The organism is Ochrobactrum sp. BTU1, assembly GCA_018798825.1.
GTDB lineage: Bacteria > Pseudomonadota > Alphaproteobacteria > Rhizobiales > Rhizobiaceae > Brucella.
Genome location: CP076355.1, coordinates 1337501 through 1395171 on the forward strand (window position 1 = coordinate 1337501; position 57671 = coordinate 1395171).

Sequence of the window (57671 nt, forward strand, 5' to 3'; positions counted from 1 at the left end):
GGGATGATTGCCGTCTCAATGTTATTCCAAGCGTCAATCCAAACATCCGAGCTTGATAATATACCGACTAGTTGGTATGGTATTATGAAGGAGAAGAGTCTTGGCGAAAAAGCAGAACCCTTCAACGAAATCGAATATTTTAGAAGCAGCACTGCGCGTCATTCGCACAAAAGGCTACACAGCTTCGTCGGTTGACGACATCTGCTCGGCAGCGGGACTGTCGAAAGGTGCATTCTTCCACCATTTTTCCAGCAAGGAAGATCTGGCGATCGCTGCAGCAGAGTATTGGTCGGAGAAGACGGGGGGCTTTTTTGCGGCAGCGCCCTATCACAGATATACCAATCCATTGGCGCGGGTTTTAGGTTATGTTGCTTTGCGTAGGGAGCTGATTCAGGGCAAGTTGCCCGAGTTCACCTGTCTTGTAGGAACCATGACGCAGGAAATCTACGGAACAAATCCGTCGATCCAAAAAGCGTGCTGGGACAGCATTTCTGGCCATGCAGACACGTTGACCGTAGATATAGAAGTCGCGATGTCTCAATCCGGCAAGAGCTTCGACTTCACCGCAAAGAGTTTGGCCCTGCATACTCAGGGTGTCATCCAAGGTGCATTCATTCTTGCTAAGGCGAGCGGCAATCCGGCAGACGCCGTCGATAACATCGACCACCTTTGTCGATATTTGCAATTATTACTCAATCCGAAAACGGCCTGATGGTACGTTCACAAGAGGCAATGGGAGGAAACTATGCCTAGTATTATTCGCCTGCACCGCGTTATCGCAACCAATACGGACAAGGTCTATCGTGCATTCACGGAAGCCGATGCTATTGCAAGCTGGATTCCCCCTTACGGCTTTGTTTGCACCGTTCATGAAATGAACGCGAAGGTCGGCGGCGGGCATAAAATGTCTTTTCGAAATTTTTCCACCGGCGAGCAGCACTCCTTCGGCGGAACATATATCGAACTCATACCCGGAGAACGGATCGTCTATACGGACAAGTTCGATGATACGAACCTGCCCGGTGAAATGAAGGTGACGATTGAGCTGAAATCAGTATCTGTAGGCACTGAGATCAATATTACCCAGGAAGGCGTTCCGGACATCATCCCGCCTGAGGCTTGCTATCTTGGCTGGCAGGACTCTCTCGATAAGCTAAAAAGACTCGTCGAACCCGAGATAAATCAATAAGTTCATTTACGAGCTCAAAAAATCGACGTGCCTCCGCATTTCCTGCGAGAGACGCACACATGGGCGAATATTGGGTCTTGGGTCTGCGACCTTGAAAAGCCAATCCCGCACAGGCTTAGCATTATTCGTAGGTGCTTCAGCCAGTGAAGGTAAGCGCGAATATAAGGTTGCAAGAGCTTCCAAGAGCCGCCGGCCTTCGCGGCCTGAGCGATTGCGCATGGAGTTGCATTGCGTTGCTGTAGAGCAGCGCGCAGGCCTTCTACAGCGGCCGATCGGTCCACTAGTTCGGGGTTTCGGAAGATATCGGCAAGGGTCTTCGTGATCGAATAGATCGGGTGGCCGTTGCAACACAAGTATTCGAGAAGTTTGCGCTCCCAACTGTCGGGGCCGCGTCTGCAGAGACGCCTGGCCGCGGACGAGCGAGCTCGGCATGGCCCATGCTCGGCTGTTAGCGCCAGTCCAAGGTCGTCCGTTCGGATGTCAGTCAGGTCGGCCAGCCACTCCATCATGTCCGATACAATGAGCACGTCGGCAACTGTGCCCATTGAGACGCCGGGATATCCCCGTTCGAGGCGGGCGACGGAACTCGGCTGGGGTCCGGAGCAAACGGTAAGATCCGCCACGGCGATACCACGCCGCAGGCGCGCATTGCGGGATCCTGGACCAGCCGCTCAAGTGCTGGTTTTGACTTAGGAGAGCCCATGTCAAATCACCATATTTGATGCATTAATTATTATAGACAGTCATATATGACTTATTGCCATGGTGGTGCACGATGCGACGACTTACTCCGAAAACGAGGATCATAAAGGGAAACCTCCTCCTGCGAGGGCGACCGACTCCTCTAATCCGTTGACAGTAGAGTTGTAGCAAAAGGAGATCGACCCCGCTGACGTTATCGCCAAATTTAACCCGTCGCAGTCGTTAATTTTGTGAAACTTGGATTGCGGCTTCAGATTATGCAGCTTGGTATGGGTCAGCACCTCGAAGCATCTTTCTGCCTCAAAATACCATGATCCGCATGCGTAATCTTTCAGAGGCAATTCTACGCGCTATCAATGCCTTATAGATTTCCAATACCATGAGGCGGAAGATATGGCCGCGATGACATTGAGCCAGAGACATGGCATCAAGCTGCGGAATGCCCTTCTCCATTATGAGTAATTTCTCCTTGGTCGTGCTAAACAGTGCCAGACAATGCCGCACCAAAAAACAGAAAAGCCCGCAATTACGCGGGCTTAGCTTCTGTATCATGCTCCTTGGTGTCGGTCTTTACCAGACGCCAACTTATTCCCACTCGATTGTACCCGGAGGTTTGGAGGTCACATCATATACCACGCGGTTGATGCCGCGTACTTCGTTGATAATGCGGGTGGCTGCATTACCAAGGAAGTTCATATCGTAGTGATAGAAGTCAGCTGTCATGCCATCGACCGAAGTCACCGCACGCAGAGCGCAGACGAATTCGTAGGTGCGGCCGTCGCCCATGACGCCAACAGTCTGCACCGGCAGTAGAACAGCAAATGCCTGCCAGATAGCGTCGTAAAGACCAGCCTTTCGGATCTCGTCGAGGTAAATGGCATCGGCCTCACGAAGGATTTCAAGCTTTTCGCGCGTGATACCGCCCGGGCAACGGATCGCAAGGCCCGGTCCAGGGAACGGATGACGCCCAATAAAACTGTCGGGAAGACCGAGTTCCTTACCCAGCACGCGCACTTCATCTTTGAAGAGCTCACGCAGCGGCTCCACAAGCTGCATATTCATGCGTTCTGGCAATCCACCAACATTGTGGTGCGATTTGATCGTTACCGACGGGCCGCCAGTGAACGAAACGCTTTCAATAACATCTGGATAGAGCGTACCCTGCGCAAGGAAATCCGCGCCGCCAAGCTTGTTCGCTTCTTCTTCGAAAACTTCGATGAACAGACGACCAATTGTCTTTCGCTTCTTTTCCGGATCGCTCTCGCCTTCCAGAGCATTGATGAAGCGGTCCTGCGCATCCACAAGAATAAGCGGGAGATTATAGTGTTCCTTGAACATGGCCACCACATCGGCAGCCTCGTTCTTGCGCATCAAGCCATGGTCGACGAGAATACAGGTTAGCTGATCGCCAACTGCCTCGTGAATCAAAAGGGCTGCAACCGAGGAGTCGACTCCGCCGGACAAAGCACAGATCACTTTGCCCTTACCAACCTGCTTACGAATGGCATCAACGGCCTGTTCGCGATACGCAGACATAGTCCAGTCCGGCTTGATACCAACAATTTTATGTACAAAATTCTGAATCAGCTTCGCGCCATCAGGGGTGTGCACGACTTCCGGATGAAACTGAACTGCAAAGTACTTACGCTTCTCATCGGAAATGGCAGCAAATGGCGCATTAGGCGAGGTGCCAATAACTTTGAAACCTTCAGGAAGGGCTGTGACGCGATCGCCGTGGCTCATCCATACCTGATGGCGTGTGCCTTTTGCCCAAATACCAGCGAACAACGCGCTGTCTTCCTGAACTTCGAGAAATGCGCGACCAAATTCACGATCATGGCCACTTTCGACCTTGCCACCCAGCTGGGCACACATGGTCTGCTCACCGTAGCAAATTCCCAAGACAGGAATGCCTGCCTCAAAAACAGCTTGCGGCGCGCGAGGGCTGCCAATGTCCGTCGTCGAGTGGGGACTACCCGACAGGATCACAGCCTTCGGATTGATGCGTTTATAAGCATCTTCCGCAGACTGGAACGGAACGATTTCGGAATAGACTCCGGCCTCGCGTACGCGGCGTGCAATTAGCTGCGTGACCTGGCTGCCAAAGTCAACGATTAGGATAGTGTCAGGATGTGCCGTGGTGCTCATGCCGAGCATCTAGATAAAAAGCAGCAAAAATGCAATGGAAGAAGTGCCACGTTTCAACAATCCAACTAAGAAACTTGGCTATACTGACATATCCTTGTCAGGAAGTTGTAACGAACCATCGAAAATCGTGGCTTCGAGTTCCTCTACAACGCTTGCGAGCTTCTCGTCGATCACATGCAGATATTCTTCCCAATCGCCCACATGGCGCAGTTCGCGCACCCCGTCTGAGATACCGCGCAACCCAATTAGTCCAACCCCAAAGGTTTGACAGACGCGCTGGCAGGCAAACGTTTCCATATCGACCATGTCGGCTGCTACGTCGGCATAAGCTGCCCCGGTCACGATATTTGCACCTGTGGAGAGCGTGGCGTGCGGCAGGTTCGGCATCAGAACGGGCAGCTCGATCTCATTTGGGAGATCAAGAAAGGGAGTGCATCCTTTTTCAAATCCCAGCGGCGATGCATCCATATCGCGATAAGAGACCGATGAAACCTGGTACACTCCGGTTTGTTCAAGCTTCGCCGACCCCGCAGAACCAATAGAAATGACGAGATCAGGTAATTCTCCCTGCTGTTCAAGCACGGCCAAAAAGCGCGTTAGATTGATTGAAGCTTCAACCGGGCCAACACCAATCATCAATGGTAGGAAGAGTGAACTTAAATACGGACCATACTCGGCCTCTGTAGCCATCACATACAGAAGACGTTTACCTGCAATCGTTCTGATCATCCCTGTAGCCCCTTACGATCTTGAACAACCATCATCGTTCCTGTCATCGTCGCGATCAGGCGCACTTCCGTGTCCGTGACAGCGAAAGCCTGTCCATCACTGACCATAATCGTTCGTCCGGGCTTCGTAACCTCGCCTCGGAATAAGAACCGATCACCTCTGCCGGGGGCGAGCAGATTGACCTTAAACTCTATAGTAAGCACCGCAGCCTCAGAAGGCATAAGGCTTAGCGCCGCATATCCACAGGCCGAATCCAGTGCTGCAGAAATGATACCCGCATGGAGAATACCGTGCTGCTGTGTCAGCTCTTCTCGAAACGGCATCTCGACTTCCACAATACCTGGCTCACAGCGGGTAAGCTCGGCACCGATTAACTTCATTGCTGCCTGTCGATCAAAACTTTCTTCGACGCGCTCTTTAAAATCAGGCTCCGCAATTCTGTGCGCTGGCATAAAGCTCTCTGAAATCAGCCTCTCTTGTTTAGAACACTCACATAAAACCCATCTGTATCAGTTGACAATGGGGAAAATACACAGCCTCGGGCTGGGAAAGCAGGAGAAATGTCACCGGCATCCGGTACAACGTTTCTCCAGAGATCACGAGGCGCTGCTTCTTCGAAATTGCTGTTCTCAGCAAGGAAGCGTTCTACCTGTCTGGTATTCTCTTCAGCAAACAGTGAACAAGTGACGTAAACCAGTCTTCCACCCGGCTTTACATAGTGCTTTGCTGCTTCCAGCACTTCGTGCTGATCCTGCACGCGGGATTCGAGCTGATGACCGTTGAGACGCCATTTTGCGTCTGGCCTGCGTCGCCATGTACCGGAACCGGTACAGGGCGCGTCTGTCAGCACGAGGTCCATCCGCTCGATCAGCGGCGCCAGTGCATCGAGATTGCCGTGTATTTGCGTATTGCGGACGCCCGCGCGCTGTAAGCGGTCATTCATCGGAGAAAGGCGTGCACGCTCAGCATCATAAGCATGGACCTGTCCGCTGTTTTGCATCGCTGCGGCAAGCGCAAGCGTTTTGCCGCCTGCGCCAGCGCAGTAGTCCAGCACCTGCTCTCCGGGCTTTGCACCCGCAAACAATGCCGCAAGCTGCGAGCCCAGATCCTGCACTTCAAACCAACCATCAAGAAAAGACTGATCTTTCTGCACGTTGGGATGGCGTCCAAGTGCTTCGATAGGCGGAATGCGCAACGCCTGATCAATCAGCGGAGCCTTGGCAACACCTGCTTTTTCTAGCGCATCAATAACGGCTTCTGGTTTGGACTTCAGCAGATTGACGCGTAGATCGACAGGGGGGCGCGTGGAAAGCGCCGCGGCTTCTTCCACCCAACGTTCACCAAACAATTCTTCAAACGAAGGCACGCACCATTCAGGAACATCTGCTCGAACATAGGCGGGCGCATCCGCAATATCGCGGCTTTCCCAAGCTTCGCGGCGCGGCCCTTCGAGCACTGCTGGCCCAAATTTGTCACCTTCGATCACTGCATCAATAGCGGCAAAATCCATGCCGCCTTCGGAGACCAGCGCACCAAAGGCCAAAGCACGCGTATCGTCTGCATCCATACGCCAGGCGATGGAAAGTTTGCGGCGCAATGTATCATAAACGATATTGCCGATGACCGCTCGATCACCTGCACCGGCAAAGCGGTGTGATGCACCCCAGTCCTTCAGTGCATCGGAAGCCGGACGATTGCCCGCTTCAATATCGTTCAAAACTTCGATTGCCGCCTGAAGGCGTCCGCCAAGTCGCATTGGTGCTCCTTCATGTTTGTTAAGTCCGCATAGCCTTCCTTGATGGGAAAAGGCAATCGGCAAATAAAATGCGCTGCGTTTTAACTCAGCGCAAAAGCAAAAAGCCGGAACAACAGCCCCGGCTTTTTCAATCTCGTGCTTTAGCGCTTATTCAGCAGCAGCGGTCGATTCTTCTTCAAGTGCAATCGTATTGGCTTCATAGCCATGCGCCTTTTTGAGCGCGGCCCGCACACCCGCCTCATAATCGGGATGGATAAGCTTAAAGTGGCCCAACTGTCGTTCAACGATGAAACCGGGAACGCCGGTCATAGCAGCCGCAATGTTTGAGAAAAGACGAAGCTTCTGACCGTCATCGAAAAGATTAAATAGTGCACGCGGCTGCGAATAATCATCATTGCCGATACGATGATTGTAGCGATCTGAATCGCCGTTGATGCGTAACGGTGGCTCCTTGGCTGACGGCTGCTCAACGGGACCGTTGAATGAATTCGGCTCGTAGTAAGCATCTGGATTACCAGTTGCAATTCCGCCAAAAGTGTTCATCTGGCCATCGCGGTGGTAGTGATGGACAGGGCATTTAGGCTGGTTGACCGGCAGGTTCTCATAATGGGTGCCAAGGCGATGCCGATGTGCATCCGCATAGGAAAACAATCGCCCCTGCAGCATCTTGTCCGGCGAATAACTGATCCCTGGCACGATGTTTGACGGCGAAAATGCAGCGTTCTCAATCTCGGTGAAATAATTTTCCGCATTGCGGTTAAGTTCCATCACGCCAATATCAATCGGCGGATAGTCAGCATGTGGCCAGACCTTGGTGAGATCGAACGGATTGTAAGGCGTCTTATCGGCATCCAACTCCGGCATGATCTGCACCTGAACCTTCCACTTCGGGAATTCTCCCTTATCAATCGAGGTGAACAGATCTTCCTGCGTGGATTCGCGGGTGCGACCAATTACATGCTCAGCTTCTTCATTGGTCCAGTGTTTGTGGCCTTGCAGGGTCTTAAAGTGGAACTTTACCCAATAGCGCTCTCCCGCCTCATTCCAGAAGGAATACGTATGGGAGCCATAACCGTTGATGTGACGCACATCGGTTGGCAAACCACGATCGGACATCAGAATCGTTACCTGATGCAGACTTTCTGGAGAAAGTGACCAGAAATCCCACATGGCAGTTGCCGAACGCAGGTTGGTCTTCGGATGACGCTTCTGCGTGTGGATGAAATCGGGAAACTTCAGCGGATCGCGCACAAAGAAGACCGGCGTGTTGTTGCCAACCAGATCCCAGTTGCCCTCTTCGGTATAAAATTTCAGGGCAAAGCCGCGTACATCACGCTCAGCGTCAGCAGCACCTTGCTCACCGGCAACTGTGGAGAAACGCGCCAGCATCGGTGTTTTCGCACCAGGCTGCAGCGCCTTGGCTTTAGTGTATTTCGAAATATCGCCGGTAATCGTCAGAGTGCCGAAGGCACCCCAGCCCTTGGCATGCACAACACGCTCTGGGATGCGTTCACGGTTCTGATGCGTCAGTTTTTCGATCAGCTGATAGTCCTGCAGCAAGACTGGGCCGCGCTCACCGGCGGTAAGGGAATTCTGGTTATCCGGAATAGGCGCACCAGCGCTTGTAGTCATAATCGGACGGTCTGCCATGGGAATTTCCCTCCTGAAAAATAAATTGGTTGATCCAGCAATCAGCCTGGCTTTTGGCATGGGCAGCCCCGCTGCATCACGCCATGGCTGGGTAACAAAGGCAGTTTAGACCCGTTCCAATAATAATCTCCAATTGCTTTTTTTGTTATTATTGATAGGATTTTCCTATCATGTTCACGATCAGACAAATGCGCTACTTTGATGCGCTTGCAAGCACCCTGCATTTTAGGAAAGCGGCTGAGCTAGCACATATTTCGCAACCTGCCCTCTCGGCACAGATTGCCGAAATGGAAGCCGTATCAGGCGCGTCCCTATTTGAGCGCTCACAACGTAAAGTCATTATGACGGAGCTCGGCCGCGAGTTGCTGCCAGGCATTCGCACCATATTGAGAGAGTTAAATGCGCTTGAGGAAATTTCAGCGCAGAGTAAAGGGCTGCTGCAAACGCAGTTGCGGTTGGGGATCATACCGACTGTAGCACCGTACCTAGTGCCACATCTCATCCCGCTATTGCGAGAGCGTCACCCGTCATTTCGACTGCAATTGCGCGAAAGCGTAACAGCCAAGCTTCTCGATGAGCTCCATGCAGGTGAGATTGACGCCATTGTCGCAGCACGTCCACTCGTTGATGATCGTCTTACCCATCAGAAACTTTTTGATGATCGGTTCCTGATCGCCACCTCCAGCAATGACCAGACGATCCTCTCCTCACCCATGACACAGGATAACGTTGCGCTGGATCGGCTGTTATTGCTTGAAGAAGGCCATTGCATGCGAGATCAGGCGCTGGCAGTCTGCTCCCTCCCACCACAGCGCCAACTGGTGAAATATGGAGCGACCAGCATGACCACACTTTTGCAGATGGTCAGCCATGGGATGGGTTTGACGCTGATTCCTGAGATTGCGGTACGTGCTGAGGCACGCAACAACCATATGCGGATTGTTCCATTCGAGGGTGACCAGCCAAAGCGCGAGATCGCCCTCTTCTGGCGCAGACAAAGCAAACGTCGCAAGGATTTTCAGGCCCTCGCTGATTGTATTGTCGAGAGTGCGGGCCATCTGCTCATTGATGCTGCGGAACTCGTCACCCTCGCATAATAAAAAAGCAGCCATGCAGGCCGCTTTTTTTCTGCTTAGCAGCGAACAGCTTACATGCCGCCAGGATAGTTCGGGCTTTCGCGGGTGATGGCCACGCCATGCGAATGGCTTTCGCGCAGACCAGCATTGGAAATACGCACAAAGGTCGCCTTTTCGCGGAACTCCTCCAGCGTCTTGGCGCCGACATACCCCATGGAAGCACGCAAACCACCCGCAAGCTGGTGCAGGACAGCAGAAATCGGTCCCTTGTAAGCGACCTGACCTTCGATCCCTTCTGGGACAAGCTTCAGTTCATCGCGCACTTCAGCCTGGAAGTAACGGTCTGCCGAGCCGCGCGCCATCGCACCAACCGAGCCCATGCCGCGGTAGGATTTGAACGAACGACCCTGATGCAGATAAACTTCACCCGGGCTTTCTTCCGTACCCGCCAGCAACGACCCCGCCATTGCGGCAACCGCGCCGGCAGCTAGTGCCTTGGCGAAGTCGCCCGAGAACTTGATACCGCCATCCGCGATTACCGGGATGTTGTGCTTATGTGCTGCCTCAACAGCCGACATAATTGCCGAGAGCTGCGGTACGCCAACGCCTGCAACAATACGCGTCGTGCAGATCGACCCCGGTCCGATACCGACCTTCACCGCATCCGCACCAGCATCGATCAACGCCTGCGTGCCGTTAGCGGTGGCGACGTTACCAGCAAGAATAGCAACATTTGGGTAAGCTTTTTTGATGCGCGCAACTGCATCTAGAACTCGCTGCGAATGACCATGGGCAGTATCTACCACGAGCAGATCAACCCCGGCATCAATCAGGCGCTCAGCGCGTTCATAACCATCTTCACCAACGCTCGTTGCAGCAGCAGCACGCAGACGACCCTGCGCATCCTTTGCAGCGTTTGGGTTGAGTTGCGACTTTTCGATATCCTTGACAGTCACGAGACCAACACAACGACCCTTGTCGTCAACGACGAGCAGCTTTTCAATGCGATGGGCGTGCAGCAGCCGCTTCGCTTCGTCCTGATTGACGTTTTCGCGAACCGTAATGAGGTTCTCACGCGTCATCAATTCATAAATCTTCTGTGCCGGATCAGAGGCAAAACGCACATCGCGGTTGGTCAGAATACCAACGAGACGACCGGGGCCCTTGGCTCCGTTCTCGACAACCGGAATACCGGAAATTCCATGCGCTTTCATCAGCGCCTGGGCGTCTGCCAACGAGGCGTCTGGTCCGATTGTCACCGGGTTGACGACCATGCCGGATTCAAATTTCTTCACCTGCCGAACTTCTTCAGCCTGACGTTCAGGGGTAAGATTACGGTGAATAACGCCAATGCCGCCGGCCTGCGCCATTGCAATAGCGAGGCGCGACTCGGTGACCGTGTCCATAGCAGCCGATAGGAGTGGCAGAGTAAGCTCGATGTCTGCAGCAATGCGCGTGCGCAGGTCAACCTGGCCTGGCATTACCTCGGAATGGCCCGGCTGCAAAAGCACATCATCGAAGGTGAGAGCGAGCGCGCCGGTGGAAGATTCCACGATTTTAGCCATTGCCAATTCCTTTACCGGTTTTACTGAATGAGAAAAGCCGCCTCTTCGGAATAAGAATCCGAGAGCTGCGACTGAGCTTCATTACTTGTTGAATTGGCACCGGCTGGTAACATGCTTATGACTGATTGGAAAGTCTTTTACGGACAACTTTCAGTTACTGATAACGATTTCCATGATAAATCCTCCTGTTTTTTTAAAGATTAGCCTGAAAGATGCATTATGCGTAAGTCTTATACACGCGTTCCGCTCATCCGCCGGTCACGAGCCATGTGGTTGTCGCCACGCTTGTGGAAGCCACGACTGGTGTTTTGGTGCGGCGCGATCGCAATAGGACTGATCAGTGTTGGCTTTGCGCATGCAGCGGACATCGCTCAGGGTTGGTTCCAAACATTAACCGGCAACAATCAAAATGGTTGGCGAAGCTTGCTACCGCTTGCAATCACACCAATCGGCTTCATGCTCTGTTCGTGGATCGCATTGCGTTTCTTTCCTGGTTCGGGCGGCAGCGGCATTCCCCAAGCAATAGCCGCACGCCACCTGACCGATCCCGATGATCGTTCGTTGTTGCTTTCTGTAAAGGTAGCATTCGGCAAGATCCTATTGACGATAGCCGGTCTCTTCTGCGGAGCGTCTATTGGCCGTGAAGGCCCCACCGTACAGATCGGCGCCTCGATCATGTTACAATCTGCTCGTTTTGGTGGCATGGAACAAGCGCGTGGACTTATTCTGGCAGGCTCGGCAGCAGGTATCGCTGCTGCTTTCAATACGCCACTTGCTGGCATCGTCTTTGCGATCGAAGAAATGGGGCGTTCCTACGCTGCGCGTACGAATGGTCTGGTCCTTTCCGCTGTGATCCTCGCGGGTCTCGCATCGCTCGGCCTAGTCGGAAACTATAATTACTTCGGACTGACAACGATCTCCGTTTCCACATACAGCGACTGGATATTGGTGATTGCCTGTGGCGTTATTGGGGGAGCGATGGGAGCAATATTCAGCGCTCTGGCTTTGAATATTGCAAAGCGGACACGACGATTGATGCAAAAAGCACCGCTGCTTAAGAGTATTCTCTTTGCTGGTGGCTGCGGACTAATCGTTGCTGTTATAGGCATCGCATCAGGGGGGACAACCTTTGGAACCGGCTATGATCAGGCGCGCAGTGCTGTTGAAGGTCTGCCACTCCCCTCATTCTATTTTCTCGAAAAATTTCTTGCCGGATTACTTTCTATGGCTTCTGGTATTCCTGGTGGCATTTTTGCACCTTCCCTCTCAGTTGGCGCCGGGCTCGGGAGCACGATCGGGCTTGCGCTTGGAACGAGTACTGGCCTTGCAGCAGTTTTAGGGATGGCGGGCTATTTCGCCGGTGTCGTTCAAGCCCCGATGACTGCGTTTGTCATCATTATGGAAATGACAGGTAACCATAATAATGTCATCCCGCTTATGTGCGCCTCCATGCTCGGCTATGGTACCGCACGACTGATCTCAAACGAACCGCTATATCACGCATTGTCACGCAATTATGTGGCAGACGTGCTTCGCCAGCGTCGGACAAAAGAAAAAAGCTCGACAGATTGAACGTGCTTTGGGGAGGAAAATAAATGGACAGACGCACATTTGCAAAGACACTTGCCGGCCTTGGGACAATCCCATTGATAAGCGTAAAAGCAACAGCGGCAGCTAGTGGAGACCAAAACATGCTTAAACTTATTGGCGGAAGTATAAGTGATGTGCCTGGATTGAAGCTCGGCCATCACACGCTGACAAAACGCCCGACAGGCTGCACAGTTCTACTTTTTGAAGAGGGCGCAACCGCTGGCGTCGACGTGCGTGGATCAGCGCCCGGAACCCGCGAAACCGATCTGCTTGACCCAATCAATTACGTTCAACAAGTACAGGCAGTCCTTCTATCCGGCGGTAGCGCCTATGGCTTGAGTGCCGCAACTGGAGTGATGCGCTATCTGGAAGAGAACAATCTTGGTTTCAAGATCGGCAAAGGTGTTGTGCCAATTGTACCGGCAGCGATCCTGATGGATCTCGGGGTCGGCGATTTCTCTATCCGCCCAGATGAAGAAGCGGGCTACCTTGCATGCAAGGCCGCGAAAACCGAAGCTTCAGGCGAAGGCAATATCGGTGCTGGAGCTGGTGCCACCGTCGGCAAAATGTTCGGGATGGAGTATGCCATGAAGGGCGGCCTCGGCACAGCGAGCTACAAAGTGCCTGGTACCGAAGTGGTGGTTGGAGCGATCGTCGCCGTTAATGCCGTCGGCGATGTTTATGCGCCTTGTTCGCAGCAAATTCTGGCGGGCGCGCGCAATGAAGACGGTAAGGGATTCCGCAATATCATGGATTCGATAATGCGCGGCCGCAATGTGGTCAAGTCAGGGGGCGCCAATACCACGATTGGAGCGATTGCGACCAATGTTCCGTTCAGTAAGGCAGAACTAAAGAAAATTGCCGGTATGGCGCATGACGGGTTTGCGCGAACGATTAACCCCATCCACACAATGTGGGATGGCGATACAATCTTTGCGCTCTCGACAGGTAAGGCAACAGGTGTTGAAGCTGATGTAACCGCTATTGGCGCGATTGCCGCCACTGTGATGGCACAAGCCGTTGCCCGTGCAGTGGTGCAGGCTGAAAGCTTACCAGACCTTAATCTGCCGGCTCACCGGGACTATGTTTAAGAGTGACGCTTCATTGGAATGAATAAAGGAGCAAACCGCCGCAACCAGAGCAATCCTCCAGGCTGAAAGCTTACAATAACCACGTCAAAACGCAGCAATTGAAACGGTCTACAATATACGCGATAGGAAAAGTGGCAGTAGATCGATTTCATCATCAACCAGGATCACGCACGGCATGACAGGCACTTCCCTCAAATTCGGCACGAGCGGCCTTCGAGGCTTAGCAACCGAGCTCAACGGATTGCCTGCCTATTCCTATTCGATGGCGTTCGTTAAAATGTTGGCAGCTAAGGGCAACCTCCTTTCAGGCGACAAGGTTTTCGTCGGCCAGGATTTGCGACCGTCCAGCCCAGACATTGCGGCACTTGCAATGGGCGCGATCGAAGATGCTGGTTTCGAGCCCGTCGATTGCGGCGTGCTTCCCACTCCAGCGCTCAGCTATTTCGCGATTTCGCAGAACGCACCCTGCATCATGATAACGGGCAGCCATATCCCCGATGATCGCAACGGCCTTAAATTCTATCGTCGCGATGGCGAGATTGATAAGAGTGACGAATCCGCGATCAGTGAGGTCTACGAAAAGCTACCTGCCGGTATGGCACCACGCAAAGAAACAAATCCGCAGTCAGGCACGGATGCGATAGGTGCTTACGAAAAGCGCTATACCGAGCTTTTGGGATCAAACAGCCTTTCGGGATTGAGGGTCGGCGTCTATCAGCATTCATCCGTCGCACGTGATCTTCTGATGAAAGTTCTCAGCGCGCTGGGTGCCGATGCAGTGGCTCTCGGCCGGTCGGATGTCTTTGTGCCTGTCGATACCGAAGCGCTGCGTCCTGAAGACATTCAGGCCCTTGCAGACTGGGCAGACAACGATCGTTACGACGCTATAGTATCTACCGACGGAGATGCGGATCGCCCATTGATTGCTGACGAACATGGCGACTTCGTGCGCGGAGACCTTGTCGGCGCGATTACAGCTACATGGGCGGCAGCTGATACAATTGTCACGCCTGTTACGTCGAATTCAGCACTGGAGGAATGCGCAAGCTTCGCCCGTGTCTTGCGCACCCGCGTCGGTTCCCCCTATGTCATTGCAGGGATGGAACAGGCGCAGCGTGAAAAGGCCAATATTGTAATCGGCTTTGAAGCCAATGGCGGCGTGCTTTTAGGAAGCCCCCTTGAAAGATCAGGCCATAGGCTGTCTAGCCTGGCGACACGCGACGCGCTTTTGCCTATTCTGGCTTGTCTTTGCACAATCAAAGAAACGCAGCAGCCTCTTTCCAAAATCGCTAAAAGCTATGGCTTCCGTATTACTTTGAGTGACCGCTTGCAGGACGTTCCGCAAGAAAAAAGTGCCGCCTTTCTTTCTGTTATCACACAGGAAGATGCACGGGCTATGCTGTTCCCAGCAGGCGAGAATGTTGTCCGGCTTGAAACGATCGACGGCGTGAAGCTATTTTTCGCATCAGGCAATGCGGTTCATTACCGTGCGTCAGGAAACGCTCCGGAACTTCGTTGTTATGTCGAAGCTTCCGACGAAGAACAAGCCGCAAAACTATTGACCTTGGGACTTGATATAGCCCGTAACGCAACAAAGGATGCTAACAGCAAATGAGCTTTATTCCGGTTATAATTAGCGGTGGCTCAGGCTCCAGACTATGGCCACTTTCGCGCGACGCACATCCGAAGCCGTTCATCGAACTGCCAGACGGAGGCACATTGATCGGCAAAACCTATGCGCGTGCATCTCATCTCGAAGATGCCGATCAGATCCTCACTGTCACCAATCGCGATTTTCTTTTCTTGACACTCGATGCCTATTCTGGTGCTGGCGCGCGCAAGATCGAAAATACGTTTCTACTTGAACCGCTGGGGCGCGACACTGCGCCAGCAGTCGCACTCGCCACACTTCAGGCCGCATCGACCTATGGCCCAGATGCTACCTTGCTAATCATGCCTGCAGACCATTTGATCGAAGATGAAGCTGCGTTTGCACAAGCCGTCATTGAAGCGCGCCAACTTGCCGATGCAGGTCGAATCGTGACTTTCGGCATCGTACCAAACCATCCTGAAACAGGTTTCGGCTATATAGAAGTCGAAGGCAGCGATGTGCAGCGTTTTGTCGAAAAGCCTGATGCTGTTACTGCACAGTCATATGTCGAAAGCGGCCGCTATTTCTGGAACTCGGGAATGTTCTGCTTTAATGCCGAAACAATGATCGAGGCAATGCAGCGCCATGCACCAGACGTCATTACAGGTGCAAGATCTGCCCTTGAGAACTCCCGCCGAGGCGTTAACGGAGAAACCAGAACGCTGGAAATTCCGAAAGACCAGTTTGCTGCAACACCTGCCATCTCCATCGACTATGCAGTGATGGAAAAAGCGGACAATATTTCCTGTGTTCCTGTATCCTGCGGTTGGTCCGATATTGGATCATGGGCTGCAATGGCGGACCTGATTACGCCTGACGCTGAAGGCAATCGTTTGCGCGGCGAAACGGTTTTAGAAGATACAACAGATAGCTTCGTGCTTTCCGAAACACGTCTCGTCAGCCTCGTTGGCGTCCACGATTTGCTTGTTGTCGACACACCTGATGCGCTGCTGGTCGCCCATCGCGACAAGGCACAGGATGTTCGAAAGGTCTTCAATAAATTGCGTGCGCAGGGCCATGAAGCGGCCAAACTGCATCGCACGGCACACCGTCCATGGGGCACCTATACGGTTCTGGAGGAAGGCGCTGGTTTTAAGATTAAAAGGATCGAAGTTAAGCCAGGTCGCCGACTGAGCCTGCAGGCCCATCACCATCGTTCCGAACACTGGATCGTGGTTTCTGGAACCGCTAAGGTTGTCAACGGTGAGCGCGAGATTCTTCTGACCAATAATCAATCCACCTACATCCCCTGCGGTTTTAAACACCGCCTCGAGAATCCGGGCATTTTGCCACTGGTGCTTATTGAAGTGCAAAGTGGCGAATATCTCGGAGAAGATGACATTGTTCGCTTTGAAGACGTCTACGGCCGCACCTAACCCCAAATGGCTCGGCGAATTGTGATCCGGATGATCGACGAATGGCAGTTTTTCGATCACGCGAATCCGCTATAGTCGTCCGATGACGATCCAGCACTTAAGCGAAACCATTATCAACCAGATTGCCGCTGGCGAGGTGATTGAACGCCCTGCCAGCGTAATCAAAGAGCTTGTCGAAAACGCCATAGATGCGGGCGCCACCCGTATCGAGGTGGTAACGGCCGGCGGTGGCAAAACGCTGTTGCGCGTCACGGATAACGGCTCCGGTATTCCACCTAATGAACTGCCACTTGCAGTTTCTCGCCATTGCACTTCGAAGCTGACCGATGATGTGCACGATATCCGTGCACTCGGCTTTCGTGGCGAAGCGCTGCCATCGATTGGCTCGGTTTCAAAACTTGTGCTGAAGTCTCGCCCGCAAGACGCAGAATCGGGTTTCGAAGTCGCTGTGAGCGGTGGCTATCTGGAAGGCCCTCGCCCGTCTGCACTCAATCGCGGTACTATTGCGGAAGTGCGCGACCTGTTTTACGCGACCCCTGCCCGCCTCAAATTCATGAAAACGGATCGTGCAGAAGCCACAGCGATAACCGATGTGGTCAAGCGCATCGCTATCGCTTTCCCGCATGTCCGATTTTCACTGGCAGGAACTGACCGTACGCCGCTTGAACTTCCAGCAACTGGCACTGGCATCCAAGCAACGCTTGATCGGATCGGGCAGATTCTTGGCAAAGAGTTTTCTGAAAATGCACTCCATATTGATGCTGAACGCGACGGTATCAGGCTGGCTGGATTTGCTGGTATCCCATCCTTCAATCGCGGCAATGCATTGCATCAATTTGCCTATGTGAACGGCCGCCCCGTACGCGATAAGCAGATTTTTGGTGCGCTGCGCGGTGCTTATTCCGACGTCATTGCTCGTGACCGCCATCCCGTCGCAGTCCTCTTTCTTACGCTTGACCCAGCACTCGTCGACGTCAACGTGCATCCTGCCAAGGCGGACGTACGTTTCCGGGATCCAGGTTTGGTGCGTGGCCTTATCGTCGGCGCAATCAAGCAGGCGCTTTCGCAATCCGGCATACGCCCTGCAACCAGCGGCGCAGATGCTATGTTGCAGGCCTTTCGTGCTGAAGGATTACAGCCGCGCCCTGCAACCAACAATTACGCGGCTGCATCATGGCGACCCTCAGCAACCTCCACTCGGCGAACCGAGTGGTCGCCCCAGACCGCTCATCCAGCACATAAACCCCTCGAGTTTGACGGCCCGTTTGCCTCTCCCAAAGAGGTACAAGCAACCATCGCCAGCATAACAATGCCGGATGCGGATGCGCGCGCAGCAATCGCACCGGCTTCGGTCGAGTTGCTGCAAAAACCTTTGGGAGCAGCGCGGGCACAAATTCACGAAAATTACATCGTCTCACAGACCCAGGACAGTCTGGTGATCGTGGATCAGCACGCCGCTCATGAACGGCTCGTCTATGAGGCTTTGAAGAACGCATTGCATACACGTCCGATAGCAGGACAAATGCTGCTGATTCCCGAGATCGTTGATCTGCCAGATGAAGATGCCGAGCGGCTCGCGGCAAATTCTCAAACCTTGTCACGGTTCGGTCTCCTGATTGAGCAATTCGGCCCTGGCGCGATCGCCGTCAGGGAAACGCCAGCTATGCTGGGGGAAACGAATGTGCAGCAGCTTATTCGCGATCTGGCCGATGAAGTTGCTGAACATGATACGACTGATGGGCTCGAAGCGATGCTCAACCACGTCGCCGCGACAATGGCTTGCCATGGTTCTGTGCGTTCAGGACGTCGCTTGAAGCCCGAAGAGATGAATGCACTTCTGCGCGAAATGGAAGCAACACCAGGCTCCGGCACATGTAATCACGGCCGCCCCACCTATATCGAGCTTAAACTCACCGATATTGAACGATTGTTTGGAAGGCGCTAGAATTTTCTGGCATCAAGGAATTAGAAAATGAACAAATTTGAAACCCCTCGCTCGTCACAAGCAGTCCTGCGCTATCTCGATGGCGATTTTGAAATCGTCAAGCATGGCTCCTACGTCGTGTGCGCCGTTACAAATGCGCAGATTCCACTCGATGAACTGAAATATTGGAGCGTTGCGCGCCAAGAAGCTTACGCAACGGGCCTCATATCCTATGAGCGTGAATTGGAACTCCACCCTGAACTGCGCAGCCGAAAAAAGGCTTGAATGACTTGGAGCGGCTCTTGTTTTAAAGAGGATAGCCGCTTAGTCGAAACGTTGATGTGGCGAGTAAATCCGGTCACACCTTTTGTGTTGCGCTTTGAAGCGTTCGTGCCCTGTAGCGATCAATGGCCATATCAAGAATGTGGTCAACGGCATCTTTGCGTTCAAAAGCCAGCTCGACGTCTAGCACAGCCAAGATTTGTAGGAGCCGCTTTGGAACGTCGCTCATCGTCACAAGGCGAACATGGTCTTTGGCTGTCGTAATAAGATTAATGCCAAGCGTGTCGGCTCTCTCCATCAGCTTAGCCAAATCTTCCGGCAGGTAGCTATAGTGGTCGGGGAAGATTCTTCCCTCCACAACCTCACCACCCGCCTGTTGCACACTGGCGAAAAACTTGGAGGGATTTCCGATCCCCGCAAATGCCAGCCACCGATTACCTGCAACCTTAGCCGATGATGAAGGCCGCAATTCCGCCTCATAAACAGCACGTCCCGCACGGGAGGCCTGTCGAATGACGAAATCTGCTTGCGTACCTTTCCCGATTCGCAAAACTGCGTCCGTCTTGCGCATCTGATCGACCATAGGAGCGCGTAGTGGGCCGGCCGGGATCACTTTGCCATTGCCAATTCCGCGCATTGAATCCACAACCAGAAGTGAAAAGTCCGTATGTAAGCGCGCACTTTGGAAGCCGTCGTCCATAATGATGAAATCGCATCCACGCTGATACAATTCCATTGCCGATTTCAGCCGATCGGGGGAAAGCGCAACCGGAGCGTGTCTTGCAAGCAGCAGCGGCTCGTCTCCAACGTGTCGGGCGCTATCGATGGTCGGATCAACGATATGCAGCCCCTTGTAACTGCCCCCATAGCCACGTGAAACGATGCCCGGAGAAAGGCCCCGCTGCTTGGCGGCTTTGGCAAAGGCAATCGCAGTCGGAGTCTTTCCCGCTCCACCGACTGTAAAATTGCCAATACAAAGAACAGGGGCAGGAATTTTGGGTGGGTCTGATTTAAGAAGTGTGCGAGCTGCAACTGTCCCGTAAATCCAGGATAATGGCGCCAGTGCAAAGGCACGCCAGTTGGGCCTATCCCACCAAAAGGAAGGTGCCTCGCTCACCATACTCAGATGCCGCCGTGAATGAACCGCGCTTCATCGCGGTTGACGGGCAATTGAGCCTGGAGCACCAGTGGCTGAATAAACGGTTCAAGTGAACTCAAGGTCCGATTAAGTGCGCCACGCATATCTGCGACAGTATTAGCACCGGCATTGACCATGTTGCGCAGATGTTGCGGATTATTGAAAAGGAAGTTTATCGCGCCCGCAAGCATGTTGCGGTCCTTCACCACGCGCGCACCACCATTTTTGATGAGGCGCTGGAAAGATTCGCGAAAATTCTGGACGTTTTTACCGGTGAGTACGGCTACCCCCATCATGGCGGGCTCTAGTGGATTATGCCCGCCTTCCTTGGTCAGCGAATTGCCGATGAACGCAATTTCCGTTAACTGTAGATACAACCCCATTTCACCAATCGTATCACCGAGCAAAACATCAGTCTGCGCATCGATCACATCGCCCCTGCTGCGTGCTGCAACCTTCAAACCTTTTGCACTCAGCATTGCTTCAATCTCTGGAGCACGGTTCGGATGGCGTGGAACAATGATGGTAAGCAGATGCGGGTAGCGGACTTTCAGCATCTGATGCACTTCGGCGGCAATTTCTTCTTCACCATCATGCGTGGATATTGCCGCCCAGCTGCGTCGCCCACCGATCTGGCGCTGGAAAGTCGCCAATGCCACCGGATCAGCCGCGGCTGGAGCCGTATCGACCTTAAGGTTACCCGAGACGCTTACCGGACGGGCGCCCAGGGCTCTGAAACGATCCCCGTCAAGTTCAGACTGAGCGATTACATAGGCGAATTTTTCAAACAGTGCTTCAGCTAGTTCTGGCCGCTTCTGCCAGGCTGCAAAGGAGCGATCCGACAGGCGCCCATTGACAAGGACCTGCGGTATATGACGCGCGCCAAGAGAGAGGACGGTCGCGGGCCAGATTTCCGATTCACATCCGATTGCAAGGTCTGGCTTCCAGTGATTGAGGAAGTTGTTGACAGCTGGCTGCAGATCAAGTGGGGCATACTGATGAATGACCTGCTGTCCCAACTGGTCTGACACGAGTTTGGCTGATGTCACCGTCCCCGTCGTCATAACGACCTTGATCCCAGTGGCCGCGATGCTTTCAATCAGTGGCGCCATGGCGACCGATTCACCCACACTCGCTGCATGAGCCCAGATGACAGGGCCCTGTGGCCTTGCAATCGAAGTCTTACCATATCGCTCGCCCCGGCGCCCACGTTCCTCCTTGCCCCGAGCGGCACGATAAGAAATATAAGGCCCGATGAAAGGATAGGCGGCAGAGCCGAGCATACGATAGGCCGACAACATGCTTCGTGCCCAACCTGCACTCATTTGTATGCCTCCAATGCGGCATAAGCCTTGGTCGTCGCGTCATTGAGCTGGCGTGTCAGTTCCATGCGCTTATCTTCCAATTCTGCCTCATTGGCATTTGCATTCACCCACACCGGCGCTCCATACACGATCGTCGAACGACCGAAAGGCAACGGAATTGTCGTCTTGTCCCATGTCTTGCGGAGCACATGATTGCGAGAAAACGCGTAAGCGCAAGGCATAATCGGCCGACCTGATAATTTGGCCAGCAAAATAATTCCGTCGCCTGCTTCCCGCGCAGTACCATGAGCTATATCGGCGATCATCGAAACCGACTGCCCTTTTTTAAGTGCATTTTTGAGCGTGAGCAGTGCGCGCGCACCACCCTTTTTCGCGGAGTTACCTTCACCCCGACCACCGGAACCTCGAACAGTTATAAATCCGAACTTTTCTGCAACCCGCGCATTCAGCTCAGCATCTGCACTCCGGGAGAACATGGCCACGACCTCAAGATTACGCGGCCGAACGGCAGCAGCCATAATGTGCTGGCCATGCCAAAAGGTAACGATTGAAGGGCTATTTTCCAGCAGAAAGACGCTGGGATCGGCAGAGCCCTTTATCAAAGGGTTGGTCGCCTTCACGAATTTCATATAGCCTGAAATCAGGTGCACCAATGCTGAGCGGGTGAAAGCAGAACGCGCGATTGGGCCACGAACGCGACGCCACAAACGCTTACCAGCACTTTCTGACCGGACACGCACACTGGTCTTCTCAACTGGTTCTTTTTCCTGGGCCATATGATCTTCGCGCAGCGCAGACAAAGGCTCTATTCTGCCTTAAGATCTACGCCTTCGGGGTCTAGCAAGCGGTGCAAATGCACAATGAAATAACGCATATGCGCATTGTCAACGGTCTGCTGTGCTTTGGACTTCCAAGCTGTCTTCGCAGATTCGTAGTCCGGATAAATCCCAACGACATCGAGATTATCGAGATCGCGGAACTGAACGGTTCCGAGCTTGGTCAGCTCACCGCCAAACACCAGATGAAGAAGTTGCTTTTTGTCGCCTTCGGCACTCATAACATTATTCCTTGAAACAAATCTGTTCGCCGCATGATTAGCTCAATGGCCAGTCCACGACAACACTCAACATTTCCTGCAAAAGGTTTCCGCTGGAAGCTACCAGCGCACCATGCTGCAATGTCACGCCGCCGTAAATGAGTGGCTCAGCACTATCAGTCAAAAGCGCCCCACCCGACTCACTTAAGATGAGATCAGCAGCAGCCAAGTCCCAATCATGCGAATTTGGCCGAATGAAGGTGCCGGCAATATCACCGCGCGCAACCATCGCAATACGATACGCCAGAGAAGGTACATAAGGATGCAAAATCACGCGATCACGCCAACCATCTGGCAGAGTTTCGGCCATTCTTTTTGCTGAGGCCAGCGCAATCTTCTCTCCACCTACCGGTAAGCGGGTGTGAATCGGCAAACCATTTTGTGAAGCACCCAATCCTTTTCCCGCCTCAATGACTTCGCTGAGCACCGGACACTGCAAAACACCGGCTATCGGCTTTCCATCCTCCACAATGGCCAGGCTGACGCACCATTGGGCTTTGCCGCCAATATAGGCGCGTGTGCCATCAATGGGATCGATCACGAAAGCGCGTCGTCGTTGTGCAGCAACACGCTCATCAACGGTTTCTTCAGAAATCCAGCCATAGTCCGGTCGCGCGTCGAGGAGCACGTCCTTTAGATAGCGATCAACCGCAAGATCAGCTTCACTCACAGGCGATTGCCCGTCTTTCAGCCAGACCTCCGGCGATCGTCCAAAATAACGCATTGCGATGCGGCCAGCCTCGCGTGCCGCATGACGCAGGAGGTCAAGTTCGTTCTGGATATCCCTTCTCTTCTCAATTTCCAGCAAGGGTCATGCCTTCAATCACCAAAGTGGGCGCAGTCATTCCGAAATTACGATCGATATCGGATGCAGGCGTCATATTAAGAAACATATCCTTGAGATTAGATGCAATCGTGACTTCACTGACAGGATATGCCAACTCGCCATTCTCGATCCAGAAGCCCGATGCGCCACGGCTATATTGACCAGTGATCATGTCGACCCCTTGTCCAAAAACTTCGGTCACATAAAACCCACTGCCCAAATCCCCGATCAGTTCCTGCGGCGTGGCACTTCCGGGTTCAATTGCAAAATTCGTTGAGGCTGGTGTCACGCCTGAACCAGAACGAACGCCACGGCCGTTGCCAATCAAACCAAGCTCACGGCCGCTTGAACCAGAAAGAAGCCAATGGTTCAGCACGCCGTTCTCCACCATAGTAAGCGGTTGGCCTTCAATTCCTTCGCCATCAAATGGCCTCGATGAAGAACCACGAACTCGCAACGGATTATCGGTAACGTTGATACCCGGTTTCAAAACTTGCTTGCCAAGGCTATCACGCAAAAAGCTGGTCTTGCGTGCGACCGATGCACCATTAATAGCACCTGCAAGATGAGCGGCAATACCGCGTGCCAGGCGCGGGTCGAAAACCACATTGACGGAACCAGTTTTCGCCTGTCGCGCGCCCAGCCGTCGCACAGCCCGTTCACCAGCGCGCCGACCGATAACGGCTGGATCATCAAGGTCACCAAAATGAAGACGGGAACTGAAATCATAGTCTCGCTCCATCTTCGTGCCTTCACCGGCAATTGCGGAGACCGAACGGCCAAAGCGCGTCGCCGCATATTCGGCTGAAAAGCCCGAAGAGGTAACCAACACAAGACCGCCCATACTACTCGATGCGCTCGCTCCGCCGGAATTGGTGACACCCGGGACCGCAAGCGCCGCCTCCTCCGTGGCAAGCGCGTCAGCCGTCAGACGCGCGGTATCGATTTGCGTTGTGTCAAAAAGATCAAGGTCGCGCAGCTGCCTGACCAACAACGAAGGATCGGCCAGTTGCTCATACGGATCTTCCGGCGCAACACGCGCCATCGCCACAGCACGCTCAGCCAAGCGGTCAGGATCGCTACCGGCATTTGCAGACACACTGGCAATGCGGCGACCAACAAAAACACGCAACGAAAAGTCATCGCTCTCCGACGATTCGGTTCCCTCAACCTTGCCAAGGCGAACAGACAGGCTGACAGATCGGGCCCGGATCACAACTGCGTCAGCATGATCAGCGCCCGCGCGCTTTGCGGCAGCAACCAACTGCGCTGCTCGGTCTACAAAATTACCCGGCGAATTAACTGAAATCATTATATAATCCAAGATTAAAAGGCTAAGAATGCACCAAAAGGAGCCACGCTATGTAAACAGTCGTAATCGGAATTTGCAAAAAATTATGTCAAATTCATCGACATCGGACTGATTAGAGCCATATCCTACTCCTATATTTTCGAAATCCTCGGGCTTCAAGGCAAGCCCATTCATTCTTATAATTCCAAGAGCATAAAATGGTCGCAACGGGCGGAAGTCTATACTTACAGGCTTTGATGATTCTGGGGGGCGCTATTATTGCAGCGCCTTTGTTCAAGCGGCTTGGGCTTGGAACAGTTCTCGGCTATCTGGCAGCAGGCATCGTCATTGGTCCAGTGGCGCGTCTGATCTCAGACGGCGAGGAATTGCTCCATTTTTCGGAACTCGGCGTCGTCTTTCTCCTGTTTGTCATTGGCCTTGAATTGAAGCCTTCGCGACTATGGGCTCTACGACACTCTATTTTTGGCCTTGGTGCAGCCCAGGTTTTGCTGACCGGAGCAGCATTGGCAGCGCTCGGTACACACCTTGCCGCGTTGAACACCGGAGCGGCCATAATTGTCGGATTTGGGCTTGCACTTTCCTCAACAGCCTTCGCCATGCAAGTTCTGGAAGACCGCGCTGAGACCAATCAGAAACATGGACAGCGTGCATTCGCAATCCTGTTGTTTCAGGATCTCGCGATCGTCCCGATCCTTGCGATCATTCCTGTCCTCTCGCCCAACGAACCCTCGCAAATGACTGCGGGCTTTCATCTAGCAACAGCAATTGCGGCGATTGCGGCCCTTGTTATAGCAGGTCGGTATCTGATCAATCCAATGTTCCGGATTATCGCCAACACTGGCGCGCGCGAGGTGATGATCGCCGCCGCACTGTTCGTGGTACTTGGCTCTGCAAGCCTCCTTGAATCGGCGGGTCTGTCCATGGCTATGGGGGCGTTCATCGCTGGTGTCCTGCTGGCAGAATCATCATACCGCCATGAACTGGAAGCCGACATCGAACCATTTCGTGGCATCTTCCTCGGCTTGTTCTTTGTCGCTGTGGGTTTGTCGCTCAATCTTAGCGTCATACTGCAATACTGGCAGACCATCCTGATTGCAGTTCCCATCTTCATGATCGTTAAAGCGGCAATTATCTATGTGCTGTGCAGGATCTTCCGTTCCAACCACAACGACGCGGTTCGCGTTGCGTTTTTGCTGCCACAAGGCGGTGAGTTTGCCTTTGTGTTGTTCTCGGCTGCAGCCGCCGCTGCAGTGATCTCCAATGCACTAAGTTCAGAGCTGGTCGCAGCCGTCACCGTTTCTATGGCTCTGACGCCGCTTTCGGTTGCTATTGGAACTAAACTCCTCATCAAGGACAAGCCTGAAGATGTCATCGAAGAGAATTTCGAAGGCGCAGGCTCCGACGTTCTGATGATCGGCTTCTCACGTTATGGGCAGATTTCCGCGCAGATATTGCTTGCTGGGGGCATCGATGTAACCGTGATCGACAACTCGCCCAATCGTGTGAGAGCTGCAGGTAAGTTCGGCTTCCGTATCTATTTTGGCGATGGCACGCGTAAGGATGTGCTTGAAGCCGCAGGTATTCGCCACGCCAAGATTGTTGCTGTCTGTACTCATAAGAAGGAAATAACCAACCGGATCGTCAATCTGATCCAGTCGGAATATCCCGATGTGCGCTTGTTCGTGCGATCTTATGATCGTGAACATACGCTCCAGCTTCGTGCGCAGGGCGTCGAATATGAACTGCGTGAAACCTTTGAATCAGGTCTGCTTTTTGGTCAGCGCACGTTGGAAGGTCTCGGTCTGTCTGAAGCCAACGCCTACGCTATTCGTGAAGATGTCAGGCAGCGTGACGAAGACCGATTACATGTTCAGGCTTCGGAAGGCATTTTGGCTGGACGTCATCTGCTGTTCAATAAACCGGTAACGCCAGAGCCTTTGATGAAGCCATCCCGCGAAGGCCAGCGTATCGATAAGGCCGGAGACAATATCGATGCAGTTGCCAATGTTGATGAAGGCACGCCCTCAACGGCTGTTGCCGCCGAATGAGCTCACGATGCAACCGCTTTTCCCTTGCCGCTTAAAACCGCATCGAGCGCGAGCTTCAATTCTTCCCGGATATCAACGGTTTGGGAAAGGATCTGCTCGAATTTCAGAAAGTCGAGCAAGCCAATTCGTTCAACATTCGGACGCAGGAAAATATGCGGCGGACGATTGCGGAATTTGTTCTCTATAATCGAACACATGGTGAGCTGGTTTGCTCCCATCACCGCTTCAATCGTTGTCGGCATGTAGTCATCCGGGCCAACAGGCGCTCCGACAACATCAATGCCGATAACAATATCGGCCTTATCGAACAAAAGATCGAACGGAACCGGATTGAGCAATCCACCATCAACCAGAATGCGTCCACCACGCCGCACTGGCCGGAAAACAGGTGGAATGGCGCAAGAAGCAGCAATCGCCGAGCGCAGATCGCCCTCATCGATGTGTAACTCAAGTGCCGCGTGAAAATCCGACGCCGTGATGACCATTGGGATTTTCAACTCCTCCACGTTCTCCGGCAGAGAAGCAGGAAGAAAAACTTCCAAAATCTTTTCAATGTTGAATTGGCTGACGCGGAAGCCGCCTTTCAGCAACTCCACCCAGCGTTCAGGCCGCGCTTGCCACATACGGCGCGCGACTTCCGATCGGCGATTAAAAATCGCCGCCATATATTCATGAATTTCATTGCCGCTCATGCCATTTGCCATTCCCGCACCGACAATCGAACCGATGGACGAACCGGCAATGGCCACCGGCTTAATGCCGAGTTCATCGAGAACTTCTACAATATGGATATGCGCGATACCGCGAGCACCGCCGCCGCCAAAAGCGACCGCAATACGCGGAGATGTGGGAATGCTTATATCCATGAAGTTTTCCTCACGGCGTATTGGAGCGCTTCCATGGCGCGCTCCAATATTTGTTTTGCCTATGTGTTAGGACTGCGCAGGCCCAAAGATCAGAATTGCAGGTTCTGCTTCCAGAAGCTTTTTGGCAATAGCCTTCACCTGATCGAGCGTCACCGCATCGATCAATTCAGCGCGCTTATCGATATATTCACGATCAAGACCAGCTTCCTGCAGACCAACAAGCGTGTCGGCAATGGATACAGAAGAATCGAGATTATTCACCGCATAAGAGCCTTTGAGATAGCTCTTGGCAGCTTCAAGTTCAGCTTCTGTTGGACCGTCATTTGCCATTGCTGAAACCTGCTCACGGATGATCTTAAGCGATTCCTGTGCCTTTTCAGGGCGGGTCGCCGTTGAAATAGTGAGTGCCGATACGTGGTCGCGCAGCGCCATCGATGATGAGACGGAATAAGCCAAGCCGCGCTTTTCACGCACTTCCGCATAAAGACGCGAGGTGAAGCCACCGCCAAGAATATGATTCATCAGATAGGCTGCAAAGAACTCAGGATCTTTGCGCGGGATTGCCGGATAGACAAAGCTGATCGATGTCTGCGGCATATCAAAGCTGAGGCTGGTTGTCGTACCAAGCGCGAGTTTCGCATCCGGCACCGGCACCAGTTCTGCATTTGCTGGCAAGTCGCCAAACACCTTGTCCAGCATCTCACCCAGATCCTTGGCGTTGATCGAGCCGACAACACCAACCGTCAGGCGATCACGGGCGAAGTTCTTGCGATGGAATGTGGCGAGGTCTTCGCGGCTGATCGACTGCAGCGATTTGACCGTACCTTCATCTGGACGACCATACGGGTGATTACCGTACAAGACTTCCGAGAATTTGCGCGACGCAATGGTCGAGGGGTTACGCTGCGAGGCCTCAAGGCTCGCAACAACCTGCTGGCGAATGCGATCAACTGCATCCTGATCGAAGCGCGGTTTATTAACGGCCAACGCCAGAAGATCACTGACAGCATTGCGGTTTTCAGCCAACATACGGATGCTACCCGAAACGGAATCAGGGGAAGCTGTAAAGCTCATCTCACCACCGAGATTATCGATGCGCTCCTGAAAGCTGTCAGAATCGAGATCGCCCGCACCTTCGTCGAACAGGCCGGTCATCAGATTGGCAAGACCTTCCTTGCCACCCGGATCCTGCGATGTGCCTCCCTTGAACGAGAAGCGCATCGAAACGAGTGGGACAGAATTGTCCTCAACCAGCCAGGCTTTTATGCCCTTTGGTGAGACAACCTCCTGAATTTCTATAGCATTTGCAGGCAGGTTTAAAATGATGAGCAACATCATCGATGTTGCAAGTGCCATCATCGCAGTCTTTGCACGATTAACGTTCAACGCAATAGCTTTGCTCACTGGATTGCTCCTCCCGCGCCATTCTCGTTATTGCCAGCGGCAGCATTCGGATTTTCGCGTGCGTTTTCAGGTTCTGTGTCTGGCGGCAGCAAATAGCTAGTCACCGACTGGTCCTTGACCAGATAGCGGCTTGCCGCATCTTTGATCTGCTCGACGGTGACACCCTTGATCACATCCGGCCATTTCTGAATATCTTCGATACTCATGCCGATGGAGAGAGTGGATCCATAAATCCGGGCCATACCGGACTGGCTGTCCCGCGCGAATGTCACTGCCTTAAGAAAGCGATTGCGCGCCTGATCAAGCTCGGTCTGTGTCACACCCTCCTTGATGATACGGGCAACTTCGGCATCAACTGCCTTTTCAACATCGGCCAGCGTCTTGCCGTTTTGCGGTGAACCGTAAACCGAGAATGTGCCGTCATCGAGCGGATCGCCATCATAGCTGGCACCCGTGTTGGATGCGATGCCCTGCTTGACGATCAGTTCCTGATAAAGACGCGAGCGCAGTGACCCGCCAAGAATTTCGCTCAGCAGGTCGAGTGCCGGTGCGTCTCCTGCCTTCACATCCGGGAATCGCTTCTCATTGGAATAAGAGGGCACCAGCCATGACATGCGGAACGACGGTGTGCTCACACGATCATCATGCAGCGTCACGACGCGGGCTGCGTGCTTTTCCGGTTCCTGCGGGCGCTCACGAGGCAAAACATCAGCACGCTTCGGGATTTTGGCCCAAGTTTTCATAACGAGATCACGGACGCGCTCCGGCGTTACGTCACCTGCAATAACCAGTGTCGCATTATTCGGCGTGTAATATTGCTGGTAGAAATCCACCGCATCTTTCAGGCTGAGCTTTTCCATTTCCTGTCGCCAGCCGATAACCGGCACACGGTAAGGATGGTTGTAGAACAGCACGGCATCGGTGTTTTCCATCAGCATCGCTGCGGGATTTGAATCGACGCGCATACGACGCTCTTCAAGGATCACCTCGCGCTCAGTCGTCACGGCTTCTTCATCGAGAACCAGATTGGCCATGCGATCCGATTCATATCCCATCACCATTTCCAGCGCGTCAGGTGCAACGCGCTGGAAATAGGCCGTGTAATCATACGAGGTAAACGCATTTTCCTGACCGCCAATCGCTGCAATCTTCGCGGAGAACTCTCCAGCCGGATAGGTCTTGGTCCCCTTGAACATCAGATGTTCAAGAAAATGCGCAATGCCGGATTCACCGGGAGCCTCATCAGCTGAACCGACGTGATACCAGATCATCTGCGTGACCACCGGCGCGCGGTGATCCGGAATAACGACGACCTTGAGGCCGTTTTCCAGCGTGAAGCTGCTGATATCTTCGGATTTCGTGATTTCTGGCAGATTTGCTTGTTCTGCAGGCTTAGCAGCCTCAGTCACTACAGCGGGTGCAGGCGTCTGCGCCCGGACCGAACCTGTTGCAAGCGGCAGAGCCAGCGCCAAACCAAGGGCGGTGGACAACAAATAGTGCCGGAGTGAGGGGTTATTCACCAAACGACATCTCCAATCAGTTTCATTCCGCCCTGACAGCTATGAGATGTCTGGCGAGCGGCAAGACCTGTATTTATATTCAATGTGTCTCCGAAACCGGTCGCCCGGGTTCGGATATAGTTTTATCCCGATCAGAGCCCATTTTGATCTGACTTCATCAGATCGGTGCCCTGATTATCTGCTTTTGCGCATCTTATCCGAAAACCGTTTCACACTTTTTCGGGATGCGCTTTCAACTGGATGAGGCGGATAATGGTGCCACCATAATTCCGCTCTTCATGAACGACGAATCGTTCATCCAGTTCCAGCGATGCTTCCGCTTCCTCTTCAAGCACGATAAGTGCGTCAGGATTAAGCCAACTGCCTTCCAGTGCAGATAAAAGAGCCTTTTCCCCCATGCGGCGACCATAGGGTGGATCAGCAAATATCAGATCGAAAGGCTCCATCGTGCCCGCTTCACCAAGCTTGCAAGCATCGCGGCGCAGAACCTTGGTCTGGCCCTGAAGACCGAAAGCTTCGATGTTCTGTCGAAGAATGCCGCGACCTTCCGCAGATTCTTCGACGAAGACCGCATAGCGAGCGCCGCGAGATAGCGCTTCGAGTCCGAGCGCGCCCGTTCCCGCGAAGAGATCCAGCACGCGACCGCCGTCCACCTTATCGGGAAAGCTATGCGCGAGAATATTGAAGAGGCTTTCGCGCGTGCGATCCGTCGTTGGACGGATCGCATTTGTTGCAGGAGTTACGAGCGCGCGCCCGCGGAATTTACCGCCGACGATCCGCACCGCTGCCCCCTGGCTTGCCACCGCGTGGCTTTCCATCGCCGGACCGGCCATTGCTCGGCTTTCCGCCTGAACCGCCACGATCCGGACCCTTGCCAAAGCCTCCTGGACCCTTCGACGGGTTACGACCTTCGCCAGAACGTGGTCCGCCACTGCGCGGGCCACGATCCGCGTTTCCGGCGCCAAAACGGCCTTCACCACGCGGACCTGAAGGCTTGCCGAAGCTGCGACCCTCATAACCACCCGATGATCTCTCACCGCCTTCAGCCTTCAACTCGGCGCGCTCGCGCTTACCCGGACGGCGTTCCTGCTTGCGATCATCACGGCCTTCCGGACGTGGACTGCGCCCCTCTTGCGGACCCTCATAACGGCGCGGACGATCCTCGCGACCTTCTTCTCGGCGCTGATCACCATCCCCAAAACGGCGTGGGCGTTGCTGAAAATCACCTTCACCACGCGGGCTACGGCTTGCAGGACGTCCTTCTGAACGACCCGCTGGCCTGTCGGAACGCCCTTCTGAACGGCCCTCAAAACGACGCGGACGATCTTCACGACCTTCATCACGGCGCTGATCACCTTCTTCGAAACGACGCGGACGAGACTTGAAATCGCCTTCAGAGCGGTTTGCGCGTTCACCGCGAGCAGTAGCACGCGCGGCTTTTTCTGCTGCAGCTTTTTCACCCTGTGGGCGTGCGCCGGAGGCCATCCAGACATTCACCCCACCACGACGACGCGGTTCGATCTTGTCTTCTTTCTTTTCTGGACGCTTGCGGCGCTCAGGCTGGCTCGAAATCCATTCACGCTCGCGTGGCTGGCGGCGATACTCGCCCTCCTGCTCACGCGGCTCGCGCTGTTCCATCTCGCGCGCAGTACGGCCCTGAACAACGGTGTTGGAGAATTCATTCAGAATTGGCGCATCGAAGTCCGCGCCAGATTCTTCTACGAGTTTTTCACCCAGCTGATCGCGCAAAATGCGGCCGCGAATTTCACGCACACCACCTTCTTCAAGATCACCGAGCTGGAAAGGACCAAACGAAACGCGGATCAGCCGTCCAACAGTCAGGCCCAATGCGCCGAGAATGTTCTTAACTTCGCGGTTTTTGCCTTCGCGCAGACCAATAGAAATCCAGACATTAGCACCCTGCTCGCGCTCAAGCGTCGCTTCGATACTGCCATAAAAGACGCCATCAACGGCAATGCCGTTTTTCAACTCGTCAAGCTGCACCTGCGTGACCTTACCATGGGCGCGGACGCGGTAGCGACGCAGCCAGCCAGTCGACGGCAGCTCCAGAACACGCGACAGACCACCATCATTGGTGAGCAACAGCAGCCCTTCGGTATTGATATCGAGACGTCCGACAGAAAGCACACGTGGCATTTCAGCAGGCAGCGCTTCAAATACGGTCGGGCGGCCCTCAGGGTCACGGTTGGTAGTCACAAGGCCCGCAGGCTTGTGATACAGCCACAACCGCGTGCGCTCAGCCTGCTTCAGCTGCTTGCCATCGACTGTGATGACATCCGTGCGCTTTACATTGATCGCCGGTGTGTCGAGAACCTTGCCGTTCACCGAAATACGGCCTGCCGCAATCATGGTCTCTGCTTCGCGGCGCGAAGCAATACCGGCACGGGCCAAACGCTTGGCAATGCGCTCGCTGGTATCTTCACCCTCCTGCGGAGCACGAGATCCGAATTTGCGCGGCGCTCCGCGATCGTCATCACGACGAGGTCGATCATCGCGTGGCTTGCCGTCGCGAAAACTATCGTCGCGGGGACCGGAGCGTCGCTCACCGCGTTCGCCACGCGTACCGCTTGGGCGGTCACCGCGGCCTTCGCCACGTCCATGCGGGGGACGTCGACCGCCTTTGTTGTCGTCTTCTGTGCTCATCTGGTATTGGCCTTTCAGCAGCGCCGCCGTGTCGTCTTTCGCCCCTTTTCAACTGGGAAAGAGCTGTCCGGTCAAAAACGCCGTATAAATCCGTTCGTAAATCGGTTTTGATTTCGTGACTTATGCAGTAACAAATCGCTCATTAGCTTGCGAGCGAAATTTCCCTATCTTGGCTATGAAATGAGGTCGGTTTGAAAAAGGATGCAGATATTTCATCCCAGATATCAGTAAATCCAATGCAGATCGCCCTCCAAGAGGCCAAATCTGCAGCGCTGCGTGGCGAAGTGCCAATCGGGGCCGTCATCGTGCATGAAGGAGAAATCATCGCCAGCGCAGGTAACCGAACCCGCGAGTTGAACGACGTCACTGCCCACGCGGAAGTGCTTGCAATTCGACATGCCGGCGAATTTCTCAAATCCGAACGTCTCCCCGATTGTGATCTTTACGTAACGCTTGAGCCTTGCGCTATGTGTGCCGCAGCAATCTCCTTCGCTCGTATTCGGCGGCTTTATTACGGTGCATCTGATCCAAAAGGCGGTGGCGTTGAATATGGGCCACGCTTTTACACGCTGCCCACATGCCATCATGTGCCTGATGTTTATGCCGGATTTTCCGAAGAAGAATCCCAGAAACTGCTCAGAGAGTTTTTTCGCGAGAAGCGGTAGGCAAGCTTAATTAACGGCACGGCGACCAGTCATGTGACGCAGCGTATTATCGCGCAGCGCAAAATGGTGCACCAATGCCATGAACACATGACCAACAATTACAGCGAGCAAAACCCAACCCAGAAGACCGTGCGCCGCATTGCCTGGTGCGGTCAGTGCAGCATTCTGCACATCAGTCTGTTGGAAAACTTGGATGCCGAATGCAGAAAACCCGCGACCGCTCCCGTAACTGCGCAGTAACGCAAGCGCGGGAACTGCAAACATCAGTATATAAATAACCAAATGCCCCGCCGCGGCGAGTTGACCTATCGCGCCCTGCTTTCGTGGCCGCTTGGATAGGTTCAGCAAGCCCCACACTCCACGCAACAACACAAGTATCAACAGGGAAAAGCCAATCGTGTGATGCGCAGACCAAAAGAAACTGTAGGCTGCACTATCCTTTATGAAAACCCGCAGAATGGCAGATATGAATTGCCAAAGGAAAAGGACGGCCATGAGCCAATGAAACACACGACTGATGACGCCGTAACCATTGGGACCATCCCAAATCTGATTTGTTTTATCCATTACTGTACCCTAGTTTCCGAAAAGCAGCAGGATACGCTCTGACAGAATAGTTTCGTTGATTGAAATCAAATATTGGTTAGAATAACCAACATTAAAAATATTTAATATTTGAAAAGAACAGTCACAGAACAACGTCATTTTAATGACAAGCCGCGAAGTAAATAACAAAAAAAAGCCGGAAGATTGTTTCTTCCAGCTTTCTGATTTTTAAAAAATTATACTATAGTATTAGTTCCAAGGAAGCAGATCACGCCAGCTCTTACTTCCGCCGCCAGCAGCTTTCTTACGCTCGCGTTCTTTCTGCGATTCATCCTGGCCCAATTCACCCACAGCTGCCGTCGATGCGGGCTGACGGTAACCGAGAGGCGGTTCACTGAGATAGCGGCGCGTCGTGGACGAGCCTTGCGTCTGCGCTTCACGCTGCTTCTTCAGCTCAGCAACTTTCGCTGGATCAAATGTCGGCGTACGGGATTCATAGTCTTCGCGACGGCTGTTACCGCTTGGAAGAGAAGCCCGAAGATTATTGGCAACCGCTACGTCCTGTTCAACAGGCGAAACAAAGTTCGGGTTGTCGCGATTTGCAGTGATTTCATCACGCAGACGTTTACGGCGCTGCTCTGGTGATTCTGGCCACGAAGGATCACCCGCGCTTGCAACGCTTTCCTGCGGAGCAGGCAGCGAGCCCTTGTCGCCCTGAGCAGGACGCACAAGATCAGGACGCGGCTTGTAATCGATGCGTTCTTTTTTCTTGCCCTGACCGAAGCTGGCCATGTTCGACATGTCGTCGAGGAGCTGCGCACTCGCCGTTTTGTCGGTTCCGTAGGTCGGCGACGATACACATCCAGACAGTGCGAAACCCGCAACCGCCGTCATCAATACCAGAACTCGTCCTTCAATCTTCATTAGCGCCACTTCTTTTACGCCTGTCGATTTTCTTTTCGTCAAAGGCTTCTTTGTCACCCTTGCCGCAAGAAACCGGCAACTCCAAGGCAGATTGCAAGTTTATCTCAAGGAGAGCCTTGTACATGAGAGCATCTCTACGGGCAATCGCGATATTAACCGCTATTTCACCATGCTCTCACTCATCAAGGCAAGCCCTGTCGTGAAAAAGCCCGGACGCGCGATGCATCCGGGCATTATTATCAGGCTGAAAGCCGTCCGAGAGCCTTCAATTCATGCAGCGCTGCCGCGTCACGGGCCGAGACTTCCGGGAATTCCGCGTCCGAACCGACGTCGGTTGTGTATCGCCACGAACGCGCGCACTTCTCACCTTCTGCACGAACAGGAACGACCGCAACGCCCTTGACATCATCAAGCGTGAAAGCCTCAGCAGTTGCTGCAGCATCTGTAAGTGAGATGTCGCTGGTGATGCAGATTTCAGCGAAATCCAGACCTTCAAGCGAATCGGCGAGGCTCTTGTCAGTAATGTGGACAACCGGAGCTGCCTCCAGCGAAGAACCAATGCGCTTGTCTGCGCGTTCCAGTTCCAGCGCACCCGTAACAACGCGGCGAACATTACGAACCTTGCGCCACTTTTCAGCCAACACGTCATCGCGCCATTCAGCTGGAATCGCACGGAACTGCTCCAGATGCACCGATGTCGACTGTGGATAGCGGTCAAGCCATGCTTCTTCCGTGGTGAAAGGCAGCATTGGCGCAAGCCAGGTGGTTACGCGATCGAAGATTTCCCGCACAGTCTGAAGGGCGGCCTTGCGGCGAACACTCGACGGCGCATCGCAGTAGAGAGCATCCTTGCGGATATCGAAGTAGAAAGCCGAGAGTTCGACATTCATGAAGTCGATCAGTGCACGGGCAATGCGCTTGAAATCAAACGCGTCGTAGCCTGAGCGGACAACCTCATCGAGTTCGGCAAGACGATGCAGCATCAACCGCTCGAGTTCCGGCAGATCAGCGTGAGGCAAGGTTTCGCCTTGGTCATGGGCGAGGGTGCCAAGCATCCAGCGGATCGTGTTACGCAGTTTGCGATAGGCGTCGATATTGGTCTGAATGATATTCTTGCCAAGACGCTGATCTTCCCAATAGTCGGTGGTCATCACCCACAGACGCAGGATGTCAGCGCCAGAATCCTTGATCACATCCTGCGGCGTGACAGTGTTTCCAAGCGATTTTGACATTTTCTTGCCGTTTTCATCCATGGTGAAACCATGGGTAACGACAGCGTTGTAGGGCGCGCGGCCACGCGTTCCGCAGCTTTCCAGCAGCGACGAATGGAACCAGCCGCGGTGCTGGTCAGACCCTTCAAGATAAACGTCGGCAGGCCACTTCATGTCCTCACGATCTTCGAGCGTGAAAGTATGCGTCGAACCAGAATCGAACCAAACGTCGAGAATGTCGCGAACCTGCGTCCAGCCCTCATTTGCGCGGCTACCGAGGAAGCGTTCACGCGCACCTTCCGCAAACCATGCATCAGCACCCTCTTGCTCGAAAGCTTCGAGGATGCGCTTGTTGACGGCATCGTCCTGCAGGATATTGCCTTCTTCATCCGCGAAAACGCAGATCGGTACGCCCCAAGCCCGCTGACGCGAAAGCACCCAGTCCGGGCGACCTTCGATCATTGAGCGCAAACGGTTCTGACCGGCAGCTGGAACGAAGCGGGTTTCCTCAATGGCCTTGAGTGAGCGCGAACGCAGCGTGGTTCCATCGCCGAGGTTCTTGTCCATATAGACGAACCACTGCGGGGTGTTGCGGAAAATTACCGGCTTCTTCGAGCGCCATGAATGCGGATAGGAATGCTTCAGACGACCGCGTGCAAAAAGTCTATCATGCGCGATGAGCTGCTTGATGACAGCCTCGTTTGCATCGCCCTTCTTGCCGTTATCATCGATAACACGCGCGGCACCGCCGTCGCGATCCGGACCAAAGCCAGGCGCATCCTTGGTGTAATAACCGTCATCGCCGACCGGGAAAGGAATGCTTGGATCGATACCGCGCGCTTCCAGCTCACGAGCATTGTCCATCCAGGCTTCAAAATCTTCACGACCGTGGCTTGGTGCGGTGTGAACAAAACCCGTGCCGGCATCGTCGGTTACGTGGTCGCCGGAAACCAGCGGCACTACAAATTCATATCCGCCGCCGAAGCCCTTAAGCGGATGTGAAAGCTCATTTCCTGCAAGTTCTTCGCTCGAGACATCGCGCAGACGCTTGAACTCAAGCTTAGCTTTCTTGGCGCATTCTTCAGAAAGCTTGTCAGCAAAAACCAGCTTTTCGCCGGGCTGAGGACCGAAATCGTTCTCGGCAGCGACAACTTCGTACAGACCATAGGCAACGCGCGAGGAATAAGCCACCGCACGATTGCCCGGAATGGTCCAAGGGGTTGTAGTCCAGATAACAACGGAAGCGCCTGCCAGATCGCCAGTTCCGGCTACCGCGAACTTGACCCAGATCATATCCGACTCGATGTCGTGATATTCGACTTCGGCTTCAGCAAGTGCCGTGCGCTCGACAACCGACCACATGACCGGCTTCGAGCCGCGATAAAGCTGGCCAGTGACAGCAAACTTCAGGAGTTCGCCAGCGATCCGCGCTTCCGCATGGAAGTTCATGGTCGTGTATGGGTTTTCGAAATCACCGCAGATTGCAAGGCGTTTGAACTCTTCCGACTGGACTTTGATCCAGCCCGCCGCGAACTCACGGCATTCCTTGCGGAACTCGTTGATTGCGACTTCGTCCTTGTTTTTGCCCTGTGCGCGATATTTTTCTTCGATCTTCCACTCGATCGGCAGACCATGGCAATCCCAGCCCGGAACATAGTTCGAGTTGAAACCACGCATCTGGAACGAGCGCGTGATCACATCCTTGAGGATCTTGTTCAGCGCATGGCCGATATGGATATTGCCGTTTGCGTAAGGAGGGCCGTCATGCAGGACGTAAAGCGGACGGTCCTTGGCGTCTTCACGCAGCTTTTTGTAGAGGTTCATTTCCTCCCAACGCTGCACAAAAAGCGGCTCGCGCTGCGGCAGGCCTGCGCGCATCGGGAACTCGGTCTGCGGCAGATTGAGGGTTTTGGAATAATCGATCTTGTCGGTCATTTTACGCTTGCCTGTCATTCCCGCATGTTTTGATACGAGGGGAATATGCTTTGAACGGTCAGGAGGCTGCCAAACGCAGCCGGGAAAACTCAGGAGGCTGCGAGGCACAGCCGGTCGCTCCCGGACCTTCCTGCCATGCGCCGCTTAAAAGCAGCGCCATCAAGGCTTAGAGGAAGGCCGGGCCAATAATTCGTATAGCCGTGCCGATGTGCCGAAAATCCGTCATCATGGGCACGCTTTTAGCAATGACCTTCGCAGGAATAAAGAGGCAGGGCGCAATAAACTTGCAGCCCTGCCTCCGAAAACTTTACAGATTGACCGGATTTTTATCAGTCGAGCGAGAAATCAAAACGATAGGTCGCAGATACGCCAACCATAAACTGGTTCGGCGAACCGTGCTGCTTCACGATGCTCGAATCCTTTGCCGGACCCTGAAGACGGCTATATTCGCCAAACAGACTGGTATCGATCTTGTCAGTTGCTTTCCAGGTGATGGCGCCGCCAACACCGACCGATTCCCAACCGCCACCCGGACGATATTCCTTCACACCCGATGCAACAGCTTCCTCAGCCGTTACGCCATAATAGGTCTTGAAGTAATCCTTGGAGGCGAAGGTTGCACGCGGGCCAGCCGAAACACGAACGACAGGCGTTACGTCATAGAACGCATCGGCGGCAACATCAGCGACAACACCCTTGTGCGCGCGAATACCATGACGCACTTCACCGCGGACACGCAGCCAGTCAGTTGGGTAAACATCGACGAAACCACCGGCTTCACCGCCGAACTTGGTTTCGTGAAGACCATCAATCTTGGTGTCGCGCTCGAACATCAATTTGCCGACAGCACCAACACGGAAGCGATCCTGATCTATGAGTGCAAAAGAGACATTGTCATTGCGCGATGAAAAGCGTTCTGCCTCACCCTGACGGCCAAGCGAAATCAGAGGCTGCGCTGAAAACCTATACTTGTTGGAACCTTCGAACTTCGGAGCAATCAGGCCAGCAGCACCCACCTTGAGATACCAGTCGCCAGACCAGAAATACTTGCGAGCCGGCTTGGCGGGTTCCGCAGCATAAACGTCTGTCTGCTGCATATCTGCAGCAACGGCCGAGAAAGAACCCACGAACAATGCAGCGCCTGTAATAAAGGCAAGGGAGATACGCGTCACATGAAACTCCGATAAACAGCGCCCCGGAAACTTTAGGGGCATTTAATACTATGTGTACGGAATATGTAAAATTAAACTTAAATCTCAGGTAGAAATTACTACAGGCTTTTTCGCAGCATGACTCTCAGAAGTGGAAATCCATTACGCGTCAGAACCGCCGTGGTAGCTAAGCTGGAAAGGATAGTAGACGATCCAGTGCGGATATCGGTTGTGCTCCCGCGAGGATCGCGCGCGCTTCTTCTTCATCCCGTTTCATTTGAACAATCAGCGGATCAAGACCGTCGAATTTAATTTCACCGCGCAGATAGCCAAAGAAAGAGACTTCAGCAACTTCGCCATAAAGCTCGCCTGCAAAATCGAAGACGAAAGTTTCAAGCAACGGCTTCCCATCACTGTCAACAGTCGGACGACGGCCAAAACTTGCGACACCATCGCGCAAACTGCCGTCCGCCCTGCGGAAACGCACAGCATAAATGCCATGCTTCATGCTCACATGATCATCGATTGTCATATTGGCGGTTGGAAATCCAAGCGTGCGACCAAGCTTCTTACCGTGAATAACTTCTCCGCTCACACGATAGCGATAGCCAAGAAGACCTGCCGCTTCGGAAACCGCACCATCGCATAAAAGCGCTCTGATGCGCGTGGAGGAAACGACATTTCCGCCCTCGTCGCTGAATGCATCCACCAGAGAAACACTGAACCCCGATACCTCTCCGGCTTCCACGAGGAATTGCGGTGTGCCACGGCGTCCCTTACCAAAATGGAAGTCATAACCTGTGACCACGCAATTGGCGTGCAAACGCTCGACCAGAATATTGCGCACAAAGTCTTCAGCAGATTGCGCCGAAAAATCTGCTGTGAACGGCTGCTCCACCACAGCGTGGAAACCCATCAGTCGCAGAATTTCGGCTTTTTCGACGGCATCGGTCAGGCGCTCAACAGGCTCGTTGGGCTTGAAGAAACTGCGCGGGTGCGGCTCAAAAGTCAGAACAACAGCAGGCAACCCATCCCGCTGAGCAATTTCAAGCGCACGCTCCAACACTGCCTGATGGCCACGGTGAACACCATCAAAATTGCCTATTGCCACAACGCAATCACGCAATGTGAGCGGCAATGCATCCGTTCCTGAAAGGCGCTGAAAAGCAGGTTTTGTCATGGTCGAAGCAGGTTCTCGAGGCGGATGTCAGACGAGTGCGTAGAGCGAGGCGATTGGTGCATGGCCATGCTTTTGCAGAAACGCGTTCATTCTCTCGAAGTCGACATTTCCATCAGCTGTGTAATCCGCTGCATGAACACCACCGGAAATATAGAGCACATCGAGCCCATAATCAGCGGCGCCCTTAACATCTGTCAACACTCCGTCGCCGATCCCGAGGATACGGGTCTTTTCAACAGGCGAACCACGAATTTCTTCAACCGCTTTTGCAGCAGCTTCGTAAATCGGGCGATGCGGTTTGCCTGCAATCAGCGTGCGACCGCCAAGCTGACCGTAATCGCGCGCCAGCGCGCCAGCACACCAGATCAGGCGCGGTCCGCGTTCAACCATAATATCCGGGTTTGCGCAGATGAAAGGCAGATTGCGCGAACGAAGACGTTGCAGCAGCTCCGCGTAATTTTCCGGCGTCTCGGTTTCATCGTCATAAAGACCCGTACAGACGACGCCCGAAGCTTCGAACTCTTCAACAAGCTCGACATCCAGACCTTCATAAATCGCCAGCTCACGTTCGCTACCGATATGGAAGACCTTGCGCGGACCTTCAATAATGAGATCACGGGTCACATCGCCGGAGGTGACCACACGGTCATAGGCATCTTCCGGCACACCGAGCAACGTCATCTGTGCAATAACGCTGCCAAACGGACGTGGTGCATTGGTTACGAGAATAACCGTTATGCCCTTGGCGCGCGCACGCTTTAAAGCCTCGACAGCAGGTGCAAATGCAACTTCACCATTGTGCAACACACCCCAGACATCACAGAAGATCGCATCATATCCGTCCGTCAGATCGTCTAGGCGCTCAGGCAGTTTCATCACTATCCTCTAGTATTGTGGTCCGGCATATACCGGCAAAAGAAGGAGCCCGACCGTTCCATGCTCAAGCAAACAGTCGACTTTGGTGAAGATGCGTATCAGGCATCCTGCGAATTCCTCTACTAGAATGCGCCTGATCTGTCACCACGCTTGAGCCTATCTGCGTCCAAATGCACGCCCGGATGAACGCATTGTGTTTGAACGATAAGTCTTCCTGCAATCAGAGGTCGTTAACCAAGCCTGCCATTTCCTGGATATAACCCGCCACAGGTGCTTATTTTTCCGCCCGCCTTGCCAGCCATCTGTATAGTCCCCACATTGCAGGCAACAGCACGCCGATGCCTGTGACAGGCTGATTTTCAGAATTTATTTTCTGCTCTGTCAAAAAACGGCAACGATCCTTGACAAAGAATAGGACCAGTTCTATCTCTTTGGCACGTTAGCACTCGGACAGATGGAGTGCTAACAAGCGCGGATCGGTTCGATCCGTTAACAGGGTTCAACGTCTATAACACCAAGGGTTATACCATGGCTGATATCAAGTTCCGCCCGCTTCATGACCGCGTCGTCGTTCGTCGCGTTGAATCGGAAGCTAAGACCGCTGGCGGGATCATCATCCCTGACACCGCTAAAGAAAAGCCGCAGGAAGGCGAAATCGTCGCTGTTGGCGCTGGCGCTCGTGACGAAGCAGGCAAGCTGATCGCTCTCGAAGTTAAGGCTGGCGACAAGGTTCTGTTCGGCAAGTGGTCGGGCACAGAAGTCAAGATCGGCGGCGAAGACCTGCTGATCATGAAAGAATCCGACATTCTCGGAATTGTTGGCTAATCCCTCTGGTTCGCGCCGGTTAGGCGAAGCCACAGATTAGTTTCTACCTGAATATCAACTCACCATAATCTGACCGGGACATTTCCCAGGAGAGTAAAATGGCTGCAAAAGACGTAAAATTCGGTCGCAATGCGCGCGAAAAGATGCTGCGCGGCGTCGATATCCTCGCTGACGCTGTGAAGGTAACGCTCGGCCCAAAGGGTCGTAACGTTGTTATCGACAAGTCCTTTGGCGCTCCACGCATCACCAAGGACGGCGTATCGGTTGCCAAGGAAATCGAACTCGAAGACAAGTTCGAAAACATGGGCGCACAGATGCTGCGCGAAGTGGCTTCGAAGACCAACGATACTGCTGGTGACGGCACAACCACTGCGACCGTTCTCGGTCAGGCTATCGTTCAGGAAGGCGCAAAAGCTGTTGCTGCCGGCATGAACCCGATGGACCTGAAGCGCGGTATCGATCTCGCAGTCACTGAAGTTGTTGCAAACCTTCTTAGCAAGGCCAAGAAGATCAACACTTCGGAAGAAGTTGCTCAGGTTGGCACCATCTCCGCTAACGGCGAAGCCGAAATCGGCAAGATGATCGCTGAAGCGATGCAGAAAGTCGGCAACGAAGGCGTGATTACGGTTGAAGAAGCCAAGACCGCTGAAACCGAACTCGAAGTCGTTGAAGGTATGCAGTTCGACCGCGGCTACCTGTCGCCATACTTCGTCACCAACCCAGACAAGATGGTTGCTGATCTCGAAGACGCATACATCCTCCTGCATGAAAAGAAGCTTTCGAACCTGCAGGCTCTTCTGCCAGTGCTCGAAGCTGTTGTTCAGACCTCAAAGCCACTCGTCATCATCGCTGAAGATGTTGAAGGCGAAGCTCTCGCAACGCTCGTTGTCAACAAGCTGCGTGGCGGCCTGAAGATTGCTGCTGTTAAGGCTCCTGGCTTCGGCGATCGCCGTAAGGCAATGCTCGAAGACATCGCGATCCTCACCGGCGGTCAGGTTATCTCCGAAGACCTCGGTATCAAGCTTGAAACCGTTACGCTCGACATGCTCGGCCGTGCGAAAAAAGTTTCGATCACCAAGGAAAACACCACGATCGTTGACGGTGCAGGCCAGAAGGCTGAAATCGATGCGCGCGTTTCGCAGATCAAGCAGCAGGTTGAAGAAACCACTTCTGACTACGACCGTGAAAAGCTTCAGGAACGTCTTGCCAAGCTCGCTGGTGGCGTTGCCGTAATCCGCGTCGGCGGTGCAACGGAAATCGAAGTCAAGGAAAAGAAGGACCGCGTTGACGACGCCCTGAACGCAACCCGCGCTGCGGTTGAAGAAGGTATCGTTGCTGGTGGTGGTACCGCCCTGCTCCGCGCTTCGTCGCAGATCGTTGCCAAGGGTGCAAACCCTGACCAGGAAGCTGGTATCAACATCGTTCGTCGCGCTCTGCAGGCTCCTGCTCGCCAGATCACGACCAATGCCGGTGAAGAAGCTTCCGTCATCGTTGGCAAGATCCTTGAAAACGGCTCGGACACCTACGGCTACAACACTGCCAATGGTGAATTCGGCGACCTGATCAAGGCTGGCGTTGTTGACCCGGTTAAGGTTGTTCGCACCGCTCTGCAGAACGCAGCATCAGTGGCTGGTCTTCTGATCACGACTGAAGCCATGATCGCTGAACTGCCTAAGAAGGACGCAGCTCCTGCTGGCATGCCTGGCGGTATGGGTGGCATGGGCGGTATGGACTTCTAAGAAGTCCATAGAGAACGGGGCAAATAAGCCTGCACAGAGCACCTGTGCAGGTGAAAGCCCCCAAAAAATAGAAAACCTTCGGCCTCTGCCGAAGGTTTTTTTTTGAATTTTTAAAGTGCAACGCGTCTTCACACATCAAGTGGCGACCAAGATTTGCAGTATAAAATCGGAAGAAAAGCAGCCTTCGATTGGCTTTCTTACATTATGTAACTCTTTGTGATTTATAGAAAATTTACCTATCCCGGGCTTTACTAAGGAAGCTGCGGCTATTTTAGCATTTTCTGATTTACATTCCGCGGTTTTCATGGTCAATCGCTACCAATACGAGATGGACTTCCTGTTTGCCCCCGCACTTTGGAAGTCCTGTCTCAGGCAACAGGAAAGGCAGGCTCGCGCCTGCCTTTCCACTTTTACGCTTTTAACTTATCGACTGCTCATTCCGCCGCTTCAGCCTGGTCATAACCGTGGACCGGCTTCCGCGCGTCATAACGCGCTCGCGCCATCATGACTTGCGCCTCATTAGCGACTGCCCACTCTCCCAAACCTCGAACCGGCCTGAGAAGATCGCGGCCAAGTTCCGTCAATTCATACTGGACCTTCGGTGGAATGGTCGGGAAGACAGTTCTGGAGACAAAGCCGTCGCGCTCGAGATTGCGAAGCGTCGTCGTCAGCATTTTCTGCGAAATGCCATCAACTGTGCGGCGGATTTCATTAAACCGCATCGGACCATTGCCAAGATAACTCACAACCAAGACCGTCCACTTATCGCCGACGCGCGACAAAATATCGGTCACAGCCCTGCAAGCAGTGGTTTCCTTGAAGTCACCGGGTTTCATAAAAGTGCCTCCTTGCGCCTTATTCAGTCACCGGTATAGCGTTAGTCTCTATTGGTTACCACTAAAAAGGAAATATCGATGAGCAAGCTTAAAGTTGCAGTGATTGTCGGCAGCACTCGTGAACAGCGTTTTTCTCCAGTATCAGCGGAATGGATTGCAAAGGTCGCAGCCGCACGACCTGAATTCGATGTCGAAATCCTCGATCTGGCTGATTATCCTATGGGTTTTTATGGCGACATAGCAACAACCACCGCACAGGCAGAGACAGCCGACAGGTGGAAGACCAAGCTACGCGAGTTTGACGCCTATATTCTGACGGCTGCCGAATATAACCATGCGCCAACAGCGGTTCTGAAAAATGCCATCGATTATGGTGATTGGATTGAGAAGCCAATCGGCTTCGTCGGCCACGGCGGCGTCGGCGGTGCACGCGCTGTCGAACAGCTGCGGATGATCGCAGTTGAGATGTCTTCGATGTCGGTGAAAACTGGCGTCCATATCTTGTTCCCAGATTACCTTGCAGTCGTCAAGAAAGAGAACACGCTGGATGACTTCCCGCATCTGGGGGAAGCCGCCAAGAATATGCTGGATCAGCTTGCGTGGTGGGGTCATGCCCTGAAAGCTGCACGCCTCGGCTAATTCATTCGCGACAAACCGCGGCACTATGCCAATGCTTGGGACCGCGGCTTGTCGCACCGTTTTTTTGCCCTATGATTATCTGAACTGATCATGGGATGGATAATTAAATGCGCCAGGAACGACCGATAGCCACTGCACCGAAGGACGGACGCAAAGTAACTGTGGTATGGATCGATGATGACGATCAGCGCAATGAATCAGTTGGTCAATATCGTTCTCTTGATAAGCTGAAAGCCGGTGGTGGCGACTGGGACGAAACTGACACCGGATGGTGGATTTTCACCGACAGTAAAACCCAGCAGCGGGTCGAGCCGACCGCGTGGATTTCAGAAACCGACGACGGCGATGACGACAACGAGGATAACTGAACCTGGAGTGGGTGCTGCACTCGATAAAATTTGACTTTTATATTCATATTTTATCAAATAACTGAGAGCTAGGGCTGCTCTACGAGCATTCCATAGCCAATAATCCAGCAATGCTGTTATTCTCGATTCTACGGGCGGGCATTTCCCCCGCCTGAAACAAGCCGGAGACTGAAGATGACTGCCACGCGTACCGAAACAGATACTTTCGGACCCATCGATGTTGCCGCCGACCGTTACTGGGGCGCGCAAACACAGCGTTCTTTGCAAAATTTCAAGATCGGTGGCGAACGTATGCCCCTGCCTCTGGTTCATGCATTGGGCGTCGTCAAGCGCGCAGCAGCTGAAACCAATATTGCTCTGGGTAAGCTTGATCCTGTTCTTGGACAGGTCATCGCCGTTGCGGCATCCGAAGTGATTGAAGGCAAGCTCGACGATCATTTCCCGCTTGTTGTCTGGCAGACGGGGTCAGGTACGCAGTCAAACATGAATGCCAACGAGGTTATTTCCAACCGCGCCATTGAGCTTCTGGGCGGCGAGCTTGGCTCGAAGAAGCCAGTCCATCCGAATGACCACGTCAATATGGCCCAGTCTTCGAATGACACTTTCCCAACTGCAATCCATATTGCAACGGCAGTTGAGACTGTTCAACGCCTCTTCCCGGCTTTGGAACACCTCACCAAAGCACTCAAAGATAAGGAAGTAGCGTTCGAGCACATTATCAAGATCGGCCGCACGCATACGCAGGATGCGACGCCTGTCACGCTTGGACAGGAATTCTCAGGCTATCGCGCAGCGCTGGAATATGCGCGCCATCGCATTGAACAATCGCTTGCGGACGTGTTCCTGCTGGCACAGGGCGGAACCGCCGTTGGCACTGGCCTAAACGCACCAAAAGGTTTCGATACTGGCTTTGCGAACGCTGTCAGCGAAATCACCGGTCTAAGCTTCAAGACAGCCCCCAACAAATTTGAGGCGCTCGCAAGCCACGGTGCGCTTGCAAACTTCCATGGCAGCCTGAACGGGCTGGCGGCTGATCTTTTCAAAATCGCCAACGACATCCGCTTCCTTGGCTCCGGTCCTCGTTCTGGTCTTGGCGAATTGTCGCTGCCGGAAAATGAGCCCGGCTCATCAATTATGCCGGGCAAGGTTAATCCGACACAAGCTGAAGCTCTCACCATGGTGGCAACACAGGTCTTCGGCAACCAGACCACAGTAACCGTTGCTGCAAGCCAGGGACACTTCGAGCTTAACGTATTTAAGCCGGTCATTGCTTATAATGTACTGCAGTCGATCCGAATCTTAAGCGATGCCATGGTCTCGTTTGCGGATCACTGCGTGGAAGGCATCGAGGCCAACGAAGACCGCATCAAGGATCTTCTCGATCGTTCGCTGATGCTCGTAACTGCTCTGGCACCAGCTATCGGCTATGACAATGCCGCCAAGATCGCAAAAACCGCGCACAAGAACGGTACAACCTTGCGCGAGGAGGCATTAAAGAGCGGACATGTATCTGAGGAAGATTACGACCGGCTCGTGCGCGCAGAAAAAATGATCGCCCCAGATTGATTGTGCGCAATTAGTGAACAAACTGTCGAAGAATATCCATCTTTTCTTGACAGTGTGGAGCAGGTATTGGGTTGGTCAGTTTAATTGGAGATTCCCCTGATGTCGTCTATCACTCCTCAGAGCAACGGCTTTGCCACGCTCGTCGCACGCGTCTTTCTTTCGATCCTGTTTATTCTCGCTGGCTTTAGCAAGCTGACTGCGATTTCCGGCACAGCTGGTTACTTTGCGGGCCTCGGACTCCCGGTTCCAACTGTAACCGCTGTTCTCGTTGGCCTTGTTGAGTTCGTAGGCGGCCTCGCCATTCTCGTTGGTTTCCAGACACGTATTGCTGCTGCAATCGTGGCTCTGTTCACCATCGGTGCAACGCTTGTAGCGCACATGAACTTCGCTGAAGGCATGAACGCGATGATGGCACAGAAGAACCTCGCCATTGCTGGCGGTCTGATCCTTCTTGCACTGCAGGGGGCAGGTTCGATTTCGATCGACGCAAAGCGCGGCTAATTCCCGCTCTCATGCCCGACCTTGAAAAGCCGTGCTTCATGAGCACGGCTTTTTAGTATCAACTTTATCAAGACACAGAACTGTTACTTAGAGCTCGCAATGATTGCACCGCACGATCTTGTAAGATATTGCAACCGCCTATTTTAATTTTGGAAAGACATATCGTCCTCCCAGACGTGTCTCATAACTTAGCTTGTAGAGAAAAAATGGCCGTTTCACCCGCAACGAACAGTCAGCCTCGTGCTGATGCCCATACGGGCAACAATTACAGCTTTGCACTTGCCAGCCTCACGATGCTCTTCTTCATGTGGGGCTTCATCACTTGTCTCAACGACATTCTCATCCCGCATCTCAAGGGAGTTTTTCAGCTAAACTACTTCCAGTCGATGCTGATCCAGTTCTGTTTCTTTGGTGCTTACTTCATCGTCTCACTGCCCGCTGGCGCACTTGTCAAACGTATATCTTATAAATGGGGGATCGTGACCGGTCTGGTCATTGCAGCCGTCGGCTGCGCGCTGTTCATTCCGGCCGCCTCCTATCGGGTTTACGAACTCTTTCTTGGCGCGCTTTTCGTGCTGGCTTCGGGTGTAACCATTCTTCAGGTCGCGGCAAATCCCTATGTCACCATTCTGGGCGCGCCTGAAACAGCCGCCAGCCGTTTGACACTGACACAGGCTTTCAACTCGCTCGGCACAACCGTCGCACCATCTTTCGGAGCGCTCCTGATACTGTCCGCAGCAACCAGTGATGCAGCAAGCTCTGCGCAAGCGGATGCAGTACAGTTCCCTTACCTCATGCTGGCGCTTGCTTTCGCGGTTCTCGCAATCGTTTTCGCAATCTTGAAACTGCCTGACGTTCAGGAAGAAGAAACGGCGGTCCTCACAAAAGAAGATGGTTCAGCTTGGCAGTATCGCCATCTTGTCTTGGGCTCTATCGGCCTGTTCGTCTATGTCGGCGCTGAGGTCAGCGTAGGCAGTTTCCTCGTCAATTTCCTCAACGACCCCAATGTTGCAGGTCTGGCAGAATCTGAGGCTGCACATTACGTTTCCTACTTCTGGGGCGGCGCAATGCTCGGTCGCTTTATTGGCGCAGTTGCCATGCGATATATCGATGACGGCAAGGCGCTGGCGTTTAATGCCGCTATGGCCATCATTCTGCTTCTCATCACAGTTGCAACCACTGGCCATGTCGCTATGTGGTCGGTTCTGGCAATCGGTCTCTTCAACTCGATCATGTTCCCGACGATCTTCAGTCTGGCTCTGCATGGCCTTGGAAAGCACACCAGTCAGGGTTCCGGGATCCTGTGTCTGGCCATCGTTGGCGGCGCGATCATCCCGCTCATTCAAGGCGCGCTTGCAGATAGAGTAGGCATTCATCTGGCATTCCTGATGCCTATCATCTGCTACATCTACATCGCCTATTACGGCTTGATTGGCAGCAAGCCTAAAATCTAAAACAAAAAAGCCGGTCTGAAATTCAGACCGGCTTTTTAGGTTCAGTATTATATTATTAGCCAACCAGACCCTTTCGGATACGGGCAATCACATCCTGAACGCGGGCATTCTGATCGCTACGACGAGCTGAAACCAGACAAGCCTGCGACCGCAGGATCACTCCATCTTCAAGTACTTTGAGCTGATTGGCTTTGAGCGTCGAACCGGTGGAGGTGATATCGACAATCATGTCTGCAGAACCCGCCGCAGGCGCGCCTTCAGTTGCCCCCAAACTTTCAACGATGCGATAAACCTGAATGCCATGCTTCTGCGAGAAGAACTGCTGCGTCAAGCGCCAGTATTTGGTAGCAATGCGCAGACGGCGGCCATGACGCTGGCGGAAGTCCGCAGCAACATCATCAAGGTCGGCCATAGTCGTTACGTCCCGCCACACTTCCGGAACAGCGACCACAACATCAGCATGGCCAAAGCCGAGCTCTGCTTCAATCGCCACGCGCTCATCGGCATGGGCTAACGTTTCACGGATAAGGTCTTCCCCGGTAACGCCCAGATCAACGCTGCCATAGCCAAGCTCGCGTGCGATTTCTGAAGCCGATAAGAACAGAATGTCGAGATCGCCTTCACCTTCAACCCGTGCACGGTAATTGCGCGAGTCATCTGGCAAAATGACCTTGTATCCTGCCTTTTCGAGCACTGAGAGCGTCTGCTCTTTTAGCCGTCCTTTGGACGGAAGCGCCAGCGTTACAGTCATGATTGTTCTCCGCTCAGCGCCTCAAGTCGGTCTAGCCAGATGGAAAACCCGACGCCCGGAATGTTTTCGGACGCACCAAGCATGGTCAAAAGCCGATCATAGCGGCCGCCCCCGGCAATCACCATGTCCTTGTCGCCGCCCGCCTGACGGATTTCATAAACAAGACCTGTATAATAATCGAGCGGGCGTCCGAAGGATGCGTCGTAAACAATATCTTCAGCAGAAATACCGGCAGCGATAATCGCATCCGTGCGCGCTTCAAACTTTTGCAGAACCGCACTTAGATCCAATGAGTTGTCGGCCGCAAATGCCCGCAATGTAATCGTTGCAACTTCGAGCGAAACGCGGGTCGAAAGGAAACGTTTTAGCACATCAAGTGCAGATGATGGAAAACGTGCTGCAGCCAGATCTTCCTTTTCGATCAAACGACGCGCGATTTCGGCAGGCGTACGCCCTGCCCCCGGTGACATGCCAGCTTCAAGCATTTCAGCTTCAAGCATGCGAGCCAATCCTGCCTCATCACCTTCCGCAACGAGACCGGCTAGATGCTCCGGCAACGGGTTAATGCGCTGTTCGCCAGTCAGCTCGGCTAAAGCTGCTTCCATTGTGCGATCGTCGCCAAAGGCACGCAGTAGCTTCTTGCGCCATCCTTGCGGAAGACCCAATGCCTTTAGCATACCTGCGAAAACCGACTGGTCGCCGAGAACAATTTCGAGTGCTGCATCGGGCGCGGCGGTATGGACACAGGCCAGCGCATCAGCAATCGAACGCGCGTCCGAAGCCGCTTCATCCGTCGCACCAAGATCCTCAATCCCGGCCTGAAGGAACTCTGCCGCACCATCACGACGCTGGCGGAACACTTCTCCAAGATATGCATAGCGCTTAGGCGTTGCAGCATTGAGTTCGATATGATTGCGGCAGACAGGAATTGTAAATTCTGGCCGCAAGCAAAGGCTATCGCCATTTTCGTTCTCGGTGAGAAAAATGCGGCGGCGCAAATCCTCGCCCGCCATATCCAGAAACGGATCAGCAGGCTGGATCAGTGGAATATCGACAAGCTCGGCTTCACGGGCATCAAGTTGCCCGCGGAGCGTGCTAAGGACTGAAGATGTGCGTTGACCTGCCATGTTAACCGTCACTTCGCCTGCTGCGCGCGATCACTTGCCTGCGCTTCAAGAATTTCGCGCACTACAGCAACGATAGCCTCTTCCTTAACCGTAACCTGCGCCGGTCGACTTTCGCGCCAGGTTGCGTTGTCTTCAATCTCGGCTGATATCCGTTTGCCTTCGATCAGATCCTTGATCTGAACTTCGCCAGCTTCGCGCTCCTGCGAACCCTGAATGATCACACATGGCGCATCCCGGCGGTCAGCATATTTCATCTGCGCCTTCATGCCGGAACCACCGACATACATTTCAGCACGGATGCCTGCCTGACGCAGATCGGAAACCATCTTCTGATAACGACCGAGGCTTGCGGCGTCCTTGTCCATGACCAGCACGACGACCGGACCAACCACGTCCGACACATCAAGCTTGCCGAGATTTTTCAACGCTGTCATCAGGCGCGAAACGCCGATGGAGAAGCCGGTGGCCGGGACTGGCTCACCGCGGAAGCGGGACACCAGACCGTCATAACGACCACCGCCACCAACCGAACCGAACACGACCTTCTGGCCATCTTCGTTGGTGACATCGAACAAAAGCTCGGCTTCAAACACGGGACCGGTGTAATATTCGAGACCTCGCACGACCGACGGATCGATCTTCACGCGACCTTCATAGCCACCAGCGTCAAACAGAGCTTCCATATCGGCAAGCTCTTTCACGCCTTCCTCGCCTTTGGCGTTACCGGCAACCACGGCCTGCAAGTTGGCGATGGTTTCAGCACCTGTTGCACCGCCCGCAGCGGTGAAGGCCAGAACCTTTTCCACGGCGGCATCGGACAGTTCTGCGCCCTTGGTGAAATCGCCGCTTTCGTCAAGACGACCCTTGCCCAGCAAAAGACGAACGCCGTCAGCGCCAAACTTGTCGAGCTTGTCGATAGCACGAAGAACATTAAGGCGCTTGCCCGCATTCGCATCACCATCAAGTCCAATGGCTTCGAGAACGCCGTCGAGAACCTTGCGGTTGTTGACGCGGATCACATAATCGCCGCGCTGAATGCCAAGGCGTTCTACCGTGTCTGCCATCATCATGCACATTTCAGCATCAGCCGATACGTTTGGCGCGCCTACCGTATCGGCATCGAACTGCATAAACTGGCGGAAACGTCCAGGACCCGGCTTCTCATTACGGAAAACCCAACCGTTGCGATAACTGCGATAAGGCTTAGGCAGGCTTTCGTAGTTTTCAGCCACGAACCGCGCCAGCGGCGCGGTCAAATCATAACGTAACGAAAGCCACTGTTCATCATCATCCTGAAACGAAAATACACCTTCGTTCGGACGATCCTGGTCCGGAAGGAATTTTCCGAGCGCATCGGTATACTCGATGAGCGGTGTTTCAACCGGCTCAAAACCATAAAGGTCGTAGACTTCGCGGATGGTCGCCGTCATCTTTTCGGTGGCGCGCAAATCATCCGGCACCCGATCGACAAATCCGCGCGGCAACCGCGCCTTCATCTTGTCCGCTTTGTCGGCCATTTTTCCCGCCTGATCGCTGATTTTGTTCATGTTGCACCGGAAAACCCGGCAAATCCGTTGCCGGTTTCCTAACGCATCAAACCGGGTGCGGCAAGTGCAGGAAGAGCTTTAAAAGCCGTGATCAGCGCGTGGCGATGGCGACAGCCACGCCAGCCATCATTCCCGCGCATGTACGATTGGCAATCTTCACCATGCGAGGCGTACGCAAAAACCGGCGCGCCTGAACGGCCAACAGCACCCAAGCATTATAAACAACTGCCAGAACCGCGAACATGACCAACAGCAACTCACCCCAGCCGAGGATTGAAACACCTGTGAGATCAATCACAGTGGGTAGGATGGCAACATAGAAAACCATGATCTTCGGATTGCCCAGTGTAATCGCCAGAGCGCTCAAAAAAAGACCGCCAGCCTCATTGCGGCGGGGAATAATTTCTTCGTTGATAAGATCGCTGACGGGCGCAAACCACATCTTCCAAGCGAGATATGCCAGATAGAGTAGGCCACCATATTTAAGAACGAGAAAGACCGTGTGGAAATTGTGAGCGAGCGTTGAAAGCCCCCAAACAGCCAATGACAACCAGACCGCATCGCCTATCCACAACCCAAGCATGAACGGGAAAACACCCTTATGACCGCGACTGATTACACGGGCGACCAGGGCGCCGATATTAGGACCCGGCGTGCCAGCGGCTACCAACAAGATTCCAGCAAAAACTGCGAGCGACGTCAGATCCATTTCCAACACTCCTGAAACGAGGCGTCGTAGCTTTGGCAGAAAAGGGGATTCCCCGCAATCGCACTTAATTAGGTCTCGTCAATGCAGATCGAAGCTTTTCAATGTTAGGCCGGCAATGGCAGCCTTCAATATGATCATTGACGAGCCCCATGGCTTGCATGAACGCGTAAACCGTGGTCGGGCCGACAAAAGACCAACCGCGCTTTTTGAGATCTTTAGAGATCCGCGTTGAGGTAGCGGTGGTGGGATTGGCAGACAGTGTCGGATAATCTACGATTTGCGGGCGATCCTTCTCACCCGGCTCGAACGACCAGAAATAAGCAGCCAGTGAGCCTTTTTCTTCAACTAGCTCTATTGCGCGTTTCGCATTGTTAATCGTGGAAGCGATTTTTCCACGGTGACGGACAATGCCCTTATCGGCAAGCAAGCGCTCTATATCCTTGTCGTCGTAAAGCGAAACACGACGGAAATCAAAACCGTCAAAAGCCGCTCGAAAATTTTCACGTTTGCGCAAAATCGTCAGCCAAGACAAACCCGACTGGAACCCTTCAAGGCAGATTTTCTCAAAAAGGCGATGATCGTTCGTTACCGGAACGCCCCATTCATTGTCGTGATAGGCAATATAATCAGGTAGTTCGCCCGGCCAGAAGCAGCGCATTTTGCCATCTGCATTGACGATCAATCCAGTCTTTTCCAGCACCTTATCGCTCATTTCTGGTCTCCAGACTTTTATGCATTTTTAATCATGTCGCGCAACTTGCTGCTAACCACAACTTTAATTTGAGACAAGCCAGAGCCCGACACGCAGCAAAATTTACCTTTATGATTCCATTGCCCGGCACAATGGGCCCATGAAATTCGGGGCCGTTCTCCTGACAGGAGATGTCAGGAGTGCGACGGGCAACAGCGTCGGCGCGAATGCAGGACGCAAAACAGACGGATTTGGCTTATGCAACCACGTCATCTGCTTTTGATCGGATCACTTGCGGCAATTGCCGTTTCCATTGTGACCACCAGCATGGCTTTTGCCAACGATCGATACGCGACCCAACCACCGGTTCGCGTCGACAATCAAACATCGCAGCGCTGGATTGCCCAGCTCAATGGACCAACCGTCCGTGTCTTACCATCAATTGATGCACCCCAACCACGAAAGCGCGCCGTTGTTCGGCAAAAGCAGCCACCAAAGGCACGGTATCAAAGTGTGAGCCAGCAGCGTCCTGCTGAAAATCCAGCAAAAGTTGTTCGCAAAAAGAAGCAGTTCGATCCGATGTTTCTGCCGCAGGTTGTGTCGTATTCGGGCGGCGAAAAGCCTGGAACACTGGTCATTGATACGAATAAGCGTTTTCTTTATCTCGTTGAAGACAATGGTCAGGCACGCCGCTATGGCATCGGCGTCGGCAAGCAGGGTTTTGGGTGGAAGGGCACTCAGCGTGTGAGCCGCAAAGCGGAATGGCCAACCTGGACACCACCCAAGGAAATGATCGCCCGCGAACGCAAAAAGGGCCGCATTCTGCCAGCGCAGATGAAGGGAGGGGTCAACAATCCTCTGGGCGCACGCGCACTTTACCTCGGTTCAACACTATACCGAATTCACGGCACCAACCAGCCCTGGACTATCGGTAAAGCCATGTCTTCTGGCTGTTTCCGCATGCGAAACGAAGATGTCACCGACCTCTATGGCCGCGTTCCTGTGGGCACCCGCGTCGTCGTTCGCTGACGGAACCTCCACTGACTTTCTGTGAGGGGTCCGTTCAGGCCGCCGTTACAAACAACCGACGGCGGCTTTTTGTCATCGAATTGAAACTTTTGACGTTTTTATAGGAAAAGCGTCCACCTTAACACATAAAGGCAGTCGAAAGGTCTTTCACTTTTTTTGCGAACACCCATATGCTGTGGAAGCAAAATGACGAGAATATATGTAAGAGGGAAGGACTGAACATGACCGTACCGGCGGTAAAACTGAACGACGGCAATTACATTCCGCAGCTCGGTTATGGTGTTTGGCAAATCGGCAATGATGAAGCCATCTCAGCCGTCAGCGAAGCGCTGAAGGTGGGCTACCGGCACATCGATACAGCTGCCATTTACGGCAACGAAGAAGGCACCGGCAAGGCAATCAACGAGTCCGGCATCGCGCGCAGCGATATTTACCTCACGACCAAGCTCTGGAACAAAGAACAAGGTTATGAGTCCACGCTCAAAGCTTTTGACGAAAGCCTCAGGAAGCTTGGCACTGAATATGTTGATCTTTATCTGATCCATTGGCCGCTCCCATCCAAAGACCTTTTCATGGAAACATGGCGCGCTTTCATCAAGATCAAGGAAGAGGGCCGTGCGAAATCGATCGGCGTGTCGAACTTCCGCACTGCTGATCTTGAACGCATTCTCAAGGAAAGCGACGTTGTTCCTGTTCTTAACCAGATCGAACTGCACCCGCAATTCCAACAGGATGAGCTGCGTCTGTTCCACAGCAAGCACAACATCGCAACCGAAGCGTGGAGCCCACTTGGACAGGGCACTATTCTCGAAAACACGACGCTGAAAACGATTGCTGAAAAGCACGGCAAATCAGTTGCTCAGATCATCCTGCGCTGGCATATCGAAACCGGCAACATAGTCATTCCAAAGTCGGTAACTCCAGCACGCATCAAGGAAAATTTCGAAGTCTTTGATTTCAGCCTCAATGGCACCGACCATGATGCGATTACCAAGCTGGACAAGACAGAAGGTCGTATCGGACCGAACCCTGCGACGTTTTCGGTGGTGTAATCGAACAAAATAGCCCGGAGAAACTCCGGGCTATTTTATAGAATGCCTCCCAAAAGTGGAAACCGATTGGAGGCAGAGCGTCAGAACAACCGAGCTTAAATGCGAAATGCTCTATCGCAGCAGTTTCAAGCTGCCCGTGAGCGAGCGCACCCATTTTGATGGTCCTGCAATCCCCAGCCCGTCGATCGCCTCGCTCGCAAGCTCTTTTTCAGGAAAAGCCGCTTCATATTCTGCATAGACATGCAGCGAGCGTGCGAAGGCGGGAAAGACAACGACGGCCTGACGTTCTTCAAAGCCTACCGCTTTTAACGCAATGGAGCGGAGGGTTTCCGCATCAGCCTGAAGAATGGGCACCGGACGATCCGAGCTGATATCAATTGCCACGCCATTTTTATCGATCAGTTGTCGAGCGGCAACGAGGGGCAGCTTTGCACCCAGCCCTATCGAAATCGCGCCAACCGTATTGGCGAGCAGACCGAGCGGTAGTTCGGGATTAACAACAATGGCAAGGCGCAAATCTTCGTGCATGACGGCTCCTGAAACAGAAATATCTCAATGAGAAATACACCGCTCTCTGGGGTAAATCCTGCCTATCTATCCCGCCAAACGTAGTTTTATGGTAGACATTGCCAGAAAAACCAGATTCTGAGGTAAATCTATATGAGCGCACTCGATCCATCCGACATCAGGATTCTCGAAGCCTTGCAGGGTGACGGCCGCCTCACAAATCAGGCGCTCGCGGATCAGGTCGGCATGTCCACCTCTCCAAGCTGGCGCAAAGTTCGCAAACTGGAGGAAGACGGCGTGATAAAGGGTTATCGCGCCACGCTGGATCGAAAGGCAATAGGACTTGGCGTTCTGGCTTTTGTTCGCATCAAAATTGATAGTCACAGTGAAGCGGAAGCCGAGCAATTTGCTGCTGAACTGATGAGCCTCGATGAAGTCATCACCTGTTACAGCATCGCTGGAGACGCCGACTTTCTGTTGCAGGTCGTATCACATGACCTCGATACCTATGCCGATTTTGCGATGTCCACCCTACGCCGCTTGCCGCGCATCAAGGAAATGCAGACCACTTTCGTGCTGAAAGAAACGAAAAGCTTCAAGGGCTTTCCCCTCAAACATGCACGGTCAGTGAAGGCGGGAGCCTGAAAGCACAACGGGCTTTGGTCCGCCATAGGCCCAGTCGAGCAATTCAACTGTATGCACAATTGGCAGTTTACTGCCTGTTGCGATCTGCGTCATACAACCGATATTGCCCGTCGCAACCAGATCGGCACCGGTCGCCTCAATATTCTTGACCTTGCGATCACGAAGTTTGGTCGCGATCTCGGGTTGCATAATATTGTAGGTGCCCGCCGAACCACAGCAAAGATGTCCCTCCAATGGCTCTTTCACCGTGAAACCCGCTTTTGAAAGCA

The 57671-nt window shown here is 53.4% G+C and carries 53 protein-coding genes (1 of these 53 cut by a window edge); 21 read left to right on the forward strand and 32 right to left on the reverse strand.

Going from position 1 to position 57671, the window contains the following annotated elements; all coding sequences use genetic code 11:
- The first annotated feature begins 100 nt into the window (after positions 1-100).
- A complete protein-coding gene (locus KMS41_17550) occupies positions 101-712 on the forward strand; it encodes a TetR/AcrR family transcriptional regulator (GenBank protein ID QWK79283.1) in 612 nt (203 codons plus the stop codon).
- Positions 713-745: 33 nt separating this feature from the next.
- On the forward strand, positions 746-1189 hold the full coding sequence (locus tag KMS41_17555; protein QWK79284.1) for an SRPBCC family protein: 444 nt from the start codon (positions 746-748) through the stop codon (positions 1187-1189).
- A gap of 1002 nt (positions 1190-2191) precedes the next feature.
- On the opposite strand, the gene KMS41_17560 is transcribed toward KMS41_17555, so the two are convergent.
- From KMS41_17560 to katA, 6 genes are all read right to left on the reverse strand, one after another.
- Positions 2192-2344: a hypothetical protein gene (locus KMS41_17560; protein ID QWK79285.1), complete on the reverse strand. Its 153-nt coding sequence runs from the start codon at positions 2342-2344 to the stop codon at positions 2192-2194.
- A gap of 132 nt (positions 2345-2476) precedes the next feature.
- The gene (guaA, locus tag KMS41_17565) at positions 2477-4039 is read right to left on the reverse strand and encodes a glutamine-hydrolyzing GMP synthase (GenBank protein ID QWK79286.1); all 1563 of its coding nucleotides are present in this window, start codon (positions 4037-4039) and stop codon (positions 2477-2479) included.
- Positions 4040-4117: 78 nt separating this feature from the next.
- Complete coding sequence (locus KMS41_17570) at positions 4118-4768, reverse strand: 5'-methylthioadenosine/S-adenosylhomocysteine nucleosidase (protein QWK79287.1); 651 nt, start codon at positions 4766-4768, stop codon at positions 4118-4120.
- Complete coding sequence (locus tag KMS41_17575; protein ID QWK79288.1) at positions 4765-5220, reverse strand: PaaI family thioesterase; 456 nt, start codon at positions 5218-5220, stop codon at positions 4765-4767. Before KMS41_17575 ends, KMS41_17570 begins: the two co-directional genes overlap by 4 nt.
- A 14-nt stretch (positions 5221-5234) precedes the next feature.
- Positions 5235-6524, reverse strand: a complete 1290-nt coding sequence (locus KMS41_17580) for an RsmB/NOP family class I SAM-dependent RNA methyltransferase (GenBank protein QWK79289.1) — start codon at positions 6522-6524, stop codon at positions 5235-5237.
- Between the two features lie 147 nt (positions 6525-6671).
- The gene (gene katA / locus KMS41_17585; protein QWK79290.1) at positions 6672-8174 is read right to left on the reverse strand and encodes a catalase; all 1503 of its coding nucleotides are present in this window, start codon (positions 8172-8174) and stop codon (positions 6672-6674) included.
- 170 nt (positions 8175-8344) lie between these two features.
- On the opposite strand from katA, the gene KMS41_17590 reads away from it, so the two are divergent.
- On the forward strand, positions 8345-9271 hold the full coding sequence (locus KMS41_17590) for a LysR family transcriptional regulator (GenBank protein ID QWK79291.1): 927 nt from the start codon (positions 8345-8347) through the stop codon (positions 9269-9271).
- A 50-nt stretch (positions 9272-9321) separates the two neighbouring features.
- Here the strand turns inward: KMS41_17590 and guaB are convergent, their stop codons facing one another.
- Positions 9322-10815 carry an IMP dehydrogenase gene (gene guaB, locus KMS41_17595; protein ID QWK79292.1) on the reverse strand — a complete coding sequence of 498 codons (1494 nt, stop codon included), beginning with the start codon at positions 10813-10815 and terminating at the stop codon, positions 9322-9324.
- A gap of 219 nt (positions 10816-11034) precedes the next feature.
- Here guaB and KMS41_17600 point away from each other — a divergent pair, with 219 nt between their 5' ends.
- The 6 genes from KMS41_17600 to KMS41_17625 all read left to right on the forward strand — a co-directional run bounded on the left by KMS41_17600 (position 11035) and on the right by KMS41_17625 (position 18732).
- Complete coding sequence (locus KMS41_17600; GenBank protein ID QWK79293.1) at positions 11035-12387, forward strand: chloride channel protein; 1353 nt, start codon at positions 11035-11037, stop codon at positions 12385-12387.
- A 23-nt stretch (positions 12388-12410) separates the two neighbouring features.
- A complete protein-coding gene (locus KMS41_17605; protein QWK79294.1) occupies positions 12411-13496 on the forward strand; it encodes a P1 family peptidase in 1086 nt (361 codons plus the stop codon).
- A gap of 175 nt (positions 13497-13671) precedes the next feature.
- Complete coding sequence (locus tag KMS41_17610; protein QWK79295.1) at positions 13672-15111, forward strand: phosphomannomutase; 1440 nt, start codon at positions 13672-13674, stop codon at positions 15109-15111.
- Positions 15108-16523 (forward strand): mannose-1-phosphate guanylyltransferase/mannose-6-phosphate isomerase, encoded by a 1416-nt coding sequence (locus KMS41_17615; protein ID QWK79296.1) that lies wholly within the window; start codon positions 15108-15110, stop codon positions 16521-16523. The genes KMS41_17610 and KMS41_17615 overlap by 4 nt, the downstream gene beginning before the upstream one ends.
- A gap of 82 nt (positions 16524-16605) precedes the next feature.
- Entirely contained in the window at positions 16606-18468 is a 1863-nt protein-coding gene (gene mutL, locus KMS41_17620; GenBank protein QWK79297.1) for a DNA mismatch repair endonuclease MutL, read from the forward strand.
- 27 nt (positions 18469-18495) lie between these two features.
- Positions 18496-18732: a DUF2093 domain-containing protein gene (locus KMS41_17625; protein ID QWK79298.1), complete on the forward strand. Its 237-nt coding sequence runs from the start codon at positions 18496-18498 to the stop codon at positions 18730-18732.
- A gap of 73 nt (positions 18733-18805) precedes the next feature.
- Here the strand turns inward: KMS41_17625 and lpxK are convergent, their stop codons facing one another.
- The 6 genes from lpxK to KMS41_17655 are packed head-to-tail and all read right to left on the reverse strand — an operon-like array spanning position 18806 to position 24426.
- Positions 18806-19849 carry a tetraacyldisaccharide 4'-kinase gene (gene lpxK / locus KMS41_17630; GenBank protein ID QWK79299.1) on the reverse strand — a complete coding sequence of 348 codons (1044 nt, stop codon included), beginning with the start codon at positions 19847-19849 and terminating at the stop codon, positions 18806-18808.
- Positions 19850-19851: 2 nt separating this feature from the next.
- Positions 19852-21192, reverse strand: a complete 1341-nt coding sequence (waaA, locus tag KMS41_17635; protein QWK79300.1) for a lipid IV(A) 3-deoxy-D-manno-octulosonic acid transferase — start codon at positions 21190-21192, stop codon at positions 19852-19854.
- A complete protein-coding gene (locus KMS41_17640; protein ID QWK79301.1) occupies positions 21189-21968 on the reverse strand; it encodes a lysophospholipid acyltransferase family protein in 780 nt (259 codons plus the stop codon). The genes waaA and KMS41_17640 overlap by 4 nt, the downstream gene beginning before the upstream one ends.
- A gap of 29 nt (positions 21969-21997) precedes the next feature.
- The gene (locus KMS41_17645) at positions 21998-22249 is read right to left on the reverse strand and encodes a DUF4170 domain-containing protein (GenBank protein QWK79302.1); all 252 of its coding nucleotides are present in this window, start codon (positions 22247-22249) and stop codon (positions 21998-22000) included.
- A 37-nt stretch (positions 22250-22286) separates the two neighbouring features.
- Entirely contained in the window at positions 22287-23096 is an 810-nt protein-coding gene (locus tag KMS41_17650) for a 3'(2'),5'-bisphosphate nucleotidase CysQ (protein ID QWK79303.1), read from the reverse strand.
- A complete protein-coding gene (locus KMS41_17655; GenBank protein QWK79304.1) occupies positions 23083-24426 on the reverse strand; it encodes a TldD/PmbA family protein in 1344 nt (447 codons plus the stop codon). Before KMS41_17655 ends, KMS41_17650 begins: the two co-directional genes overlap by 14 nt.
- 197 nt (positions 24427-24623) lie before the next feature.
- Here KMS41_17655 and KMS41_17660 point away from each other — a divergent pair, with 197 nt between their 5' ends.
- On the forward strand, positions 24624-26474 hold the full coding sequence (locus KMS41_17660; protein ID QWK79305.1) for a monovalent cation:proton antiporter-2 (CPA2) family protein: 1851 nt from the start codon (positions 24624-24626) through the stop codon (positions 26472-26474).
- 2 nt (positions 26475-26476) lie between these two features.
- On the opposite strand, the gene KMS41_17665 is transcribed toward KMS41_17660, so the two are convergent.
- The 5 genes from KMS41_17665 to KMS41_17685 form a co-directional block, all read right to left on the reverse strand.
- The gene (locus tag KMS41_17665; GenBank protein QWK79306.1) at positions 26477-27340 is read right to left on the reverse strand and encodes a patatin-like phospholipase family protein; all 864 of its coding nucleotides are present in this window, start codon (positions 27338-27340) and stop codon (positions 26477-26479) included.
- Between the two features lie 66 nt (positions 27341-27406).
- Positions 27407-28744 (reverse strand): insulinase family protein, encoded by a 1338-nt coding sequence (locus KMS41_17670; protein ID QWK79307.1) that lies wholly within the window; start codon positions 28742-28744, stop codon positions 27407-27409.
- Positions 28741-30264, reverse strand: a complete 1524-nt coding sequence (locus tag KMS41_17675; GenBank protein ID QWK79308.1) for an insulinase family protein — start codon at positions 30262-30264, stop codon at positions 28741-28743. Before KMS41_17675 ends, KMS41_17670 begins: the two co-directional genes overlap by 4 nt.
- A gap of 209 nt (positions 30265-30473) precedes the next feature.
- Complete coding sequence (rsmD, locus tag KMS41_17680; protein QWK80300.1) at positions 30474-31082, reverse strand: 16S rRNA (guanine(966)-N(2))-methyltransferase RsmD; 609 nt, start codon at positions 31080-31082, stop codon at positions 30474-30476.
- Positions 31027-32928 (reverse strand): pseudouridine synthase, encoded by a 1902-nt coding sequence (locus KMS41_17685; protein QWK79309.1) that lies wholly within the window; start codon positions 32926-32928, stop codon positions 31027-31029. Before KMS41_17685 ends, rsmD begins: the two co-directional genes overlap by 56 nt.
- A 191-nt stretch (positions 32929-33119) precedes the next feature.
- Between KMS41_17685 and KMS41_17690 the strand changes: the two genes are divergently transcribed.
- Positions 33120-33593, forward strand: coding sequence for a nucleoside deaminase (locus tag KMS41_17690; GenBank protein QWK79310.1), 474 nt, complete (start codon positions 33120-33122; stop codon positions 33591-33593).
- A 6-nt stretch (positions 33594-33599) separates the two neighbouring features.
- Here the strand turns inward: KMS41_17690 and KMS41_17695 are convergent, their stop codons facing one another.
- From KMS41_17695 to KMS41_17720, 6 genes are all read right to left on the reverse strand, one after another.
- Entirely contained in the window at positions 33600-34160 is a 561-nt protein-coding gene (locus tag KMS41_17695) for a cytochrome b (protein ID QWK79311.1), read from the reverse strand.
- Between the two features lie 228 nt (positions 34161-34388).
- Positions 34389-35063, reverse strand: a complete 675-nt coding sequence (locus KMS41_17700) for a hypothetical protein (protein ID QWK79312.1) — start codon at positions 35061-35063, stop codon at positions 34389-34391.
- 239 nt (positions 35064-35302) lie between these two features.
- The gene (gene ileS, locus KMS41_17705; GenBank protein QWK79313.1) at positions 35303-38209 is read right to left on the reverse strand and encodes an isoleucine--tRNA ligase; all 2907 of its coding nucleotides are present in this window, start codon (positions 38207-38209) and stop codon (positions 35303-35305) included.
- 329 nt (positions 38210-38538) lie between these two features.
- Complete coding sequence (locus KMS41_17710; GenBank protein ID QWK79314.1) at positions 38539-39423, reverse strand: MipA/OmpV family protein; 885 nt, start codon at positions 39421-39423, stop codon at positions 38539-38541.
- A 124-nt stretch (positions 39424-39547) separates the two neighbouring features.
- Complete coding sequence (locus KMS41_17715; GenBank protein QWK79315.1) at positions 39548-40540, reverse strand: bifunctional riboflavin kinase/FAD synthetase; 993 nt, start codon at positions 40538-40540, stop codon at positions 39548-39550.
- 27 nt (positions 40541-40567) lie between these two features.
- Complete coding sequence (locus KMS41_17720) at positions 40568-41416, reverse strand: TIGR01459 family HAD-type hydrolase (GenBank protein ID QWK79316.1); 849 nt, start codon at positions 41414-41416, stop codon at positions 40568-40570.
- 528 nt (positions 41417-41944) lie between these two features.
- Here KMS41_17720 and groES point away from each other — a divergent pair.
- A complete protein-coding gene (gene groES / locus KMS41_17725; protein QWK79317.1) occupies positions 41945-42241 on the forward strand; it encodes a co-chaperone GroES in 297 nt (98 codons plus the stop codon).
- A gap of 98 nt (positions 42242-42339) precedes the next feature.
- Positions 42340-43980 (forward strand): chaperonin GroEL, encoded by a 1641-nt coding sequence (gene groL / locus KMS41_17730; protein ID QWK79318.1) that lies wholly within the window; start codon positions 42340-42342, stop codon positions 43978-43980.
- Positions 43981-44414: 434 nt separating this feature from the next.
- Here the strand turns inward: groL and KMS41_17735 are convergent, their stop codons facing one another.
- Positions 44415-44816 (reverse strand): helix-turn-helix transcriptional regulator, encoded by a 402-nt coding sequence (locus KMS41_17735; GenBank protein ID QWK79319.1) that lies wholly within the window; start codon positions 44814-44816, stop codon positions 44415-44417.
- Positions 44817-44894: 78 nt separating this feature from the next.
- On the opposite strand from KMS41_17735, the gene KMS41_17740 reads away from it, so the two are divergent.
- The 5 genes from KMS41_17740 to KMS41_17760 all read left to right on the forward strand — a co-directional run bounded on the left by KMS41_17740 (position 44895) and on the right by KMS41_17760 (position 49344).
- Positions 44895-45455, forward strand: a complete 561-nt coding sequence (locus KMS41_17740; protein QWK79320.1) for an NAD(P)H-dependent oxidoreductase — start codon at positions 44895-44897, stop codon at positions 45453-45455.
- Positions 45456-45562: 107 nt separating this feature from the next.
- Positions 45563-45823 (forward strand): hypothetical protein, encoded by a 261-nt coding sequence (locus KMS41_17745; GenBank protein ID QWK79321.1) that lies wholly within the window; start codon positions 45563-45565, stop codon positions 45821-45823.
- Positions 45824-45997: 174 nt separating this feature from the next.
- The gene (gene fumC / locus KMS41_17750; protein ID QWK79322.1) at positions 45998-47389 is read left to right on the forward strand and encodes a class II fumarate hydratase; all 1392 of its coding nucleotides are present in this window, start codon (positions 45998-46000) and stop codon (positions 47387-47389) included.
- 99 nt (positions 47390-47488) lie between these two features.
- The gene (locus tag KMS41_17755; GenBank protein ID QWK79323.1) at positions 47489-47890 is read left to right on the forward strand and encodes a DoxX family protein; all 402 of its coding nucleotides are present in this window, start codon (positions 47489-47491) and stop codon (positions 47888-47890) included.
- A 206-nt stretch (positions 47891-48096) separates the two neighbouring features.
- Positions 48097-49344, forward strand: a complete 1248-nt coding sequence (locus tag KMS41_17760; GenBank protein QWK79324.1) for a sugar MFS transporter — start codon at positions 48097-48099, stop codon at positions 49342-49344.
- A gap of 55 nt (positions 49345-49399) precedes the next feature.
- On the opposite strand, the gene KMS41_17765 is transcribed toward KMS41_17760, so the two are convergent.
- The 5 genes from KMS41_17765 to KMS41_17785 all read right to left on the reverse strand — a co-directional run bounded on the left by KMS41_17765 (position 49400) and on the right by KMS41_17785 (position 54190).
- A complete protein-coding gene (locus tag KMS41_17765; GenBank protein ID QWK79325.1) occupies positions 49400-50095 on the reverse strand; it encodes an ATP phosphoribosyltransferase in 696 nt (231 codons plus the stop codon).
- Positions 50092-51222, reverse strand: a complete 1131-nt coding sequence (locus KMS41_17770) for an ATP phosphoribosyltransferase regulatory subunit (protein ID QWK79326.1) — start codon at positions 51220-51222, stop codon at positions 50092-50094. Before KMS41_17770 ends, KMS41_17765 begins: the two co-directional genes overlap by 4 nt.
- Positions 51223-51230: 8 nt before the next feature.
- Positions 51231-52739 carry a histidine--tRNA ligase gene (gene hisS / locus KMS41_17775; protein QWK79327.1) on the reverse strand — a complete coding sequence of 503 codons (1509 nt, stop codon included), beginning with the start codon at positions 52737-52739 and terminating at the stop codon, positions 51231-51233.
- Between the two features lie 121 nt (positions 52740-52860).
- On the reverse strand, positions 52861-53478 hold the full coding sequence (locus KMS41_17780; protein ID QWK79328.1) for a LysE family translocator: 618 nt from the start codon (positions 53476-53478) through the stop codon (positions 52861-52863).
- A gap of 64 nt (positions 53479-53542) precedes the next feature.
- Positions 53543-54190, reverse strand: coding sequence for a DNA-3-methyladenine glycosylase I (locus KMS41_17785; GenBank protein QWK79329.1), 648 nt, complete (start codon positions 54188-54190; stop codon positions 53543-53545).
- Positions 54191-54427: 237 nt separating this feature from the next.
- Here KMS41_17785 and KMS41_17790 point away from each other — a divergent pair, with 237 nt between their 5' ends.
- Both KMS41_17790 and KMS41_17795 read left to right on the forward strand, forming a co-directional pair.
- Positions 54428-55198, forward strand: coding sequence for a L,D-transpeptidase (locus tag KMS41_17790; protein ID QWK79330.1), 771 nt, complete (start codon positions 54428-54430; stop codon positions 55196-55198).
- 221 nt (positions 55199-55419) lie between these two features.
- Complete coding sequence (locus KMS41_17795; protein ID QWK79331.1) at positions 55420-56250, forward strand: aldo/keto reductase; 831 nt, start codon at positions 55420-55422, stop codon at positions 56248-56250.
- Between the two features lie 111 nt (positions 56251-56361).
- Here the strand turns inward: KMS41_17795 and KMS41_17800 are convergent, their stop codons facing one another.
- The gene (locus KMS41_17800; protein QWK79332.1) at positions 56362-56778 is read right to left on the reverse strand and encodes a DUF2000 domain-containing protein; all 417 of its coding nucleotides are present in this window, start codon (positions 56776-56778) and stop codon (positions 56362-56364) included.
- Positions 56779-56910: 132 nt separating this feature from the next.
- Between KMS41_17800 and KMS41_17805 the strand changes: the two genes are divergently transcribed.
- Positions 56911-57402 (forward strand): Lrp/AsnC family transcriptional regulator, encoded by a 492-nt coding sequence (locus KMS41_17805; GenBank protein ID QWK79333.1) that lies wholly within the window; start codon positions 56911-56913, stop codon positions 57400-57402.
- Here KMS41_17805 and glcF read toward each other — a convergent pair.
- Positions 57382-57671: the end of a glycolate oxidase subunit GlcF gene (gene glcF, locus KMS41_17810; GenBank protein QWK79334.1), read on the reverse strand. The gene runs 1021 nt beyond the window's last position; the window shows 290 of its 1311 coding nt (coding positions 1022-1311); the start codon falls outside the window, past its right edge; its stop codon occupies positions 57382-57384. The genes KMS41_17805 and glcF overlap by 21 nt on opposite strands.

What these genes read in the sequence shown, in the direction of transcription:
- groES (QWK79317.1), top strand. Translation starts at nt 41,945, where the DNA reads ATGGCTGATATCAAGTTCCGCCCGCTTCATGACCGCGTCGTCGTTCGT.
- KMS41_17710 (QWK79314.1), bottom strand. Translation starts at nt 39,423, where the DNA reads ATGCCCCTAAAGTTTCCGGGGCGCTGTTTATCGGAGTTTCATGTGACG.
- KMS41_17800 (QWK79332.1), bottom strand. Translation starts at nt 56,778, where the DNA reads ATGCACGAAGATTTGCGCCTTGCCATTGTTGTTAATCCCGAACTACCG.
- KMS41_17665 (QWK79306.1), bottom strand. Translation starts at nt 27,340, where the DNA reads ATGGATATAAGCATTCCCACATCTCCGCGTATTGCGGTCGCTTTTGGC.
- lpxK (QWK79299.1), bottom strand. Translation starts at nt 19,849, where the DNA reads ATGGTGAGCGAGGCACCTTCCTTTTGGTGGGATAGGCCCAACTGGCGT.
- KMS41_17580 (QWK79289.1), bottom strand. Translation starts at nt 6,524, where the DNA reads ATGCGACTTGGCGGACGCCTTCAGGCGGCAATCGAAGTTTTGAACGAT.
- KMS41_17555 (QWK79284.1), top strand. Translation starts at nt 746, where the DNA reads ATGCCTAGTATTATTCGCCTGCACCGCGTTATCGCAACCAATACGGAC.
- KMS41_17560 (QWK79285.1), bottom strand. Translation starts at nt 2,344, where the DNA reads ATGGAGAAGGGCATTCCGCAGCTTGATGCCATGTCTCTGGCTCAATGT.
- KMS41_17700 (QWK79312.1), bottom strand. Translation starts at nt 35,063, where the DNA reads ATGAAGATTGAAGGACGAGTTCTGGTATTGATGACGGCGGTTGCGGGT.
- KMS41_17790 (QWK79330.1), top strand. Translation starts at nt 54,428, where the DNA reads ATGCAACCACGTCATCTGCTTTTGATCGGATCACTTGCGGCAATTGCC.
- KMS41_17660 (QWK79305.1), top strand. Translation starts at nt 24,624, where the DNA reads ATGGTCGCAACGGGCGGAAGTCTATACTTACAGGCTTTGATGATTCTG.
- fumC (QWK79322.1), top strand. Translation starts at nt 45,998, where the DNA reads ATGACTGCCACGCGTACCGAAACAGATACTTTCGGACCCATCGATGTT.
- KMS41_17770 (QWK79326.1), bottom strand. Translation starts at nt 51,222, where the DNA reads ATGGCAGGTCAACGCACATCTTCAGTCCTTAGCACGCTCCGCGGGCAA.
- groL (QWK79318.1), top strand. Translation starts at nt 42,340, where the DNA reads ATGGCTGCAAAAGACGTAAAATTCGGTCGCAATGCGCGCGAAAAGATG.
- KMS41_17785 (QWK79329.1), bottom strand. Translation starts at nt 54,190, where the DNA reads ATGAGCGATAAGGTGCTGGAAAAGACTGGATTGATCGTCAATGCAGAT.
- KMS41_17570 (QWK79287.1), bottom strand. Translation starts at nt 4,768, where the DNA reads ATGATCAGAACGATTGCAGGTAAACGTCTTCTGTATGTGATGGCTACA.
- KMS41_17615 (QWK79296.1), top strand. Translation starts at nt 15,108, where the DNA reads ATGAGCTTTATTCCGGTTATAATTAGCGGTGGCTCAGGCTCCAGACTA.
- KMS41_17655 (QWK79304.1), bottom strand. Translation starts at nt 24,426, where the DNA reads ATGATTTCAGTTAATTCGCCGGGTAATTTTGTAGACCGAGCAGCGCAG.
- KMS41_17685 (QWK79309.1), bottom strand. Translation starts at nt 32,928, where the DNA reads ATGAGCACAGAAGACGACAACAAAGGCGGTCGACGTCCCCCGCATGGA.
- KMS41_17780 (QWK79328.1), bottom strand. Translation starts at nt 53,478, where the DNA reads ATGGATCTGACGTCGCTCGCAGTTTTTGCTGGAATCTTGTTGGTAGCC.
- KMS41_17735 (QWK79319.1), bottom strand. Translation starts at nt 44,816, where the DNA reads ATGAAACCCGGTGACTTCAAGGAAACCACTGCTTGCAGGGCTGTGACC.
- KMS41_17695 (QWK79311.1), bottom strand. Translation starts at nt 34,160, where the DNA reads ATGGATAAAACAAATCAGATTTGGGATGGTCCCAATGGTTACGGCGTC.
- ileS (QWK79313.1), bottom strand. Translation starts at nt 38,209, where the DNA reads ATGACCGACAAGATCGATTATTCCAAAACCCTCAATCTGCCGCAGACC.
- KMS41_17605 (QWK79294.1), top strand. Translation starts at nt 12,411, where the DNA reads ATGGACAGACGCACATTTGCAAAGACACTTGCCGGCCTTGGGACAATC.
- KMS41_17590 (QWK79291.1), top strand. Translation starts at nt 8,345, where the DNA reads ATGTTCACGATCAGACAAATGCGCTACTTTGATGCGCTTGCAAGCACC.
- KMS41_17600 (QWK79293.1), top strand. Translation starts at nt 11,035, where the DNA reads ATGCGTAAGTCTTATACACGCGTTCCGCTCATCCGCCGGTCACGAGCC.
- KMS41_17575 (QWK79288.1), bottom strand. Translation starts at nt 5,220, where the DNA reads ATGCCAGCGCACAGAATTGCGGAGCCTGATTTTAAAGAGCGCGTCGAA.
- KMS41_17745 (QWK79321.1), top strand. Translation starts at nt 45,563, where the DNA reads ATGCGCCAGGAACGACCGATAGCCACTGCACCGAAGGACGGACGCAAA.
- KMS41_17795 (QWK79331.1), top strand. Translation starts at nt 55,420, where the DNA reads ATGACCGTACCGGCGGTAAAACTGAACGACGGCAATTACATTCCGCAG.
- rsmD (QWK80300.1), bottom strand. Translation starts at nt 31,082, where the DNA reads ATGGAAAGCCACGCGGTGGCAAGCCAGGGGGCAGCGGTGCGGATCGTC.
- KMS41_17805 (QWK79333.1), top strand. Translation starts at nt 56,911, where the DNA reads ATGAGCGCACTCGATCCATCCGACATCAGGATTCTCGAAGCCTTGCAG.
- KMS41_17755 (QWK79323.1), top strand. Translation starts at nt 47,489, where the DNA reads ATGTCGTCTATCACTCCTCAGAGCAACGGCTTTGCCACGCTCGTCGCA.
- KMS41_17720 (QWK79316.1), bottom strand. Translation starts at nt 41,416, where the DNA reads ATGAAACTGCCTGAGCGCCTAGACGATCTGACGGACGGATATGATGCG.
- katA (QWK79290.1), bottom strand. Translation starts at nt 8,174, where the DNA reads ATGGCAGACCGTCCGATTATGACTACAAGCGCTGGTGCGCCTATTCCG.
- KMS41_17645 (QWK79302.1), bottom strand. Translation starts at nt 22,249, where the DNA reads ATGAGTGCCGAAGGCGACAAAAAGCAACTTCTTCATCTGGTGTTTGGC.
- KMS41_17610 (QWK79295.1), top strand. Translation starts at nt 13,672, where the DNA reads ATGACAGGCACTTCCCTCAAATTCGGCACGAGCGGCCTTCGAGGCTTA.
- KMS41_17625 (QWK79298.1), top strand. Translation starts at nt 18,496, where the DNA reads ATGAACAAATTTGAAACCCCTCGCTCGTCACAAGCAGTCCTGCGCTAT.
- guaA (QWK79286.1), bottom strand. Translation starts at nt 4,039, where the DNA reads ATGAGCACCACGGCACATCCTGACACTATCCTAATCGTTGACTTTGGC.
- KMS41_17640 (QWK79301.1), bottom strand. Translation starts at nt 21,968, where the DNA reads ATGGCCCAGGAAAAAGAACCAGTTGAGAAGACCAGTGTGCGTGTCCGG.
- hisS (QWK79327.1), bottom strand. Translation starts at nt 52,739, where the DNA reads ATGGCCGACAAAGCGGACAAGATGAAGGCGCGGTTGCCGCGCGGATTT.
- waaA (QWK79300.1), bottom strand. Translation starts at nt 21,192, where the DNA reads ATGAGTGCAGGTTGGGCACGAAGCATGTTGTCGGCCTATCGTATGCTC.
- guaB (QWK79292.1), bottom strand. Translation starts at nt 10,815, where the DNA reads ATGGCTAAAATCGTGGAATCTTCCACCGGCGCGCTCGCTCTCACCTTC.
- KMS41_17760 (QWK79324.1), top strand. Translation starts at nt 48,097, where the DNA reads ATGGCCGTTTCACCCGCAACGAACAGTCAGCCTCGTGCTGATGCCCAT.
- mutL (QWK79297.1), top strand. Translation starts at nt 16,606, where the DNA reads ATGACGATCCAGCACTTAAGCGAAACCATTATCAACCAGATTGCCGCT.
- KMS41_17715 (QWK79315.1), bottom strand. Translation starts at nt 40,540, where the DNA reads ATGACAAAACCTGCTTTTCAGCGCCTTTCAGGAACGGATGCATTGCCG.
- KMS41_17740 (QWK79320.1), top strand. Translation starts at nt 44,895, where the DNA reads ATGAGCAAGCTTAAAGTTGCAGTGATTGTCGGCAGCACTCGTGAACAG.
- KMS41_17765 (QWK79325.1), bottom strand. Translation starts at nt 50,095, where the DNA reads ATGACTGTAACGCTGGCGCTTCCGTCCAAAGGACGGCTAAAAGAGCAG.